Origin of the sequence: Cellvibrio fibrivorans (assembly GCF_031457055.1) — a bacterium.
Taxonomy (GTDB): Bacteria; Pseudomonadota; Gammaproteobacteria; order Pseudomonadales; family Cellvibrionaceae; genus Cellvibrio; species Cellvibrio fibrivorans.
In genome coordinates this window covers 1-57,671 of record NZ_JAVDVX010000010.1, presented here as the reverse complement: position 1 = coordinate 57,671, position 57,671 = coordinate 1, and the positions used below count along the sequence as shown (strand labels likewise).

The 57,671-nt window shown below is 49.6% G+C and carries 55 protein-coding genes (1 of these 55 running past the window's edge); 27 read left to right on the top strand and 28 right to left on the bottom strand.

Annotated elements, in window-relative coordinates; genetic code table 11:
• Together J2X05_RS20245 and J2X05_RS20240 are read left to right on the top strand one after the other, a co-directional pair.
• Positions 1-104: the 3' portion of a DUF3012 domain-containing protein gene (locus tag J2X05_RS20245; RefSeq protein ID WP_310076115.1), read on the top strand. It extends 76 nt beyond the left edge of the window; the window shows 104 of its 180 coding nt (coding positions 77-180); its start codon lies beyond the left edge, outside the window; it ends in the stop codon at positions 102-104.
• A gap of 99 nt (positions 105-203) precedes the next feature.
• Positions 204-1,340: a helix-turn-helix domain-containing protein gene (locus J2X05_RS20240; protein ID WP_310076112.1), complete on the top strand. Its 1,137-nt coding sequence runs from the start codon at positions 204-206 to the stop codon at positions 1,338-1,340.
• Positions 1,341-1,428: 88 nt separating this feature from the next.
• Here the strand turns inward: J2X05_RS20240 and J2X05_RS20235 are convergent, their stop codons facing one another.
• From J2X05_RS20235 to J2X05_RS20225, 3 genes are all read right to left on the bottom strand, one after another.
• Entirely contained in the window at positions 1,429-1,962 is a 534-nt protein-coding gene (locus tag J2X05_RS20235) for an META domain-containing protein (RefSeq protein ID WP_310076109.1), read from the bottom strand.
• Positions 1,963-2,099: 137 nt separating this feature from the next.
• A complete protein-coding gene (locus J2X05_RS20230) occupies positions 2,100-2,585 on the bottom strand; it encodes an arsinothricin resistance N-acetyltransferase ArsN1 family B (protein ID WP_310076107.1) in 486 nt (161 codons plus the stop codon).
• Between the two features lie 10 nt (positions 2,586-2,595).
• On the bottom strand, positions 2,596-3,186 hold the full coding sequence (locus J2X05_RS20225; RefSeq protein WP_310076105.1) for a transglutaminase-like domain-containing protein: 591 nt from the start codon (positions 3,184-3,186) through the stop codon (positions 2,596-2,598).
• Between the two features lie 248 nt (positions 3,187-3,434).
• On the opposite strand from J2X05_RS20225, the gene azu reads away from it, so the two are divergent.
• Both azu and J2X05_RS20215 read left to right on the top strand, forming a co-directional pair.
• A complete protein-coding gene (gene azu / locus J2X05_RS20220; protein WP_310076103.1) occupies positions 3,435-3,890 on the top strand; it encodes an azurin in 456 nt (151 codons plus the stop codon).
• Between the two features lie 99 nt (positions 3,891-3,989).
• On the top strand, positions 3,990-4,184 hold the full coding sequence (locus J2X05_RS20215) for a hypothetical protein (RefSeq protein WP_310076101.1): 195 nt from the start codon (positions 3,990-3,992) through the stop codon (positions 4,182-4,184).
• 10 nt (positions 4,185-4,194) lie between these two features.
• Here J2X05_RS20215 and J2X05_RS20210 read toward each other — a convergent pair whose 3' ends face one another.
• Positions 4,195-4,572: a GFA family protein gene (locus J2X05_RS20210; RefSeq protein ID WP_310076099.1), complete on the bottom strand. Its 378-nt coding sequence runs from the start codon at positions 4,570-4,572 to the stop codon at positions 4,195-4,197.
• A 157-nt stretch (positions 4,573-4,729) separates the two neighbouring features.
• On the opposite strand from J2X05_RS20210, the gene J2X05_RS20205 reads away from it, so the two are divergent.
• Complete coding sequence (locus J2X05_RS20205) at positions 4,730-5,122, top strand: hypothetical protein (protein WP_310076097.1); 393 nt, start codon at positions 4,730-4,732, stop codon at positions 5,120-5,122.
• 84 nt (positions 5,123-5,206) lie between these two features.
• Here J2X05_RS20205 and J2X05_RS20200 read toward each other — a convergent pair whose 3' ends face one another.
• The 5 genes from J2X05_RS20200 to J2X05_RS20180 form a co-directional block, all read right to left on the bottom strand.
• Positions 5,207-5,734: a hypothetical protein gene (locus tag J2X05_RS20200; RefSeq protein WP_310076095.1), complete on the bottom strand. Its 528-nt coding sequence runs from the start codon at positions 5,732-5,734 to the stop codon at positions 5,207-5,209.
• A gap of 212 nt (positions 5,735-5,946) precedes the next feature.
• Positions 5,947-7,095 carry a DmpA family aminopeptidase gene (locus J2X05_RS20195; protein ID WP_310076092.1) on the bottom strand — a complete coding sequence of 383 codons (1,149 nt, stop codon included), beginning with the start codon at positions 7,093-7,095 and terminating at the stop codon, positions 5,947-5,949.
• Between the two features lie 332 nt (positions 7,096-7,427).
• Positions 7,428-8,051 carry a PEP-CTERM sorting domain-containing protein gene (locus J2X05_RS20190; RefSeq protein WP_310076091.1) on the bottom strand — a complete coding sequence of 208 codons (624 nt, stop codon included), beginning with the start codon at positions 8,049-8,051 and terminating at the stop codon, positions 7,428-7,430.
• A 151-nt stretch (positions 8,052-8,202) separates the two neighbouring features.
• Entirely contained in the window at positions 8,203-11,796 is a 3,594-nt protein-coding gene (locus J2X05_RS20185; protein WP_310076089.1) for a discoidin domain-containing protein, read from the bottom strand.
• 255 nt (positions 11,797-12,051) lie between these two features.
• Complete coding sequence (locus tag J2X05_RS20180; protein WP_310076087.1) at positions 12,052-15,306, bottom strand: galactose-binding domain-containing protein; 3,255 nt, start codon at positions 15,304-15,306, stop codon at positions 12,052-12,054.
• Positions 15,307-15,592: 286 nt separating this feature from the next.
• Between J2X05_RS20180 and J2X05_RS20175 the strand changes: the two genes are divergently transcribed.
• Complete coding sequence (locus tag J2X05_RS20175; protein WP_310076084.1) at positions 15,593-16,774, top strand: AraC family transcriptional regulator; 1,182 nt, start codon at positions 15,593-15,595, stop codon at positions 16,772-16,774.
• Positions 16,775-16,826: 52 nt separating this feature from the next.
• Here the strand turns inward: J2X05_RS20175 and J2X05_RS20170 are convergent, their stop codons facing one another.
• Complete coding sequence (locus J2X05_RS20170; RefSeq protein ID WP_310076081.1) at positions 16,827-18,704, bottom strand: carbohydrate-binding protein; 1,878 nt, start codon at positions 18,702-18,704, stop codon at positions 16,827-16,829.
• Positions 18,705-19,063: 359 nt separating this feature from the next.
• On the opposite strand from J2X05_RS20170, the gene J2X05_RS20165 reads away from it, so the two are divergent.
• Together J2X05_RS20165 and J2X05_RS20160 are read left to right on the top strand one after the other, a co-directional pair.
• Positions 19,064-19,480: a thiol-disulfide oxidoreductase DCC family protein gene (locus J2X05_RS20165; RefSeq protein ID WP_310076078.1), complete on the top strand. Its 417-nt coding sequence runs from the start codon at positions 19,064-19,066 to the stop codon at positions 19,478-19,480.
• The gene (locus tag J2X05_RS20160) at positions 19,473-20,336 is read left to right on the top strand and encodes a fatty acid desaturase family protein (RefSeq protein WP_310076076.1); all 864 of its coding nucleotides are present in this window, start codon (positions 19,473-19,475) and stop codon (positions 20,334-20,336) included. The genes J2X05_RS20165 and J2X05_RS20160 overlap by 8 nt, the downstream gene beginning before the upstream one ends.
• A gap of 22 nt (positions 20,337-20,358) precedes the next feature.
• Here the strand turns inward: J2X05_RS20160 and ppk2 are convergent, their stop codons facing one another.
• Together ppk2 and J2X05_RS20150 are read right to left on the bottom strand one after the other, a co-directional pair.
• Positions 20,359-21,276, bottom strand: coding sequence for a polyphosphate kinase 2 (gene ppk2, locus J2X05_RS20155; RefSeq protein ID WP_310076073.1), 918 nt, complete (start codon positions 21,274-21,276; stop codon positions 20,359-20,361).
• Between the two features lie 159 nt (positions 21,277-21,435).
• Positions 21,436-22,899: a cellulase family glycosylhydrolase gene (locus J2X05_RS20150; protein ID WP_310076071.1), complete on the bottom strand. Its 1,464-nt coding sequence runs from the start codon at positions 22,897-22,899 to the stop codon at positions 21,436-21,438.
• A 520-nt stretch (positions 22,900-23,419) separates the two neighbouring features.
• Here J2X05_RS20150 and rpsF point away from each other — a divergent pair.
• The 9 genes from rpsF to acs all read left to right on the top strand — a co-directional run bounded on the left by rpsF (position 23,420) and on the right by acs (position 30,445).
• Positions 23,420-23,857, top strand: a complete 438-nt coding sequence (gene rpsF / locus J2X05_RS20145; RefSeq protein ID WP_310076068.1) for a 30S ribosomal protein S6 — start codon at positions 23,420-23,422, stop codon at positions 23,855-23,857.
• A 2-nt stretch (positions 23,858-23,859) separates the two neighbouring features.
• Positions 23,860-24,087: a 30S ribosomal protein S18 gene (gene rpsR / locus J2X05_RS20140; protein ID WP_007643439.1), complete on the top strand. Its 228-nt coding sequence runs from the start codon at positions 23,860-23,862 to the stop codon at positions 24,085-24,087.
• An 11-nt stretch (positions 24,088-24,098) separates the two neighbouring features.
• Entirely contained in the window at positions 24,099-24,545 is a 447-nt protein-coding gene (gene rplI / locus J2X05_RS20135; RefSeq protein WP_310076060.1) for a 50S ribosomal protein L9, read from the top strand.
• A 138-nt stretch (positions 24,546-24,683) separates the two neighbouring features.
• Positions 24,684-26,093 (top strand): replicative DNA helicase, encoded by a 1,410-nt coding sequence (dnaB, locus tag J2X05_RS20130; RefSeq protein WP_310076058.1) that lies wholly within the window; start codon positions 24,684-24,686, stop codon positions 26,091-26,093.
• On the top strand, positions 26,086-26,610 hold the full coding sequence (locus tag J2X05_RS20125; protein ID WP_310076055.1) for an MOSC domain-containing protein: 525 nt from the start codon (positions 26,086-26,088) through the stop codon (positions 26,608-26,610). The genes dnaB and J2X05_RS20125 overlap by 8 nt, the downstream gene beginning before the upstream one ends.
• 127 nt (positions 26,611-26,737) lie before the next feature.
• Positions 26,738-27,589 carry a pantoate--beta-alanine ligase gene (gene panC / locus J2X05_RS20120; protein ID WP_310076141.1) on the top strand — a complete coding sequence of 284 codons (852 nt, stop codon included), beginning with the start codon at positions 26,738-26,740 and terminating at the stop codon, positions 27,587-27,589.
• 39 nt (positions 27,590-27,628) lie between these two features.
• Positions 27,629-28,009 (top strand): aspartate 1-decarboxylase, encoded by a 381-nt coding sequence (gene panD / locus J2X05_RS20115; protein WP_310076052.1) that lies wholly within the window; start codon positions 27,629-27,631, stop codon positions 28,007-28,009.
• Positions 28,010-28,086: 77 nt separating this feature from the next.
• Positions 28,087-28,305, top strand: coding sequence for a hypothetical protein (locus J2X05_RS20110; RefSeq protein WP_310076049.1), 219 nt, complete (start codon positions 28,087-28,089; stop codon positions 28,303-28,305).
• Positions 28,306-28,507: 202 nt separating this feature from the next.
• Positions 28,508-30,445 carry an acetate--CoA ligase gene (gene acs, locus J2X05_RS20105; RefSeq protein WP_310076048.1) on the top strand — a complete coding sequence of 646 codons (1,938 nt, stop codon included), beginning with the start codon at positions 28,508-28,510 and terminating at the stop codon, positions 30,443-30,445.
• A gap of 73 nt (positions 30,446-30,518) precedes the next feature.
• Here acs and J2X05_RS20100 read toward each other — a convergent pair whose 3' ends face one another.
• Together J2X05_RS20100 and J2X05_RS20095 are read right to left on the bottom strand one after the other, a co-directional pair.
• A complete protein-coding gene (locus J2X05_RS20100; protein ID WP_310076044.1) occupies positions 30,519-32,129 on the bottom strand; it encodes a M56 family metallopeptidase in 1,611 nt (536 codons plus the stop codon).
• On the bottom strand, positions 32,129-32,509 hold the full coding sequence (locus J2X05_RS20095; RefSeq protein WP_310076042.1) for a BlaI/MecI/CopY family transcriptional regulator: 381 nt from the start codon (positions 32,507-32,509) through the stop codon (positions 32,129-32,131). Before J2X05_RS20095 ends, J2X05_RS20100 begins: the two co-directional genes overlap by 1 nt.
• Before the next feature lie 247 nt (positions 32,510-32,756).
• Between J2X05_RS20095 and J2X05_RS20090 the strand changes: the two genes are divergently transcribed.
• The 5 genes from J2X05_RS20090 to J2X05_RS20070 all read left to right on the top strand — a co-directional run bounded on the left by J2X05_RS20090 (position 32,757) and on the right by J2X05_RS20070 (position 38,638).
• Entirely contained in the window at positions 32,757-34,268 is a 1,512-nt protein-coding gene (locus J2X05_RS20090; protein WP_310076041.1) for a TolB family protein, read from the top strand.
• A gap of 122 nt (positions 34,269-34,390) precedes the next feature.
• Positions 34,391-34,972 (top strand): DNA endonuclease SmrA, encoded by a 582-nt coding sequence (gene smrA / locus J2X05_RS20085; protein WP_310076038.1) that lies wholly within the window; start codon positions 34,391-34,393, stop codon positions 34,970-34,972.
• 68 nt (positions 34,973-35,040) lie between these two features.
• Positions 35,041-35,916: an alpha/beta hydrolase gene (locus J2X05_RS20080; RefSeq protein ID WP_310076035.1), complete on the top strand. Its 876-nt coding sequence runs from the start codon at positions 35,041-35,043 to the stop codon at positions 35,914-35,916.
• 112 nt (positions 35,917-36,028) lie between these two features.
• Positions 36,029-36,592, top strand: a complete 564-nt coding sequence (locus J2X05_RS20075; protein ID WP_310076032.1) for a DUF2214 domain-containing protein — start codon at positions 36,029-36,031, stop codon at positions 36,590-36,592.
• A gap of 351 nt (positions 36,593-36,943) precedes the next feature.
• The gene (locus tag J2X05_RS20070; protein WP_310076030.1) at positions 36,944-38,638 is read left to right on the top strand and encodes a phytoene desaturase family protein; all 1,695 of its coding nucleotides are present in this window, start codon (positions 36,944-36,946) and stop codon (positions 38,636-38,638) included.
• Positions 38,639-38,749: 111 nt separating this feature from the next.
• Here the strand turns inward: J2X05_RS20070 and J2X05_RS20065 are convergent, their stop codons facing one another.
• The 5 genes from J2X05_RS20065 to J2X05_RS20045 are packed head-to-tail and all read right to left on the bottom strand — an operon-like array spanning position 38,750 to position 41,480.
• Positions 38,750-39,163 carry a DUF6524 family protein gene (locus J2X05_RS20065; RefSeq protein WP_310076027.1) on the bottom strand — a complete coding sequence of 138 codons (414 nt, stop codon included), beginning with the start codon at positions 39,161-39,163 and terminating at the stop codon, positions 38,750-38,752.
• 49 nt (positions 39,164-39,212) lie between these two features.
• On the bottom strand, positions 39,213-39,722 hold the full coding sequence (locus J2X05_RS20060; protein ID WP_310076025.1) for a GNAT family N-acetyltransferase: 510 nt from the start codon (positions 39,720-39,722) through the stop codon (positions 39,213-39,215).
• Positions 39,662-39,964 (bottom strand): DUF2288 domain-containing protein, encoded by a 303-nt coding sequence (locus J2X05_RS20055; RefSeq protein WP_310076023.1) that lies wholly within the window; start codon positions 39,962-39,964, stop codon positions 39,662-39,664. The genes J2X05_RS20060 and J2X05_RS20055 overlap by 61 nt, the downstream gene beginning before the upstream one ends.
• Positions 39,964-40,863 carry a hydroxymethylglutaryl-CoA lyase gene (locus J2X05_RS20050; RefSeq protein WP_310076021.1) on the bottom strand — a complete coding sequence of 300 codons (900 nt, stop codon included), beginning with the start codon at positions 40,861-40,863 and terminating at the stop codon, positions 39,964-39,966. Before J2X05_RS20050 ends, J2X05_RS20055 begins: the two co-directional genes overlap by 1 nt.
• Before the next feature lie 8 nt (positions 40,864-40,871).
• Positions 40,872-41,480, bottom strand: coding sequence for a flavin prenyltransferase UbiX (locus tag J2X05_RS20045; protein WP_310076018.1), 609 nt, complete (start codon positions 41,478-41,480; stop codon positions 40,872-40,874).
• A gap of 232 nt (positions 41,481-41,712) precedes the next feature.
• Between J2X05_RS20045 and J2X05_RS20040 the strand changes: the two genes are divergently transcribed.
• The gene (locus J2X05_RS20040; RefSeq protein WP_310076015.1) at positions 41,713-42,150 is read left to right on the top strand and encodes a hypothetical protein; all 438 of its coding nucleotides are present in this window, start codon (positions 41,713-41,715) and stop codon (positions 42,148-42,150) included.
• 76 nt (positions 42,151-42,226) lie between these two features.
• Here the strand turns inward: J2X05_RS20040 and J2X05_RS20035 are convergent, their stop codons facing one another.
• From J2X05_RS20035 to mpl, 5 genes are all read right to left on the bottom strand, one after another.
• Positions 42,227-42,865: an RpiB/LacA/LacB family sugar-phosphate isomerase gene (locus J2X05_RS20035; protein ID WP_310076013.1), complete on the bottom strand. Its 639-nt coding sequence runs from the start codon at positions 42,863-42,865 to the stop codon at positions 42,227-42,229.
• 247 nt (positions 42,866-43,112) lie between these two features.
• Complete coding sequence (locus tag J2X05_RS20030; protein ID WP_310076011.1) at positions 43,113-43,619, bottom strand: DUF2269 family protein; 507 nt, start codon at positions 43,617-43,619, stop codon at positions 43,113-43,115.
• Between the two features lies 1 nt (position 43,620).
• A complete protein-coding gene (locus J2X05_RS20025) occupies positions 43,621-44,217 on the bottom strand; it encodes a hypothetical protein (RefSeq protein ID WP_310076008.1) in 597 nt (198 codons plus the stop codon).
• A gap of 72 nt (positions 44,218-44,289) precedes the next feature.
• Positions 44,290-45,171 carry a hypothetical protein gene (locus J2X05_RS20020; protein ID WP_310076006.1) on the bottom strand — a complete coding sequence of 294 codons (882 nt, stop codon included), beginning with the start codon at positions 45,169-45,171 and terminating at the stop codon, positions 44,290-44,292.
• A gap of 72 nt (positions 45,172-45,243) precedes the next feature.
• Positions 45,244-46,662 (bottom strand): UDP-N-acetylmuramate:L-alanyl-gamma-D-glutamyl-meso-diaminopimelate ligase, encoded by a 1,419-nt coding sequence (mpl, locus tag J2X05_RS20015; RefSeq protein ID WP_310076005.1) that lies wholly within the window; start codon positions 46,660-46,662, stop codon positions 45,244-45,246.
• A gap of 214 nt (positions 46,663-46,876) precedes the next feature.
• Between mpl and J2X05_RS20010 the strand changes: the two genes are divergently transcribed.
• Positions 46,877-47,794: a substrate-binding periplasmic protein gene (locus J2X05_RS20010; protein WP_310076003.1), complete on the top strand. Its 918-nt coding sequence runs from the start codon at positions 46,877-46,879 to the stop codon at positions 47,792-47,794.
• A 162-nt stretch (positions 47,795-47,956) separates the two neighbouring features.
• A complete protein-coding gene (locus tag J2X05_RS20005) occupies positions 47,957-48,877 on the top strand; it encodes a transporter substrate-binding domain-containing protein (protein ID WP_310075999.1) in 921 nt (306 codons plus the stop codon).
• Here the strand turns inward: J2X05_RS20005 and olsF are convergent.
• Positions 48,862-50,619: a bifunctional ornithine lipid synthase OlsF gene (gene olsF / locus J2X05_RS20000; protein WP_310075997.1), complete on the bottom strand. Its 1,758-nt coding sequence runs from the start codon at positions 50,617-50,619 to the stop codon at positions 48,862-48,864. The genes J2X05_RS20005 and olsF overlap by 16 nt on opposite strands.
• 311 nt (positions 50,620-50,930) lie before the next feature.
• On the bottom strand, positions 50,931-52,073 hold the full coding sequence (locus J2X05_RS19995) for a hypothetical protein (RefSeq protein ID WP_310075995.1): 1,143 nt from the start codon (positions 52,071-52,073) through the stop codon (positions 50,931-50,933).
• Between the two features lie 307 nt (positions 52,074-52,380).
• Here J2X05_RS19995 and serB point away from each other — a divergent pair, with 307 nt between their 5' ends.
• Complete coding sequence (gene serB, locus J2X05_RS19990; protein ID WP_310075994.1) at positions 52,381-53,610, top strand: phosphoserine phosphatase SerB; 1,230 nt, start codon at positions 52,381-52,383, stop codon at positions 53,608-53,610.
• Positions 53,611-53,904: 294 nt separating this feature from the next.
• A complete protein-coding gene (locus tag J2X05_RS19985; RefSeq protein ID WP_510183815.1) occupies positions 53,905-54,297 on the top strand; it encodes a TFIIB-type zinc ribbon-containing protein in 393 nt (130 codons plus the stop codon).
• Positions 54,298-54,352: 55 nt separating this feature from the next.
• Here J2X05_RS19985 and J2X05_RS19980 read toward each other — a convergent pair whose 3' ends face one another.
• On the bottom strand, positions 54,353-55,552 hold the full coding sequence (locus tag J2X05_RS19980) for a DUF1552 domain-containing protein (RefSeq protein WP_310075990.1): 1,200 nt from the start codon (positions 55,550-55,552) through the stop codon (positions 54,353-54,355).
• Between the two features lie 46 nt (positions 55,553-55,598).
• On the bottom strand, positions 55,599-57,671 hold a 2,073-nt coding region (locus tag J2X05_RS19975), incomplete at its 5' end, for a DUF1592 domain-containing protein (RefSeq protein ID WP_310075988.1).

Below are 57,671 nucleotides of genomic sequence, written 5' to 3'. Positions count from 1 at the left end.
AAGTAGGCAGTCCGGAGTGGTGTAAATCCATCGAAGAAAAACCCAAAGGCGAGCTCACCATGAATGAGGCTAAGGATTACGCCAAGCACTGCGTGTTCAAATAAGCCTGCAGAGGCCGTTGCATCCTATAATTAGAATCCACAGCCAGAGAGAACATCCCCTGCCACGAGGGTGATTGGCCGTGCTTACACGAGAAAGGTCTAATGAAAACCAACTTTCTAAATATCCACGACCTGGTGTTGGTCCTCACGGCAGTGGAGTGCTGTGTGTTGGCGGTTTTACTGAATTTGTTGCCTGCCAAACACGTTCAGCCGCGCCGTATCTTGTCCGGATTTTTTCTGCTGATTGCGCTGGTATTAACGACCACTCTGATTGTCTGGAATGGCGATTTAAAAACCACGCCGATTAACCATTCACCTTTTATTATTACGATCTTATCGGCCTGTTTATTGTTGCAGGGGCCGGTGCTCTATTTTTATATGCGCTCGCTCTCACAGAAAGTTGAATTACTGCGCTGGCGAAATTTGGTGCATCTCGTCCCATCATTGATTGCTGCAATTCTTTTAGTTGTGTTTGATATTAATAGTGTGGAGTGGCAGCCTGCGACAGAGTTGGCAGGCGCGGAAAATGCGGCGGTCGCATTTGTGTGGGCACTGGTGAAGCTTTCTCCGCTGGGCTACATCATCGCCTGCGTGATTGCTGAATATAAATTGCGCGACAATTTAAAACATCTGTATGCCGATATTTCGATGTCGGAATTAAAACTCGCCGATGTGGTGCTCGCGGGTTTTTGTCTGCATTGGCTTTGGTCGCTACTCGCCTATTTGTTGGAGGGGTGGGTAAGTGCATCGGTGAGCGATACGCTGGGTATTATCGATAACTATCTCACGGTTATGTTGGTGAATGGTTTGTTTGTATTTGGTTTGATCAACACCCGCCAATTACTCAGCGTACATGTCGTGCCAACCGCTAAACCGGTGCAGCCAACCAAGATGGATCACAAGGTTGCGATCATCGAAAAAGCCATTCACGAAGATAAATTATTTTTGGAAAGCAACATCAACCTTGAGCGCTTTGCTGAACAGATAGGATTAAAGCCGCGCGATATTTCCGCGATTCTAAAAATGCATTACCAATCGAATTTTTTTGAATTTATTAATCGCTATCGTGTAGAAGAAGCCAAACGTTTGTTGGTTCTGCCGGAGTTAAAAGACGAAACGATTCTGGAAATTATTTACAAATCCGGCTTCAACAGCCCATCTGCGTTCCACCGCTTTTTTAAACGTATGGTCGGAGTAACACCAACCGAATACCGGCAACGCGGTGATATAGCTAATTAATCAGATTTACCTTGAATGACACAAACAAAAAGCCCGTTAGATAGTTTATCTAACGGACTTTTTAATGGGTAAGTTTGATGCTGGACGGTTAAGGCAGTGCAACCGCCTTAAACCGGGCAACAACCAGCCCGCTAGCATCGCGCAATTCCAATTGGTCGCCATGCACCGTGTAGCCTGCCACTTTCGTCAATGCCTCATTAAAAGCTTGGGTTTGTTCTGCCCCCTCTGCGCAAGCCATTTTAGTTCCTGCCATTTCCCCTAGCGTAAGCTTGTCTCCCTCTAACAGGTAGCTGCCCATTAAACGGTTGCAACCATCTGAGCCGGATACGCGGTTTTCTGCATTGAAGGTAATGTGTGGTTCGCGCTGATTATCTATCACAGTGACTTCAGTGTCGTTGATCAGGATAAGTTTCCAATAAGTGTTGAGCAGCTCGCCATTGGGTGGGCTAGGTGTTTCTGCTGGCGTTACAGCCATTTCCGATGAGGCAGCCACAGATGAAACAGATGATGTGGGCGAAGACGAACTTTGGATTGTACTGTTTGGTGCATCGTCTTGTTTTGGGCCACAGGCAGTGTTAAGTAATACCACTGTCGATAATATGCCTAAGAATGTCTTGTTCATCGTGAAATTCCTTTGTTAATGGATAGTAAAAAATATCGCTGTCTTTTTAATAAATAAAATAAATGATGACTAACAACCAAGTAGTCGAATATCTCGATGTCTGAGTATAAGTCTGGTGTATCGGCTTGCTCGGTGCGCTACAGCACTTTCTGCCAATAACCCACATCGATCCAGCGCTCAAATTTGCGTCCCACTTCGGTAAAGTGCGCAATCTGCTTAAAACCAAAACGCTCATGCAATTTTGCGCTTGGCTCGTTGGGAATAGCTAAACAACCCAGTAATACATGGCAACCTTTTGCTTTAAGCTGCGCAATTAATTCTTCATACAGTGCACTGCCATAGCCTTTTTGTGTCGCATCATGCTTTAAATACACAGTAACTTCAGCGGTGTGTTTATAAGCACTGCGCTCTTTCCATTTACTTGCATAGGCATAACCCACTATTTCACCTGCATCCTCACACACTAGCCAGGGATAAAGTTGTGTGTAGGCCGCGATACGCTCGCGCATTTGTGCAACCGCTATCGGAATTTCTTCAAAGGTAATCACGGTATGTTCAATATAGTGATTGTATATGGCGCAGATGGCGGCGGTGTCGTTGGGGGTGCAGGGGCGGATTTTCATGTTAGTTCCTTTAGCGAATATCAGGTAGGTTTTCGTAGACTTCCGTTACCGTCGAGTACTTTTCCAATGTGGCGACAATCACCTGCATTGGATCTATCCAGATTTCCGGCAGATCATTTTCCTGCGGCTCTTTGATTGCAAAAGCGAGTCGTTCTTCCGGTGGTGTGAATTGCGCCGATACGCCGGGTTTATTTCCCCGTGCATCAACTCGATACCAACCAAAATCAGTTAAATAGATAGCATTGAGCCCATGCAAGCAGTAGGGCGCACCAGCAGTTCCTACGCTCAATCTTTGGTAGCACAATCCCGCAGGAATATTATTTGCTCGTAACAAAGCAGCTAATAAATGACTTTTTGCGTAGCAATAACCTGTGCCATGAATTAATACATCTGACGCTTTGCAAGTCACTGGGTTTTTACGAAAATCCCAACTGTGTTGAATTTCATCGCGTACAAATTCAAAACAGGCTTTGGCTAATCCCAACTCATGGTGATGCTCACTCGCGAGTTGCTGCGCTTTTTGCGCAACGCGAGGGTGATCAAAATCGATGTAATAGCTGGATGATAAATAGAGCGTTGGCTGTGTTGCTACTGCCGGCATATCGAATCCTTAGTCTTTAATGGTGTGAGCTATCCGATGGTCATCTCACTCTGTGAGGTTTAGGCTCCCTCACCATCGCCAGGTTGCTCATTAGTGGTGAATGGTAAGGGAGACTTCTGGCGACAGTAAAGATACGTCTGTAGCAATTAACCAATCTAATCATTAATAATCATGCCTGGCTTGGCCGCTTTTGGGTAAAGTAGCGTATTACACTATTAGCTAACTACAGCAACTGGTAACGGAGATTAATGATGAAAAAATATGCATTTGCATTAGCAGGTTTATTGATGGCAGGAGCGCAATTTGCGCAGGCGGATGAGTGTAGTTTCACACTTAAAAGCAATGACGCCATGCAGTTTGACCAAAAAGCCATTGTGGTCGCCAAAACCTGTAAGGAATTTACCTTGAATCTGGCGCATACCGGAACGCTGCCAAAAACGGTGATGGGGCATAACTGGGTACTGAGTAAGGCGGATGATGCCAAAGCGGTTGCTAGCGAAGGTATTGCAGCAGGCGTCGATAACCAATACGTCAAACCGGGCGATGCGCGCGTAATCGCGTTCACCAAGCTGATCGGCGGCGGCGAAACGGCGTCAGTGACCTTTCCGGTGAGCAAACTGGCGGCTGGTACTGCATACACTTTCTTCTGCTCATTCCCCGGCCATATCGCCATCATGCAAGGCAGTTTGACCCTCGCTCCTTAACTGCTCATCAGTAGCCTGTATTTATTACGGGCTACTGAATCCAATTTGCCTTAAATCGCGTCCAAGATAACAATAGCTTACTCACTTGGGGGATTTGGTATGTTGACGTTTATCTGCTGGTTATTATTGTGGGTTATCTGTTGGCCGTTGGCGCTGCTTGCTCTGGTGCTCTGGCCAATTGTCTGGCTGATCTCCATTCCCTTCCGAATTCTCGGCATCGCGTTTGATGCAGTGTTTGAATTTCTGCGCGCGATCTTGTTTTTACCTTCGCGGATTCTTGGGCATCGTCCTTGATGCCTAAGCGCTACAGGCTCTTGTGTGCAACAGTATGCGCATTAGCTTCCCAATTCTGCCCATCAAAATTCAAAATCTTTACGGATTTTGGTTGCGTAGTTAAACAGCGCAAATTCACATCCACACCATCCGGGTTTGAGCGCGGAATATAAAAGGGTTTGATACCACAGGTTTTGCAAAACGTGTGTTTGGCTACACCGGTATTGAATGTGTAAGTAGTGATGTTGTCCTCGCCACTGATAAGGCGAAAACTGCGCTGTGGCACAATCAAGTGCAAAAAGCCCGTCATATTGCAGATTGAACAATTGCAATTTTCAACTTCCACTTCGTCGGGTGCTTCCACTTCAAATTGTATTGCGCCGCAATGGCAAGTACCTTGGTAAATCATTTCAATCTCTCTTGTTTCTCGTGCTCAAGCTTTGTTTGGTAATACCTGTTTTTCAAATTGGCACATGGTGATTCTAACTGGCTAGGTGTGCTCACGCACAGAGGCTTGTTGCAATGCCGTGTAACTTAGGTGTTTTAACTAAACGATGAGTCACAACATGAGCAGTCAACAAGCGGTAAAGCAAGAAGTCGGTGTCTGGATCGATCATAAAGAAGCATTTGTGTTGTTCAACGGTGATGATAAAACCGATGTGCAATCATCTAATGATAAGCATATTCGTTATTCCGAACATGCCACAGAAGGAGCAAGTCCATCGGAAGATCAGCGCGAAAGGCGCCATGCTAATCGCCTTAATCAATATTACGATGAGGTCATACCGCATTTGAAAGACGCTACGTCTATTTTAATATTTGGCCCCGGTGAAGCAAAAGGCGAATTTAAAAAACGTCTTGAACTCAAGGGCTTTGCTAACCGTATTGTTGGTTGTGAAACCGTTGATAACTTGACTGCCAATCAAATGGTTGCAAAAGTTAAAACCTATTTTGCATAAGTTTTACCTTTCGCTTCATCCGGCGCTTCAATTTCAAACCGCATAGCGCCGGAATGATAGTTAACTTGATAGAAGATTTTTTCACTATTTCTTGACCGTGACGGTGGCTTCAAAATTGCTGCGAAATTGGCATCCGTAAGGCTCAGCATATTGTTGGGTTGGTGTTATGGTTTGCTTCTCTTCGGATATGTCATAGACATAGCGCTTGAATAATTTGGTCAATACCAATTGTTTGTTGTGAATTTTCCATTCAAGTGAAGCTATTTCTGTTCCATCTTCCAGTGTGCTTATGTAGGTTTTGCCATCACCCATAATGTCCAGAATATAATTTTTGCTGCAGCCAACAGAACCAAGCTCCCAGTCCAATATGCTGCTTTCTTCCAGGAATGTTTTTAAATCACCTGCTTGTTGCGTTGAATTGGCGATCACATAGAGACCAATATTTCCTTTGGTATATCGGTGTGCGCTAATTCCTTCGCCCAAACTAAACAGGCGTGATTCAGGCGCCGGTAAATTTAATGATTTTAAAATCTGTTCAATTTGTTGGTTGATCTGCGTTGAACGTGAGCTGTGAGTGTAAATGATATAAGCCCCTTCTTTGAGGGGCTGCATTGGCGTTGTCTGTTGATGAGCCTTCAAACCGGCATTGTTTAACGATTGAAGCAGTTGCTGTTGGGTCGGCTGATCAATTCCCGATGTGTAAACATGGATTTTTGTGGTGCTACAGGCCGCAATGAATAGCACTGATGTAATTATTAATACTTTCCACATTGTTTAGTGTCCTTTGATTTTCGGTGTTGCAGATATAGGAGCATCTGCGCTTTCTATCGCACGGGTACTTCCACACCATGTTCCTTCAAAATTTTCCGCACCTGATCCAGCGGAATAGCCTCCACTGTTTGACCATTGCCACTCTCTGTGGTCGCCATGAACAAGGCGTTGTAGACCGACTCTTCCACCGCATCCACGCTAGCCTGGAACACAGCACTCATTTGCTCATTCGCCAATTCGGTAGTCTGCAACCGCACCGCATCAAACTGGCGACGCACCGACTCTGCAGTCGAAAATGCCAGTATGTAATCGCCGCTACCGTTGGATGCGGAACTGCCGGTACGCCCCAATCCCATCATTCCGCGTGAGGCCAAGCGCTGCAGATTGCGATCCGATAATGGCGCATCGGTGGCAATAACAATGATGATTGAACCATCGCCGCGATCATCGGCCAATCCACGCGTATTCTCCCGGGCAGCGACTGCGTTCTGGAACGCATACCGATCCAACTCGCGCCCCACCGGCGCACCTTCCACCTGCAACACGCCGCCAAAGTTGGCCTGCACCAGCACACCTACAGTCCAGCCGCCCAGACTCTCGGGCAGTTTGCGCGATGACGTACCTATACCTGCTTTCCAGCCGAATGCCGTAGTACCGGTGCCTGCACCAACGCTACCTTCCTGCACCGGCCCACTCTTCGCGCTTTCCAGTGCAGTGCGTACCGCAGCAGCGGTAATCGGGCGTGCGCGTATGTCATTAAGTCTGCCGTCATTAGTCTCGCCCACGACCACATTCAGCGAACGTACTTCCTGCATATCCGGCTGCGCCAGCATCCACTCGACCATGGCATCGGCCGCCTTCCACACGCATAAGGTGCAGGTCAACAAGATCGGGCTTTCCAACTCGCCCAGTTCGTTGATCTGGGTGGTGCCGATGAATTTGCCGAAGCCATTGCCTACATGCAGTGCAGCGGGTACCCGTGAGCGGTAGGCATTGCCGGGGTGTGGCAGGATCGCAGTAACACCGGTGCGGACCTTATCGCCTTTCCGCAGCGTCACCTGTCCGACACGCACACCGGCGACGTCGGTGATCGCGTTGTTAGTGCCAGGACTGAAGATACCCGGTGCGACACCTAAATCACGTGCTCGTACTCGCGGTTCCTCCTGCGCAGCAGCGTTCAGGACGAAGAGCCCCGTTAACATCACAATCAATCGAAGGAAAAGATGATGCAGTCGGATCGAATGTAAAAAACCGCTTTTATTGCAGATCGAGCCGGTGCAGTTTTTTACTTCACATTTTATTGCGCTGCAGTGACAGGTACTTTGATAGATCATTATTAATCCCTTCTGTTTTAATTTATTAACAACACACACCGCGAGCAATTACACAATCTGCGATAAACACGGAGATGCGTAGATTATTCAAAGTAATTATCGGCTGTGAAAAAGTGAGGGGGGAGCCTACCCCAAAAACAAAAACGCCGCTACCAATCGCTTGGTAGCGGCAAAGCTGGGACGCTATTACTAACGTGTAATTAGGCCTTTTTGGTTTTGCGGCCTAATAAAATTCCGGCTACACCGAGCAGTAATAACGCGAGTGATGATGACTCGGGCACTGCGGTAGATTCATTGATGGTGAAGTTGTCCATGATGAAAAAATCGTTGCCAGCGGTACCGTCGATAGACGTTCCGCCCCAGGCGCGCATGCTAAGGGAGTTGATACCGAGGAAGTTAAAATCAAACCACTGCGCGGCGCTGGTGTTGACGACTACGGTTTGGGTGAACAACAAGGCGTTGTTTAAAAAACCGGTGACTTCGATGTTCAAACCATCATTCCAGCCTGCTGTTAAATAAGCGCCGTTAAAATCAAATTGATTGCCGGTGATGGTGCTGGTAGTAGCGAGAAAATTAAATGCGGCGTAATCGCCTGAGACAACACCGTTTTCAAAACCGGTATTGGGTAGCAGGTCTTTGTGGAAATAATTGACGTTCACCATATGTGATGAGCCCCAGTTAAATCCGTTATAGCCATCTGGGATTGCATCGAGTTCAGTTGCGGGTAAATCGTCGAAAGTGATAACGGCAGCTTGGGTGCTGAGTGCACTGCCGAGGCCGAGTGACAGTAACATTGATAATAAAAGTGATTTGGTCTTGTGCATGATTGTTTCGTCCATTAGTTGATTTTTAATAAAGCTTTTTTGTTTTGTACTTTTCTTTCTGTTGTTATGTAAAAACGCCGCCCGCAAAAATACGGGCGGCTTAGTGGTATGACCGAATAATGAAACTTTTTTTAATGAATTGATTTTTTAATTAAAATCCTGTCAGGCGCACCTCCCAAATTGAATAACCCCATTGGTTGCCAGCACTGCGCGCGGTGCCGTTAATCCGCACGTAGCGGTAGTTGCCACTTAGTGTGAGGGTGTCGGTACGAGTACCAAAAGCACCGCCGGTTCTGCTGGCGATATCGACCCAGTTAGCATTGTCATTGGAGGCTTGCACTGTGTAGTTCGCAGCATTTGCTGCTTCCCAATCGATCGCAATTTGGGTAAGCGTTTTTGCACTGCCCAGGTCGAAAGTAATCCAACTCGGATCAATCGCATGTGCTGACTCCCAGCGAGTGCCGCCATTTTTATCAATCGCATTGCTCGCCGCGGTTAACGCGGTGCTCGCATTCGCGCTCACCGGTGTTAAGAGGGCAGGGGCTGCGGTGCTTGATGCAGAACTGCTGCTGGCCGCCGCGCTTTGTGCAAAGACTTTCAATTCAAAGATTGAATAGCCCCAGGTGTTGCCGGTGCTGCGTGCAGTAGCGTAAACGCGCACATAGCGATAGGCGCCGCTGACTACATGGGTATCCGTGCGGTTGCCAAAAGCGGCGCCGGTGACGGTTTTTAAGGTCGTCCAGCTGGTGCCGTTGGTAGAACCTTGCACTTCATAGTTAGCGGCGTTGGCTGCTTCCCAATCGATAACTACTTGGGTCAGTGAACGATTGCTACCCAGATCCACCATCAACCAACTTGGGCTCACGCCGTGGTTGGATTCCCAGCGGGTACCGGCCACGCCATCAACCGCGTTAGTGGCAGGTTGGAAGCTGGTGCTGGCAGTGACCGGGCGACCTTGCGATACCAATACCGAAGTCGGTGCGCTGGAGCTGCTCACGCTGGAAGGCGTTGACGAGGGCGCACTGGAACTCGCTGCCGAAGAGGCTGGCACTGAACCGGTGAACGACACTGCAATGGTGTGGCTCGCGGAGATCGCGTTGAAGGTGTAGCTGTTCATCGCGCCCAGAGAAACACCGTCCACAATCACGTTGGCGACTTGTTGGCCCGCCGGTGGATTGAAGGTGTAAGTCGCCGAGTCAGTGTTGTTTTTGCTGTAACGGAGAGTGCCCGCTGGACTAATGCTGCCCGCGCTATCCAGGTTGATGGTGTAGATGCGGTGCGGTTTTAAATCCACTGCCATCAATTGCACATCAGCGACTTCAACTACCTGGCCAGCCGGTGGACGGAACCAGAAGCGGAAGTTGCGCTCGTTCGCCGGTGGATAAGCACTGAAACCGGTGAAGCCTTCATAGGTGCCATCGTTATTGCTGTTGGTCCAGTTGATCATGGTGTTGTTGGCGGTGCCGTATTCCACTTTGAACTGAGCCAAACTGCGCGGCGCGGATTTATCGCCTGCAACCAACACTTCTTTCACTTCAAAATCCGGGTCGATATTCACGCTCACCCACAGATCCTGGTTGTCTGCTATGCCGGGTTTACCGCTGGCTTTGTTGCCGGTTGAGCCGTCAACTGCACGCGCTGCAGCACCCCACCACTCAGTTTCCCAGCCGCTGCTGGCGCCGGTGAAATTGGTCGCGCTGATCGCAGGAACCAAGGGATCGCCGGAACCGATATAAGCGATTTCGCGGATCACCACATCATCGATAAAGGTAGTCGCATTGCCCATAGCGCCGAACAGGAAGGCGAGACGGCCAGCGTTATCACCACCGGTGAAGTCCAGGTTGAAACTGTAATTGCTCATAGTGGTTCCAAGCGCGACAGTTTGTAACAAATAGGTACCCGCCGCCGATGGATTCAACTGGTCTTCGGACAGACGTACTTGAATGTTGCGTGGCGATGCTGCACGGGCGCGGAAGCTGATTTGGTATCGGTAATTGCGTTTCAAACCAAAGCCTTGGGTGTGCAGCTGATAAGAGCCAGCACCAGTGCCTTGGGCAGCAGCGGTGATACGCGCTTCGCCATTGACAACAGAGTAGGCAGCACCTGAACCGTCGTAGTTTTCGCCCACCCAACCATTAAGGTCGGTAGCGAAAGTGCCATTGCCCAGCACGTTAATGGCGCGATCAACCAGTGCAGTACCGGCCGGTTTTGGATAGACATCGGCAACATCTTCAAAGGCTTTGAATTCCAGCAACCAGATTGGCTCGGCTTTATCGATACGCCCTTTGGTTACCAGTTTGACGTAACGGTAAGTCTTATTGACATCGAAGGTGTGGGTCGCCCAACCGACGCTTTGTTGGTCGGAGGTGCGGATAAATTCCCAGTTGCCGGTCGAGGTTTTACCGTAGATGTCATAGGACTTTGGCAGGTTCCAGCTCCACTCAATCCAGAAGTATTTGATCGGTTTATCCATGCCGTAGTCGATAGTGACCGAGTGCATATTGTCGTCGCGTGGTGTTGCCCATTTTGAGCCCACGTAGCCATCGGCCGCGTTCTTGGCGCTGTTGTCGCGGTAGGCGTTATCGCCTTCTTGCAAGTAGGCGTCCGCAGTGACCGACACAGGCGCCATCCAGCCTTTGAGCGGGTAGAAACCCTTGGTGTTGTTGCTTGGGCGGAAGAAGCTGTATTTGCCCTCGTCGGTATATTTTTTCCAGCTGTCGGTGGTTGGCAGCGGCCAGTGGGCGACGTAATCGACCAGGAAATCCGTACCGGTGCGGCCGATATTGGTGTTCATGCTCGCGGTATCGAGGTATTCGTATTCAGTCACGCCGTTGGTCACGCGGGTGTAGCCGGTTTTATTGGCCACGTTTGCGTCGGTACTGAACTTGTTGTAGTTGCCTACGTCCGGCCATTCCACATGGGTGATGGCGTGGTTAAGGATCATGCGCATGGGCGTGAGGTAGGGCCAGGGCTGGTCGCCACGCTCGGCTTTGGTCCAGCTGTAGGTCTTGACGCCGTTGATATAGAACTCGATGTATTCGGGAGTTTTGATCACACCGTAAGTGATGTACTGGTCGCTCGGGCTGATGCCCAATTGTGCGTAAGTGGTGCCGAACGGATTACCGCCATAAGCCGGGTAGGGCGCTGACCAGCGGGTCTGCGGGGCTTTGCTGGCGTTAGCACCGGTGAACTCGATGATGTCCAGTTCCTGGCAGGCAGTCCAACCTACATCCGGAAAATTACCTAATAACCACCATGCCGGGAATTCGCCGTTGCGCGCGGGCGGCATTTTGATACGGGCTTCGAATTTACCGAATACAAAAGTGGAGTCATCGGCGATTTGCGATTCGATCCGGCCGGCGCGGATAAACAGCGGCTTGCCTTGCCCGGTGGTGCCACCGTAGTAGTCTTGGATCTGGCCATCCATATAGCGGGCTTTCAGGTTCAGTACCTTGCCATCGCTCGCGCCTGCATCTGGCTGGCCGACGCGGAAAGTCCAGTCAGCGGCGGGGTATTCCACATCTTGATAATCAATATCTTCGCCGTTAACGAAAATGTTTTTTTCTACCAGCCATTTGGTGCGGTTGATGCTCACACCATCAAATTGATCGACAAAGCTGGTGTTGGCGTTGGGGCTTGCCCACCAGGCATCGTTGTAGGCGGTTTGGGCTTGGGTCGCGCTTGCGCCCAGCCCAAGGCTGATGATTACCGCAGTAAGTGGTTGTTTTTGTAGTAGGAAACGCATAGTTCCTCCAAGGGAATTATTTTTTATTGGATAAGGAGTTGATAAAAGCCGCACTGCATTCAGGCGGGTCTCACACGAGTGGCTTGTTATTGTTAAAACTGTCTGGCCTTGTTGTTCTTCCGTTAAAAAATCACCCGGCCTTGGCATTGCTGGCAATGCCGGGTGTGAAGCCTCCATCCCCGCCCGGTCAGCGGGAATGGATTGAGGGAGCTGTGGTAAATATTGTTGTTGATGTGATCTTGTTAAATTTGGTTTTTACCAACCCAGTACACGCACTTCCCAGATTGAATATCCCCACTGATTCCCCACACTGCGCGCGGTGCCGTTAATGCGCACATAGCGGTAGCTGCCAGCGATGGCGAGGGTGTCAGTGCGGTTGCCAAAGGTGCCACCGGTACGGGTAGCGAGGGTGGTCCAGTTGGTGTTGTCATTCGAACCTTGCACGGTGTAATTCGCCGCGTTGGCTGCCTCCCAATCAATTGCGATACTGCTCAGGGTTTTGGCGCTGCCTAAATCCAGGGTCAGCGATGTGGGGTCGAGCGCATGGGCTGATTCCCAGCGGGTGCCGCTGTTTTTATCAATCGCATTGACCGCTGGGGTTAACGCGGTGCTGGCGGTTGCGCTGGCAATATTCAGCGGTGCGGCCGGTGCCAGGCTGGAGCTGGCTGCCGAGCTACTTGCTGGAGTGCCTTGGGTATAGACTTTCAGCTCCCAGATAGAATAACCCCATTGGTTGCCCGCGCTGCGCGCGGTGCCGTAAATGCGCACATAGCGATAGCTGCCACTCACAGCATGCGTATCCGTGCGGGTACCAAAGGCTCCGCCGGTAACGGTTTTGAGGGTGGTCCAACTGGTGCCGTTAGTGGAGCCTTGAACTTGATAGTTGGCGGCATTTGCTGCTTCCCAATCAATTACCACTTGCGACAACGCCCGTGAACTGCCCAGATCAACCATGATCCAGCTTGGATCAACTGCATGTGCCGACTCCCAACGCGTTCCGCCATCGCCATCTACCGCGTTAGCTGCTGCGGTCAATGCGGTGCTGGCAGTGACGGGGCGACCTTGTGATACCAATACCGGTGGGCAGTTGGTGCAACCGGCAGAGCTTGAGCTGGCGATACTGCTTGGCGCTACAGAACTGGGCGCTACGCTGCTGCGCGAGCTGCTCAGTGGAGTGCTTGAAGGCGCAATGCTAGAAGGTGCAACACTGCTCGGTGCAACTGAACTGCGACTGCTACTTGCTACGCTGGATGGCGGTGCGATCGAGCTACTGCTGGTGGTAGACGACGAGGTGCCGACACTTGCCGGTGCATCCCTGTTGTATGCCATGACGCGGAAGTTATCGAAGTAGAAAGTACCGCTGCTGGCCACGCCGGGAGTAATGAGGAAAATCAATTGATCGACACCGGTGAAAGGTGCAGACGCTTTGTTATTCGCCCAATCGCCCAAGGCGGCCGCGAAGTTGTAGTTGAACTCCAGGGTTTCCCATTGGCCGGTTTTAGTGGTCTCGGTTTGGTAGAAACTGTGGCGGCCGACTTGCCAATCAGCTGGCGTAACCGCGCTCACTTGCAGCTCGTTTTCAAGGTTCATGGAAATGATCGTGCCCACTGGCGCTGTGGTGTAAACATCCACCGCGACGCGCACCATGCCATGTTGGGCATCCATCGCATCGGGAATACCGGTGATGCCATTGAATGCCAGGGTGTCGTAAGTCGCACCCACATCGCGCACATAACGCAGCACGTTTGGCGATGAATTCACCGCGTTAGGTCCCGGGTTGGCGACAATCGTGCGCACACCACTGGTGGCGGGGGCGGCTTTGATCGCGCCGTTGCTGGTGCCATCAAAGTTGGCGATGGTTTGTTTCAGGGTGTAGCCATTGTCTGGCCACACGATACGGACGTTATCCATGTAGAAATCGGCGGGGCGATTGAAGCCTGCTTCCACCATCAATACCAGATTATCGGCTTGGCTTGCGGCGATACCCGAATCCGGAGTGCCAGTAAAGCCCAGCTCAACCGTATGCCATTCACCGGCTTTACCAATGGTGCCTTTGAAGCGCGCGAGGCGGCCGGTATTGCCATCCCAACTCGGGGTGACACTAACTACCGTGTTGTTTTCCAGCCCGCCGCCGATCTCTTTGCCAAGCAGATTAGTGGCGCCTGCGGGGTAGTAGATGTCGGCAAAAATCTTGGCGCGGCCAGAGCGCAATTCGCCTGCGTTCAGCTTGCCGAAACCGGTGAGCTTGAGGTTATCCCACTGCTGGCTGGCATCGCGCACATAGTGCAGTACCTTGCTGGAAGTGTTGACTGCGCCCGGTGCAGGGTTATTAACAATAGCGCCGGAGGTAAGTGCCACGCCGTTTTGCAGGTGAGTAAGCCCTAACCCGCTTTCATAGGCTGCAAGTGTTTGGGTACGGCCTTGCTCGATGGTGACGGGTTTGCTGACCGTTTTAACGCTACAGCCGGAGTTGAAGGTTGCACTAATGTTGCCGGAGCGCGCTGAGTTGCCAATGGAGGCCACAATCTCACGTGTTCCCTGGCCGGACACAATGGTCACGCCCGCAGGAACAGACCAGTTGTAACTTGCAGTAGTAGGGCCATCGATGCGGTATTTTTTAAAGTTTTCACCGCGATACACATAGGTATCGCCCTCAACCGACCAGCTCTCGTCGTTTTTGTAAACGGCGACATAATCGACTTGCATCAATTGTTCAGGGCCTTCGCTGCCATCGGGGAAGCCGGGGAACCAGCCACCAATCGCCAGATTGAGGATCACATGGAAGGGGCGGTTGTAGAAAGAATCCCAGTTGGAGCGCACCGGGTTTACGCCGTCGAGCTTGGTGCGCGAGCTGGTGATTTTGGGTACACCGTCAATCGACCAGACCATACGGTCTTCGTACCATTCCACCGCGTAGGTATGGAAATCGGTTTTGGTGCGGCCGGCTTCGGGCACTATCAGGTTGTCCGGATTCGGCCAGCCGGTGTTGCCGTTGTAGGGCCAGTAGGCGCCATAGTGCAATGTGCCGCTGATATCTTCATGAGTGCCTGCGGCTTCCATGATGTCGATCTCGCCGTTGTTCGGCCAACCGTGACTATCGCGTTGCGATTCGGTAGACATCATCCAGAATGCAGGCCAGGTGCCAGAGGCTTTGGGCATGCGCATGCGCGCTTCGATCTTGCCATAAGTCCAATCCTGCGCATTTTTGGTACGCAGGCGGGCAGAGGTCCAACTTTTGCCATTGTAGGCTTCGCGGATTGCCTTGATGTTCAGCATGCCGCCACTCACCCACATGTTTTCGGGGCGATCGGTGTAGTACTGGAGTTCACCATTGCCACCGCCATCGCCATTCACTTCTTGCGACCAGTTGTTGCGGTCAATGGCTGTGCCGTTGAAATCATCTTTCCAAACCTGGTTCCAACCACAGGTTTGTGCTTGAGCAGCTTGTCCAATAAGCAGGGGTAAAAGTGCAATAGGGAGTAGCCCAATAGCATTGGCTAGCTTTTTCATTAGTGAAGCCTCTCATTATTGTTAGAGTTGAATGCAGTCAGTCGCTGCATTGGTGATCACTATTTCACCTCGCACAAGGGATAATCCTCCTGTTTTTTGCATACCAGATAAAACTGAGAAGCCCCACTTAGTAAAAATGCAAAGTGGGACGGGTGGGAAGGCCAGGTTATGGCGATAATTACGACTTGGATCACCCCGATCCTTGCACTCTTGTCGCTTATAATTTCACTCATAAAAACAACAGGACTGCCGGACCACCGGGGTGCCGGCTCAAGAGACAAAAATAATGAAGAATCTACTACTCAACCTGCACGAAGTGGTCATCGCCCTGACCATTCTGGAAGCCCTGATCCTATGTATCGCACTTGGGATCTTGCCCGGTGGAAGGAAGCAACCGCGGCGTTTGTTACAGGTTTTCTTCCTGTTGGTGGTGGGCACGCTGGCCACTACGCTGATCACCTGGAATGCCAGTTTCCAATCTATGGCGATTGCTAATTACCCATGGATACCTGCGCTGCTGTCAGCCTGTCTGCTATTGCAGGGGCCGGTATTGTTCTTTTATCTGCGTTCGCTGTCGCGCGCGATTGACCTTCAGCACTGGCACCATGGGGTGCACCTGGTACCTGCCTTGTTGGCCGTAGGGGTGATTTTTGCCTACGACCTCAGCATCTACGATTGGCTGCCCTGGCATTGGGCGGCTTTGTCAGTGGCTGATCGAGCGGCGCTGGCTTTTGTCTGGTTTTTGGTGAAGTGCTCCCCTCTTATCTATGTGCTTGCATGTTTCTACACCGAATACCGTTTGCGTAAGCATTTGAAGCAGATGTATTCCAGCATCGCAGAGCGCGAATTGCGTCTAGCGGATTGGGTGTTGGGTGGATTTTTTATCCACTGGCTCTGGTCATTTGTCGCCTATTTTCTGGGTGGATATGTCAGCGGCGAAACCAATGACCTACTCGGCATAGTGAATAACTACCTGACGGTGTTGTTAATTAATGGCCTGTTCCTGTTTGGCTGGCGCAATACCCGCGAGTTATTGCAGCAGGAATTGGTGGTGGCAGTAGAGCCGGAGAAGGATCGTTTGCAGGAGATGCCACAGGTTGATGAAAAGCGTCAGGCGGTACAGCGCGGTATCAGCGAATTGCGATTGCATCTGGAGAGCCAGATCAATCTGGAACGATTTGCTGAACAGATTGGCATCAAGCCGCGCGAGCTATCGACCATTATCAATGACCATCACCAGCAGAATTTCTTTGAGTTCATCAACAGCCAGCGAGTGGAAGAGGCCAAGCGCTTGTTGGCAGCGCCGGAATGTGCGGGCGATACAGTGTTGGACATTTTGTATAAATCCGGCTTTAACAGCCAATCGGCTTTTCACCGGTTTTTCAAGCGAATGGTGGGTATGACTCCGTCGGAGTATCGCAAGCAGATGTTGAAGCCAGTCAATTCGATTCCGGTACAGGCAAAATAAAAAAGGCCGCCCGAAGGCGGCCAATGACTTCACTTACTGGACTCTGTTGTTGTTAATTCGCTTTGCTGATGCGAATCCAATTGATGTTCCAACCGCCGGCGTTGGCTTTAATACCGAACTTGTGGCTACCCGCGCTCAGGTTGACGGTGTGTTTGACGGTCGTCCAGGTCTGCCAGCCACCGGTGGCCGGGATAGCGATTGTGCCGTGCACTGGAGCGCCACCCGCTTCCTCAAATGCCAGACTGCCGCCACCGTTTTGGCTGGCAACGCGATACTCGATCACATAGCTGCCAGTGCTGGGGATATTCACTGGCGTACCGGCGTAAGACAGCCAATCACCGGCATCGATATAACCCACATTTTTACCACCACCGGCATCAGTGGTATTTTCCAACTGGGTACCTTGTTGCTGGCTGTAATCTTCAGCTTGCAGGGTGGTGATCACTTGGCCTGGGTTGGTATCCGGAGGAGTGCCAGTACTTTCCACTTTTAACCAATTGATGTTGAAACCGCCAGTCACCGCGGCTATAGCGATTAACTGCTCTCCCGCTGGTAATACCACGTTGTGAGAAACGGTTTGCCAGGCTTGCCAGCCGCCAGTGGCAGGAACATTCACATTGCCGTAAACGGGGCTTCCACCGGCTTTTTCCAGCTGGAATTGTCCGCCGCCAGCAGACGCTGCAACGCGATAACTTATTTTATAAGTGCCGGTTGCAGGGACGTTGACGGAATAGGTCAGCCAATCGCCGTTGTCGATGTAACCCACGTTCTGGCCGCCGCCGGCATCGCTAGTGGTTTCCGTTTGTATTCCGCTAGCTTGGCAAAAGTTTTCAGCTTGCAAGGTATCGCCCACACCGGCTTTTTGGCAGGAACCGGTTGAGCCGCCGTCGCCACCACCACCTCCGCCACCGCCATCTATCGGCTTACGGCCAGCGAGAATTTCTTTCACAAATCTGCCGGATTCTTTCAATGAGCCATCGGCCCAGAAAAAGGATGAGGTTTCCACTTCGCCCGTCGCCTGGTCGCGCTCTTTGTCGTGGAACGCCCAGCCCGCATGGCTGATGCCGTTAGCGCGCAGGAAGTCAATCCAGGCCCAGGTTTCGGCGTGATTCACTGTGCCTCTACCATTGGCATGGCCTACGCCCCATTCAGTGGCAAACAACGCCGCGCCGTTGTTGAGCGCGGTCTGTGCCTTGGCGCGATAGGAACCACGGTGGCTATCGGCATAAAAATGGACGGTATAGGCCAGGTTAGAGACGTTGGCTTTGTTGGTTGATGCGACATCAACATCTTGCGACCAGTTAGGCGTGCCCATGATGATCAGGTTGTCGGGGTCGATCGCGCGGATTTTGCCACCCACATGCTCTGCATAGGGTTTGAGTACTGAGTGCCAATCCACACCCAATGGCTCGTTGTAGAGTTCGTAAATGACGTTGTTATGTTGGCCCCACTTTTGCGCCACTTGTTTGAAGAAGGCTTCTGCTGAACCCCAATTCTCGTGTGCTTTGTGGCTGTGATAGTCAACGATTACATACATATCGTTGTCGATGGCTGCCTGGATAACGGTATCGAGGCGCGCCATGTTGCCGTTCCAGTCATCCTGGATACCACCACCTTCCCCGTGGCCGATGGCGGCGCGGATCAGGTTGGCGTTGAATTCGGTTTTAGCGCGTTTGACCGCAGCGGCGGTATAAAACTTTTCTGCGCCCCAGCCGGTGTTACTCCAAAACAGGGAGACACCTTCAAGGCTGACAGATTTGCCACCAACCAGAACTTTGTTGCCTTGCACCTGTAAGGCCGGGACTGCAGCCATGGCCGCACTACAAAAAACAACACTGGTAAGACCGGCTACCAGACTTGCGAACAGCGTTTTACGTGGACGAGAGTGGTGCGCACCTGTGGCCGCGCAACCGTGACGATTATTGTTCATTATTATTCACCTGGGTTGTGTCATTGAACATGCCCCTGTAATTCAGGGGGCCTTGCCTATACAAGGTGATGTCATTTCAATCCTCGTGCTCGAGGCAAACCACCTACTTTAGGTTGCGACCTAAAGTGGTAAGTGCCACTTCATAAATATCTGCAGTAGTTCTCCACCGGAGAGATTCGCTGTTGTTCATGACTCACTCCATTTTTATCATTCTGTAATTTTCTAACCTTATGATTTTAAACACTTAAATTTATTAATCGAGATATCTGCACCTGTTTTATCAAAAAGGAAGTTACTGCTCGTTCACTTCCCTAGAGTGCAGTCATTCCCAGCGTATTAGCGCTTTTCAGGAGACTGCCATGTCCACACCATCAAACCCCGCCGCAGTGATAAGTGTCTTTTTTGATAACGACTGCGCTATTTGCCGGCGCGAAGTCGCTTTTTGTAAAACTCTGGATAAAGACCAGCGCATCGACTGGATTGACCTGCGCAGCCAGCGCCAACTAGCGGAGAGCATGGGCGCGGAATTTGAAGCGGCGATGGAACTGCTGCATGTACTGGATGCTCACGGCAAGATGCATATCGGCCTCGCGGGGCATTTGGTGATGTGGTCGTATTTACCGGGCTACCGTCACCTTGCCCGCCTGTTGCGTAAGTACCCGCGCCTCGCCGCCCAATGCGATCGTTTTTATCGCTTATTTACCCGCCTGCGCCCCGGCGCACTCAGACGCATCGACGGTGCGACCAACCTGTGTGAAGGGAGCCGCAATGAATAATCTCGATTCTCATCGTCATTCCCATGCCCATGCCCATGCTCTGCTTGATACGCAGTCGGTGCGCTGGAAGGATTTGGTCAAGTATCAGCGTTTTGAAACGGCGCGCGAGTTGTGCTTGCCCTTGCCCTGGTTGTTGTTAGCGGTCGTCTGCGGGCAGCAAGCAACGGCAGTGGGTGCGACTGGTTCGGTACAGTGGGGTTGGATCGTTGCGATGGGTATCGCTGTTATCTATGTGTTTATGTTGGGTTTGCGGGTAGCACACAATGCGTTTCATGGCACCTTGGGTTTGACGCCCAGCGGTGATCATTGGGTCATGGGGGTTATCAGTGTGATGATGTTGGGCTCATCCCATGCGATCAATTACACCCACATGTACCATCATAAACACTGCATGCAAAAAGGCGATGTTGAAGGCGAGTTGGCCACTCTGCCGTTTGGGCGAGCATTGCTTAAAAGCCCGATTTATCCCGTTTATATCCATATCGTTGCTTTGCGGGATGCGCCCAAGCTGCAAAAACGTTGGATACTGGCCGAGCTTGCCGTCAGTGCGTTGTTGCAGTGCATGATGCTCGTGTGGTTCGAATCGCCCGTGTATGGGCTTTACAGTTTGATGATGCTGGTGGCCAATTTATCGGCGCCCATGGTCGGTATTTGGGCAGTACATCGCCAGTGTGAGGGCTCAGCTGTCAATGCGCGCTCCTGTCGTTCCCGGGTGGTCAATTTTTTAACCTGCGGCATGTTTTATCACGCCGAACACCATTTGTTTCCAGCGGTGCCAACCCGCCATTTGGCTGAGTTAGCCATGCGAATTGACGCCACTGAAGTGAGGTTTTTGGGGGTGACTGAGCTTGGTTGATCGGGGCTCCTCACAGCCTGATTTAATAAATAGAGGGCACAAATAGCTCATCGGGAATCGGCGCGCGATAGTAGTCGGGGTTGTAAACACGGGCGGGTAATTCGACCCTTGGATGATCGACTTCGCCGTAGGGCACTTGTGACAACAGGTGGTTGATACAGTTGAGGCGCGCGCGTTTCTTATCGACCGCTTCCACTATCCACCAAGGTGCTTCAGGAATATGGGTGCGATCAATCATCACCTCTTTCGCTTTGGTGTATTGCTCCCAGCGGCGGCGCGATTCCATATCCATGGGCGATAACTTCCATTGTTTGAGCGGGTCATGCACCCGCGCTAAAAAGCGTTTGTACTGTTCGCTATCGGTGATGGAAAACCAGTACTTGATCAGGATGATGCCGGAGCGCACCAGCATCCGTTCAAACTCCGGCACAGTGCGGAAGAACTCTTCGTATTCGTCGTCGTTACAAAACCCCATCACCTTTTCGACACCGGCGCGGTTGTACCAGCTGCGGTCGAACAACACAATTTCACCGCCAGCGGGCAAGTGGGATACGTAGCGCTGGAAATACCACTGGCTGCGCTCGCGGTCACTGGGAGCTGGCAGGGCAGCTACACGGCAAGTGCGAGGGTTGAGGCGCTGTGTCACACGTTTGATCACGCCACCTTTACCAGCAGCATCGCGGCCTTCAAATAACACGACGACTTTTAGCTTTTTATCGACCACCCAATCCTGCAGCTTCACCAGTTCTGCCTGCAGGCGCAACAGTTCGCGGAAATAGACACGGCGATCCATGCTTGCACCGGTCTCCTCACCTTCAGCCAAGGCTTCCAGCCGGTCGTCATCAAGCTCCAACTCCAGCTCTTCGTCCAGGTTGTCGAGCATTTCCTCTTGTAACAGGCGCTCATAATCAATGCTGTAGCTGGGGGAATTATTCGGCATGGGCAGGCTCCGGGTGGATTGCGGGTTATTCGCATCACGCTAGGCTTATCTGATGACAAAATGATGACGGTATCGGGCCGTTGGGAAAGGGCAAGAAAGGCGTGGGCAACAATTAAAAAAGCCCGGCAATAACCGGGCTTTGACGGTACAAAAAGGTATTTATTTGCAGACTGCACCGGTGATGGTTGGAGTGGTGACATTTGCACCCGGTTTGCTGGCCTGGAACCCGACTTCTGCACATTGCCCGGGCTGAATGCTGCTGTTCCAGCTCAGTGGTGTCGCCGTGTAAGGGTTGGAGCCAGTCACATTGGCATTCCAGCTATTGGTAACACGTGTTCCATCGCTGTAATTCCAGCTAAGGTTCCAGCCATTGATTGCGCTGGTCCCGGTATTGCAGATGCGGATTGCACCGGTAAAGCCGTTGTTCCATTGGTTGCTCACGACTTGTGTACATTTGCCGCTTCCTGCACTTACTGAAGAGCTAGCACGCGAACTGGACGCGGGCGCTACACTTGAGCGCGAACTTGAGCTGGGGGCGATGCTTGAACGAGAAGACGAAACAGCTGCAATGCTTGAACTGCTGCGTGAGCTGGGTGCTGCCGAGCTGCCCGTACCGCCACTGTAACTCGGCCACCCGAGGGTAATGCTTTTGGCAAATGCTCCAGATGCGGTCAGCTGCGAAGTTGCCCAACTACCGTTCGGGCTAGCACCTGGCACTAGTGCCGATGCGCCTTCGGCCTTGTCGTTCAATGACCAATTGGCGTTACTGATGTTGTTGGCTTTCATAAAGCTGACCCACGCATTGGTCTCGCTGTTAGCAACGCCGCCATTTCCATCGGCGTTGACTGAACCCCACTCGGTCACAAACAGGGCGATGCCATTATTGAGTGCGGTGGTGGCTTTATCGCGCAGCGATTGGCCATGGGTGCCGGCGTAGAAATGCAGGGTGTAGGCAATGTTGGTACCAGCGATAGGATCGCGTGAGGCGGCATCCACATCCTGTGACCAGGTGGGTGTGCCCACGATAATCAGGTTATCCGGGTCAATCGCGCGTATGGCGGCGATCACATCTTGCGCATAGGGTTTGATCACACTGCTCCATGACACTTGCAGCGGCTCATTATAGATCTCGTAAATTACGTGGTTTTTGTTGCCGTATTTGGTCGCCATCTCTTTGAAGAATGCGATGGATTGGGTTTTGTATTGGTGGGCGTTGTGGGAGTGCCAGTCGATGATGACATACATGTCATTGGCGATCGCGGCGTCAACGACAGTCATTACGCGGGTTTTATTCGCTGGATCAGTTAGATAACCGCCGGCATCTTCTACACCCATAGCGGCGCGAATCAACTTGGCATTCCAATCGGTTTTGAGCCAGGAAACGGCTTGGGCGTTATAAAATTTTTCGCCGCCCCAACCGGTATTGCTCCAGAACATGCTCATGCCAGAAAAACTGGCGGGTTGGCCACCGGCAAGAATTTTATTGCCTTGTACCGAGAGGGGCGCTACATCGGCAATGGCATGACCCGCTTGGGCAACCAAAGCGACTGTGGCAGCGACACGGGTGAATTTGCGAATTGAATGGGAAATGCCTGCCAACGGGCTATTTAAGAGTTTTTTCATTATTAGAGTCTCAGAGGAAGTTTGCCGTGTTAATCAGATCCCGCAAGTTAGAGGATGCTGGATCCAGGTTGACTCTGTGGGTTTTTCTCCGCCAGTGGGGCGGCTTATTATTTATCGGCTTCCCTGTGCCCGAGAGTTCCACCTAGTATAGGTAGGCAGTTGAAATGATGATTATTGTGCCACAAGGGTAACGCAGGATTATTTACTAAAAATCCGGAATATCCATTGGGTTATGCGTGTTATTGCTCATATTCACCCACAGGTAAACGCATTTTTAATCGATGAAACCGGTTCCTGACATCGCTGTCATTATATTGTTGGCTGCTATCGATTGCTTGGTTTGGCGTGATCATTCTTTATCCTTGCATCTGCCGGGGTGAATCCGTACAATTCCGCACCCCAAACCAGCCGGGGGGAATGGCACTGCATTCTGTGCAGGCCGGAAAACTGGCTACTCCTTGTCTCACTGCCTCACTATTAATAGATAAGGCGGGAGACTTTAACCCGTAAGGAGCTATAAATGCGTCATTACGAAATCGTTTTTCTGGTTCACCCAGACCAAAGCGAACAAGTTCCAGCTATGGTTGAGCGTTACAGCTCTGCTATCAAAAACGATGGTGGCCAAGTTCACCGTCTGGAAGACTGGGGCCGTCGCCAATTAGCTTACTCAATCAACAAAGTGCACAAAGCCCACTACATTCTGATGAACGTAGAATGCTCTGAAGCTGTGTTGGAAGAGCTGACCACCAACTTCCGTTACAACGACGCCGTTTTGCGCAGCATGGTGTTGCGTGAAGATGCCGCTGTTACTGAAGAATCATTCATCATGAAGGCTGAGAAAGAAGGCCGCGAGCGCAAGGCACGTCCACCACGCGCTGAACGTCGTGATGACGCAGAAGACCTGTCTGACGAAGACGGTGTTGATGCAGATGATTTTGAAGAAGAGCAGGAGGTATAACCATGGCCCGTTTTTTCCGTCGTCGCAAATTCTGCCGTTTTACCGCTGAAGGCACCAAGCGCATCGATTATAAAGATGTTGAAACGCTGAAAGCTTACATCACCGAAACTGGCAAGATCGTTCCAAGCCGTATCACTGGCACCAAAGCTAAATACCAACGTCAGTTGGCTACTGCTATCAAGCGTGCTCGTTACCTGGCTTTGATTCCATACACTGACAGCCACGAGTAAGGGGTATAGAGATGGAAGTTATTCTGCTCGATAAAGTAGGCCGTTTAGGCGCTATTGGTGACAAAGTTACCGTTAAATCTGGCTATGGCCGTAACTACCTGTTGCCACAAGGCAAGGCTGTTGCTGCTACTGCTAAAAACATCGCTGAATTCGAAGCGCGTCGCGCTGAGTTGGAAGCTGCTGCTGCTGGCAAAATCGCTGGTGCTACTGCACGCGCTGAGAAATTGGCTGCGTTGGAAGTAACCATCGCTGCTAAAGCAGGTGACGAAGGCCGTCTGTTCGGTTCTATCGGCACGCGCGACATCGCTGAAGCAATTACTGCTGCTGGCGTTGAAGTTGCCAAGTCAGAAATTCGCTTGCCACAAGGTGTACTGCGTGAAATCGGTCAATACGAGATCGACGTTCAGTTGCATGCTGAAGTGATCCAAGCTGTTAAATTGGCTGTTGTTCCCGAGTAATAACCCGGAAGCAGTAGCATTGCGCGTCAGCATCTGCTGACAAGCAATATGAAATCGGGCACTATCGACAACCTTTTGGTTGAACCGCTAGTGTCCGATTTTTTTTGCACTTGAATTGACGAATAACTAAGCAAACCTATGCCTGAATCCAGTTTCGAATCATCCAGTTTTGAGGATCGCCTCGCCAGCGAGCTATCCAACCACGCTGCATTACCGCATTCGGTTGAGGCCGAGCAGTCAGTGCTGGGCGGGTTAATGCTCGATAACAATCGTCTGGATGCGGTGCTGGAAGTTGTTTCAGAGTCAGACTTCTTCCGCGACGACCACAAGCTCATCTTCCGCATGATGATTGAACTGCAGGAAGCTGGTCAGCCGCTCGATGTCATCACACTCTCTGAAGAATTGCACAAACACGATGAGCTGGAGCGCGTCGGCGGCTTGGGTTATCTGGTCGAGATGGCCAACAACACCCCGAGTGCTGCCAACATCGCCGCCTACGCCAAAATCGTGCGCGAACGCTCGACCCTTCGCCAGCTGATTGCTGCGGCGCAGGAAATCAGTAAATCGAGTATGAATCCGGCCGGTCTGGATTCTGATGACCTGCTCCAGCTCGCTGAAAAACGCGTCGCTGAAATCGCCGAGGATCGCCCGAAAGAAGGCGGTTTGGTGGGGGTGAACGAACTCCTCAAAGCCACGGTACAACGCATCGACGAACTCTTCCGTTCCGGCAGCGATATCACCGGTGTGCCCTCGGGTATTACCGATCTCGACCAGCGCACCTCAGGTTGGCAGCCGGGCGAATTGATTATTCTCGCCGCTCGTCCGTCTATGGGTAAAACTGCGCTTGCGCTCAACTTTGTAGAGGGTGCGCTCTTTAATCAGCTCAAACCGGTGCTGGTGTTCAGTATGGAAATGCCCTCGGCGGCGCTGGTGATGCGGATGATGTCCTCCATCGGCCGTATCGACCAGGGCAAGATGCGTAACGGTAAGCTCACCGAGGAGGATTGGCCGAAACTGTCATCCGCCGTTGCCAAAATGAAAGACAAACTATTGTTTATCGATGATACCGGTGGCTTGAATCCGCAGGAGATGCGCGCCCGTATCCGCCGTATCGCGCGCGAACACGGCAACCCCGGGATGATCATGGTCGATTACCTGCAGTTGATGACTGTAGCCGGTGGCGGTGAAGGTCGTACGCAAGAGATCTCGGAAATTTCGCGCTCGCTCAAAGGTATCGCCAAAGAATTTGAATGCCCGATGATCGCACTTTCGCAGTTAAACCGCGGTGTTGAGCAGCGCCCCAACAAGCGCCCGATGAACTCCGACTTGCGTGAATCCGGCGCCATCGAGCAGGACGCCGACGTAATCCTGTTTATCTACCGCGACGAATACTACAACGAAGACAGCCCGGACAAGGGCATGGCTGAGTTGATTATCGGCAAGCAACGTAACGGCGAAATCGGCACTTGCCGCGCCGCGTTTGTCGGCAAATACACCCGTTTCGATAACCTTGCACCTGAATATCTCCATCAAGGTGGTTATGAATAGCCAAGCCCGTCTACTGGATAAGCTCTGCGCCAATATCGCTCCTGGAAAACTGGAATGGATTGGTTTGCGCAGTGAACGGCGTGGCGAAGTGGTGGTCATCGATCAAGCCGAAGCGGTTGTAGGTCTGGGTTTAGTGGGCGATCACCGGATGAAAAAAACGCCGGGTTCCGCGCGCCAGGTTACGTTGATCAGTAGTGAATACATTGAGGCAATTTGCCGTCACACCGGACACTCCTCGATAGACCCCCGCCTGCTGCGCCGCAATCTGATGATCTCAGGTATGAACATGAATTTGCTGCGCTACCAGCGTTTGCAAATTGGCGATGTCATCCTCGAAACCAACGCCCTCTGCCATCCCTGTTCACGTATGGATGAAGCACTTGGCAAGGGCGGCACTGCCGCTATGTTTGGTTACGGTGGCTTGTGTGCGAAAGTGATTCAGGGCGGTGCTTTTAGCGTCGGGGACGCGGTTATTCGTTTGCCCGTAATCGATAGCCAAGAGCGACTTTTCCCTTAGTAAGGTAAATTGACTCGCGTGGAAAGCTTGGTCAATTTTTGATCTTAAAATGTACTTCTCTATCCTGACCGTGTATGATCGCGCGCCCGAATCCAAGCCTATTTCAAGGGCAGTTTGAGGCATGAATATGCAGGTTTTTCACCATATCCACTCCCTTCGTGAAGCCTTGGCTGCCGAGCGCAAAGCCGGTAAACGTATCGGATTTGTGCCGACTATGGGCAACCTGCACAATGCCCATATTGAGTTAGTGAAAATCGCCCAGCGCAGCTGCGATATTGTTGTGGCCAGTATTTTCGTCAATCCGCTGCAATTTGGTTTGAATGAGGATTGGGATAAATACCCGCGCACCCTCGCAGCGGATTCGGCCAAATTGGAGGCCGTGAGTTGTAATTACTTGTTCTGCCCCGATGAAAAAGAAATCTACCCTAATGGTATGGCCGAGCAGACCCGTGTAATCGTGCCGACCATGACCGACGTGCTCTGCGGTGCGAGCCGCCCCGGTCATTTTGAGGGCGTGACAACCGTAGTCACCAAGTTGTTTAATATTGTGCAGCCGGATGAAGCGGTGTTCGGGATCAAGGACTTCCAGCAGTTGGCGGTGATTCGCCGGATGGTGGAAGACCTGTGTATTCCGATTAAAATCACTGCCGGTGAGATCTTCCGCGAAACCGATGGTTTGGCGATGAGCTCGCGCAATGGGTTTATTACCCCGGATGAGCGCCCGAAAGTGGCGGTACTCAACCGCAGTTTGAATGCGATCAAGCAGGCGATAACTGATGGTCGCCGTGATTTTACGGTACTGGTGGACGAAGCGCGTACGCAGATTGAAGCGGCCGGGTTTCGGGTGGACTACATCAGTATTTGCAATAGCCGCACACTGGAAATGGCGGCACATGATGATCGGGAGATCACTATACTCGGCGCCATGTACACGCAAGGCGCGCGGTTAATTGACAACGTTTCTGTAGTGCTGGGCTAATTTTTAGCAGGCTACACAAGTGATTCCCCGGAGGATTCCATGCTTTCACATATGCTCAAAGCCAAGTTGCACATGGCCAAAGTCACCCAGGCGGAGCTGTGGTACGACGGTTCCTGTGCGATCGATGCCAATTTGGTTGCCCTTGCCGGCATGCGCGAATTCGAGCAAATCGATATCTACAACGTGAACAACGGCGAGCGCTTTCACACCTATATCATTCTTGCTGAGCCCGGTTCAGGTACTTTCTCGATGAACGGTGCGGCTGCGCGTAAAGTGGCAGTGGGCGATCGCGTGATTATTGCGACTTACGGCCATTTCACCGAAGCCGAGTTGATCAATCACAAGCCGAAGTTGGTGTATCTCAATGAAGATAACACCGTGAATCGCACGTCCAATACGATTCCTATGCAAGTCGCGTAGGGTTTGGATGGCGGGATTGAAAAGGGTCGCGATGCGGCCCTTTTTTGTCGTATTTACTGTGTCACTGGAGTAGGTATATGACCACTAAAGCAGACGATATTCTCAAGCGCTTTGATGATTTGCAGGCTGATGGTGAGCCTGAAAAAGAACACACGCTGCAAGAAAATGCCAAGGCACGTGCGCTCCATCCTGATCATATCAATGCCGGTACTGCGTTTGACTGGGAGGATATGGATGCCTACGCAAAAGAGCTGGATCGCCTGGATCGCGAAGGGCCGGGAATCAAGAAACCCTAATGGATAAGTTTTCCATTTTTACGCTTCATTGCAGTGCGAAATTTACACTTTTTGCACTGTTTTGGACAACGTTGTCATTGAGCTTTTAGCTCCAATCCTGCTAAGCTTGACCCCAGTTCACAGCGTGGATGTTGCGCGTCACCAATTTCATCCGTCGCTACCCTCTCGATCAATAACAAGATAACGGCAGTGAGATAAAACCATGTCAGAAGTACACCTGTACCCGGTTCCTGAAAGCTTCAAATCCAAGGCGGCGATCAATCTGGCGCGCTATAAGGAAATGTACGATCAATCGATCAATGCCCCCGACACTTTCTGGGCGGAGCAGGCAAAAACCTTCCTGACCTGGCAGCAACCCTGGTCACAAGTGACCAAAAGCGATTTGCGCAAAGGCGAAGTGAGCTGGTTTATCGATGGCAAACTGAACGTCAGCGTTAACTGTATCGACCGTCATTTGCCCGCCCGCGCCAACCAAACCGCCATTATTTGGGAAGGCGATGACCCTTCCGAAGACCAATTTATTACCTATCAAGAATTGCACGATCAAGTCTGTCGCCTTGCCAATGCCCTGCGCGAGCGCGGCGTGAAAAAGGGTGATCGTGTGTGCATCTATATGCCGATGATTCCCGAAGCGGCTTATGCCATGCTCGCCTGTACCCGTATCGGCGCAATTCACTCAATCGTATTCGGCGGCTTCTCGCCCGAAGCGTTAAAAGACCGTATCCAGGATGCGGAATGCCAAGTCGTGATTACATCAGACGAAGGCCTGCGTGGCGGCAAGCGCGTCCCACTGAAAAAGAATGCTGATATCGCATTGGCACAATGCCCCGGCGTCCATACCTGCATAGTGGTCAAGCGCACCGGTGGCGATATCGCTTGGGATGAAAAGCGCGATTTCTGGTACGAGGATCTCGTTGAGCGTCAGGCGAATGATTGTGAGCCAGAAGTCATGGACTCCGAAGACCCACTGTTTATCCTTTACACATCAGGCTCGACCGGCAAACCCAAAGGCGTATTGCACACTACCGGTGGCTACCTGCTGCAAGCGGCCATGACTCACAAGTATGTGTTCGATTATCAAGAAGGCGATGTTTACTGGTGTACTGCCGACGTGGGTTGGGTAACAGGCCACAGTTATATCGTCTACGGCCCGTTGACCAATGGCGCGACCACCCTGATGTTTGAAGGCGTGCCGACTTATCCTGATGCTTCCCGCTGCTGGCAAGTGATCGACAAACATGGCGTTAACAGTTTCTACACCGCACCAACCGCGATTCGTGCGTTGATGGGCGCAGGCAATGACTACGTCACCAAGACCTCGCGCGCCAGTTTGAAAATACTCGGCAGCGTAGGTGAACCGATCAACCCCGAAGCCTGGGAGTGGTACTACCGCGTAATCGGCGACAGCCGCTGCCCGATTATGGATACCTGGTGGCAAACCGAAACCGGCGCCCACATGCTCACCCCATTGCCTGGCGCGATTGACCTCAAACCCGGCTCGGCCACTGTCCCCTTCTTTGGTGTGCAGCCGGTATTGCTGGATGCGGAAGGCAAGGAGGTGGTAGGCGCAGGCGAGGGCAACCTCTGTATTAAAGCCGCTTGGCCAAGCCAAATCCGCACCGTGTATGGCGATCACCAGCGCTGTATCGACACCTATTACAGCACTTATCCCGGCTACTACTTCACCGGCGACGGCGCGCGTCGCGATGCCGACGGTTATTACTGGATCACCGGCCGCGTGGACGATGTGATCAACGTATCCGGTCACCGTATGGGCACGGCCGAAGTGGAAAGCGCATTGGTGTTGCACGATAAGGTTGCCGAGGCCGCAGTGGTTGGCTATCCGCACGATATCAAAGGTCAGGGCATTTACGCTTATGTCACTTTGATGGCGGGCGAGCAGCCAAGCGATGAGTTGAAAAAAGAATTGCTGGCGTTAGTGGTAAAAGAGATTGGCGCTATCGCGCGTCCGGATGTAATCCAGTGGGCACCGGGTTTACCGAAAACCCGCTCCGGTAAGATTATGCGCCGCATCCTTCGCAAAATCGCCGCCAATGAATTGGATTCGCTGGGCGATACTTCAACCCTCGCTGATCCGGCGGTGGTGAATGAGTTGATTGAGAATCGCGCTAATAAATAATTGCGCGAAGCAATAATTGATTGCTGTACTAAACAAAAAGGCCGCCTCACAAAGGCGGCCTCTTGTTTTTAAATTATTTTCTTAGTTGTTGCGGTGTTGGTTCTACTGTCTGAGTTCTGTTGCAGTCTTTAGGAGAATCGATATTTTTTTCAATAGTGGCGATAACACTTCTTACTCGCTGAATATTGCTGTACGAATCAACAATGATCAGGGTTTTTGCGTCCTCATAGGTAGTTAAATGACTGTACTGGGGAACTAACGGTCTTATGGTTGCAAGCACAGATCCGGCGCAGGATTTATCAAGTTTAATGTAGTCGGTGACAAACTCATCATCGTAATATTTCTTTCCCTTCTCAACGATGGGTGCTAAGGATCTCGCATCCCGCACGCTAACAATCTGTATGTAATCTTCTGAGGTAAATGCAGTGAATCCATTTATTTGCAGTTGTGCAAGTAGCTTTTTGTAATCAATTGGATTTTCGTTAAGGTTGGTCTGGATGCGTGTATCTCCGTTAAAACCTACCAAGATTTTTTTGCCGAGGTCTTTTTCCGCACGCGAAGCAAAGGTTTGCAGGCTCATTGCCGATTCATGGGGTTGATTTGCGGTTGGTGATTTTTGCTGAGGTGATGAGTTATCGGCAAATGGTTGCGCCAATGCCGCAAATGCAAAAGCACTAAATAGCATTCCAAAAATGAGCGATTTTTTTAGTGTCATAGTCGTAAATTCCTTCATCATTATTAGGCGATCTTTAAGTTCGCGGTGGTTTTCCAAAATACCCAGGCTATGAGCGAAGCCCAGAGGCTTTGAAGCGAGTTGGCTGACATTAATTAATGTCAGCCCATAATCATTTCTATCTTGCGGTGAAAGATGTGAAAGCACTTTTGCATCGCAGGCCATTTCCATGTCGGCTTTCATACGCTTACTGGCAAGCCAGATCAGTGGGTTAAACCAGTGTAGTAGCGTTATTCCGTAAGCTAACCAATTCCACAAGATATCGCGGCGATGGATATGAGCTAATTCATGTAACAGCACAAGTCTCAATTGGTTTTCTGTAAGTTGCCGCTCAATGCCAATGGGCAAAATAATGGCAGGTTTAAATAATCCCAATGTTAGTGGGCTGGATACCTTCGAGGAATATAGGAGGGGAATTTTTTGGCTAAACCCCAAAGTGTGTTGGGCGTTCTGCAACAGTAAGTAATCTTGTGAGGGGGCATTGGATGCCTTTTGCAGAACACGCTTAAACCGAAATAACTGCCAAGAAGTAATAAAAATTAACCCGCTGAAAATAAATATCCAAATAAGACTAAAGATGCTATGCGAAGTAAGTGAAGTGGTTGCTGAGTTAGGGGTTTGATGCAGATCATTTTCTATATTTGTCTGTGATATCTCTGCGGCGGCGGTTGGCGAAGTAATTATTTCCGATCCTGATGGATATGTAGCATTATTATCCATAGATGAAAATAATAATTCCGTGGGGCGAATATCAAAAGAAAATTGCCATCCGAACGGAATGCTCAAACACAGGAATAAACTCAGCCATAAACTATGGCGAGCACCTGCCGATAAATATTTTTTCAACCCATATTGCGCCAATAATAAAATAGCAATTAAGGGTAAGCTTTTGAGTGATGCAATCAGTAGCCAACCGGTAAATGAATTTATTTCCTGCATCAACTCGGCCATTATTTTTCTCCCTGATGATTTTCGTCTTGCAATAGGGCAATCAGCGCCTGTTTTTCTTCGTTGGTCAATTTTTGTTGGCGAGTGAAGTGCGCAATCATCGGCGTTAAGGCTCCATCAAACACTCGCTGCATAAACGATTGAGTTGCACTAGATTCACAATGCTCTCGTTCGTAAACGGGTTTGAAATGCTGAATGCCATCAATCACCTCATATCCAACCGCCCCTTTTTTTTGCAATCGAATCAACATGGTGCGTACTGTTTTGGGGTGCCACTGCGGTGTGAGTTCGGCAATTTGGTTTGCTGTGACAGGATTCTTATCCCACAGGATTTTCATCAAATCCCATTCGCTACCCGAGAGTTGTAGATCATCTGTGTCCATGAGTGCCTCAACATGATTTTGTTTTGGGGCTGGATTACATTTGTAATCGCGATAAAGATTACAGATGTAATCTCACCTGTGCAAGTCTTTTTTGGATGGGTGGGGCGCAGGTTGCTCGGGGGGTGGCAGCTTGGCAGCAACATCTAAAGGGTAAATTAGGGTAAAACCCCTGCCTCAAAAACTTACAACTGGCGCAGTATCGATATGTGTAAATTTCCGGCGCCATTTCGACTTCAGTGAGGACACTATGACGATAAAAATAATCCGGCGGGGCTTCATTTTTTTAGTGGGTTCAATTTTTCCATTGTTGGGCTGGGCGGCGCCTTTGGGGCAGTTCACGGGGCATCAGGATATAGGCGCAGTCAAACACAAGGGGGATACTATTTATGACCCCGCTTCCCAACAATATCGCATGAGCGGTTCAGGAAAAAACATGTGGGTGGGCGAAGACGAATTACATTACGCCTACACCCAACTGACGGGCGATTTTATTTTGCGTGCCCATGTTGCTTTTGAGGGAACAGGTGTCGATCCGCATCGAAAAATCGGTTGGAATTTACGCACCAGTCTCGATACGGGCTCACCCAATGTTCATGCAACAGTGCACGGTGATGGTCTAACCTCTTTGCAATTTCGCGCGAGCGCGGGCGGTGATACGCAAGAGTATCCGATGGCAATCAAAGCTCCCGATGTGATTCAGCTGGAGCGCCGTGGCGATACCTATATTATGAGCGCAGCAAAAATGGGGCAGCCGTTTCAGGTGACCTCAGTTTCCAATATCAAACTCGGTGAAAAAATTTATGCAGGTCTAAGTCTGTGCGCACACAATCCCGATGCAGTAGAGACAGCCGTTTTCTCCAATGTAAGAATTATCCTTCCCGCCGCAAAAGATTTTCGCCCCTATAAAGATTACATTGGCAGTAATCTGGAAATTATGGATATGAAAACCAAAAATCGGCGCATTGTGTATCGCTCGTCCGATTCGATTCAGGCTCCCAATTGGACGCAGGACGGTAAAACGCTGATTTATAATTCCAAAGGTTTATTATTTAATTTCGATATCAAAAGCGGCAAAAGCACGGTGCTGGAATCGGGTTTTGCAAACAACAATAATAACGATCACGTGCTTTCCTGGAGCGGCAAATTAATTGGTATTAGCCATCATGTTGCCGAGGAAAATAATCACTCGACGATTTATACCCTGCCGATAACAGGCTCCAAAAAGCCTACGCGTATTACTGCCAAAGGTGCTGGTCATTCTTACCTGCATGGATTTTCGCCGGATGATAAGTCCTTAATTTTTACCGGCGAGCGTAAAGGGCAATACGATATTTACAGTATCGATATTAAAACCGGCAAAGAGACTCAATTAACCGACACGCCCACTCTGGATGATGGCTCCGAATTCAGCCCTGACGGCAAGTATATTTATTTCAATTCCAATCGCACGGGCCTGATGCAGCTTTGGCGCATGCACGCGGATGGTAGCAATCAACAGCAGCTCACTTTCGACAATCATAACAACTGGTTTCCACATGTATCGCCTGACGGTAAGAAAATTGTTTTTCTGAGTTACATGGATGATATAGATCCAGGTGATCATCCTTTCTATCGCCATGTGTATCTGCGCGAAATGCCAGCGGAGGGTGGTGATCCGGAAATTATCGCTTATGTGTATGGCGGGCAGGGCAGTATCAATGTGCCCAGCTGGTCGCCCGACGGCTCCCAGATTGCGTTTGTCAGCAACACCCGCCTTTAAGGTGGGAGGCAGCGCATATCGCGATATGTGCTGCCTACACTGCTCCGGGTAATTTGCGCTACCAGTTCAGCGCCAAATCCTGCACAATTCTACCCCCGATCTTTTTGTTCCAGTCTATTTTTATGACCAATAAAACCCCCGATGCTGATCTTTTCCTTCAACAAATGAAGGATGTAAAACCCATCAAAGTGGAAGAAAAAGTCACCCTGGCATCCCCGCACCTGGATAAAACCAGCGTAGAAACCCGGCGCAAAGCGGCGACTGCCGAGCTTGCGAAAGATAAAAATTTCCTCTCGGGAGAATACATAGAGCCACTTGACCCGCTCGCGGTAATTGAGTTCAAGCGCGATGGTGTGCAGCACGGCGTTTACCGCAGTCTGCGTATGGGCAAATATCAGATTGATGCTCGGCTCGATTTGCACAATATGACCATCGAGCAGGCGCGCAGTGCGGTATTTCAGTTTGTGAAGGACTGCATGGCGCACGATATTCGCTGCGCGCTCATCACGCATGGCAAGGGAGAGGGGCGGGAGCAGCCAGCACAGCTTAAAAGTTGTGTGGCGCATTGGTTGCCGCAGCTGGATGAAGTTATGGCATTCCATTCAGCGCAAAAACGTCACGGTTGGCTCGGTGCAACCTATGTGTTGCTGCGTAAGAGTGAGAAGAAAAAGCAGGAGACTTGGGAGATGCACAATAAGCCTTGATTAAACCGGGTAGAGTAACAAATAGGTCAAGCACACCGTAAATTAAATAAAATCCAAATGAGGTGTCTATGTTTAAAAAATATTTTCTTCTTTTTGTCACGTTGTTGGGAATAACCACTTCAGCGCTGGCACAGCAAACAAATAAGCAGTTTGTATTAAACAATACTGAAATTATTCCTATCCATTCAAAAATAACCGGACGGGATCATGAATTAGTGGTGGTCTATCCCTCCAGCTACAAAACCAATCCCACTAAAAAATATCCCGTCCTCTATTATCTTGACGCTTATTGGGATACACCTTTGCTGGTTTCAACTTACGGAAATTTAATTTATGACAACCAGGTGCCTGAATTTATTATGGTGGGGTTGTCTTATCCTTCAACTGCGGATTACGGTAAAGAGCGGCGTATTGATTACACTTTTACTGCGGTGGATGAAAAATCGGGAAAGGCGAATCTGTTTTTGGATTTTATTCAAAAAGAAGTTGCCCCGCTTGTTGAAGCCCAATATCGCGGCGAAAAAACCGACCGCGTGATTGCAGGCAATTCACTGGGTGGATTGCTGACGCTGATTGCTGCCTATCAAGCACCTGGTTTTTTTTCCGGCTATATCGCCCTGAGCCCTGCGGTAGAGTGGGATAAACAAGCGCTTGTAAAAGTGGATAGCCACTATGCCAAAAAACATAAAGCTTTAAACGGACGCATGTTTATCTCCTACGGCACCACTGAATATCCCGCCTTTCGCGATCCAATCATCGACTTTCAAAAACAGCTGGCCGCACGCAAATATCAGGGTTTGGAGTTGCTTAATTATGCGATGGAAGGGCTTGATCACACCGGCATCAAAGGTGATGGTTATGTGCGCGGATTAATCTGGGTATGGAAGCCTAAAAAACCCGCCGGGCCAAGTGGCTTGGAGCGGGATATGACCAGCGCGAAATAATCGTGTTGGGATTGCAGCATTTATAGTTTTTATTGCGCTAGATCAAAAATCCTCTGGAAACAGCCATTGATAATGGTGGCTGTTTTAATAATAACGAAAGAGGAACCTGACGATGCTTAAAACACTCCTGGTCTATATTCATTTAATCGCCGCTTGCCTCGCCATCGGCGTTCTCCTTGTGCAAGACATTGCGCTCGCCAAATGGCGCGGGCGGGCGATGGATGCTGCCGCTATCGAGAATCTTCATCGCAACTCCGGTTTGGTCACGCTCGCACTGGTTGTGCTCTGGGTTTCAGGGTTGGTGATAGTGGCTATCGGCTACCTGGATAATCCGGCTTACCTAATGAACCAAAAACTCTGGGCTAAATTTACCGTCGTAAGCATACTGACGCTCAACGGACTATTTTTGCACCACTACAGTTTTCGCGTGTTAACGTCCCCCGCCGGTTTTATTGGTGCTAGTCGCATGGCGCAGTTTTTGGTGCTTGTCACTGCTGTGATATCGCTCGTGTCTTGGCTCTACTCATGTTATCTGGGTATCGCGCGCCCCTGGAACAATGTTGCACCCTATGCCTATGTGATGATTGTGTATTCGGTGGTGATGACTATCGCTCTAGCCATAGGGCTGGAGGTTTGGCGGGAACTGCGCAAAGAATTTCGTTTGCTCGCACACTAACCTGGGGTTGTAACAAAGGAGGCTTGTTAACGTATTATTTTTCCGCCCCTGCGCGCGTTCGTTTGTGGATTGAAATTCATTCGGACGCGCGCTTTGATGATATTGTCAGAGTGTTCACGCAGCCTTTCAGTAAAAAAGGTGCAATTATTTTTCGTGGCTTGGCGTATCCTTCAACTAATTTTGTAATCAAATCCGCATTATTTTTTTATCATTCTTAAATTGACGTTTAAATTTACGAATTGACTTATCCATACGTGACATTAATCACCCGCAAACATCTTTTACCTTCCGCCGTCACATAAAATCTATATAGTAAAGCTCCAATTAAATGTGGCTACAAGGAGCAGGTTTATGAGTAATAATTTTGCAACATCTACTGCGGCTTCTGATGTCGGTCCCAATGATGTGCGTGTCGGCCGGCGTTATCGTGTGAGTCGTTTGGACACTAATTACGATGCCATTGTGATTGGCTCGGGTATAGGTGGTTTGACGACAGCAGCTTGTTTATCCAAAGAAGGAAAGAAAGTGTTAGTGCTTGAGCAGCATTATACGGCTGGGGGCTATACACATAGTTATTCGCGCAATGGATATGAATGGGGAGTGGGGGTACATTACGTTGGTGAAATGAATTTACCTGAGTCGCTACCACGAAAGCTGTTTGACTATGTTACAGATGGCAAACTCGCCTGGTCATCAATGGATCAAAATTACGATCGTTTTTATCTTGGTCAGCGCGAAATAAATTTGCGTGCCGGAAAAGAAAATTTTCGTAAAACATTTGTAGATGCTTTTCCGGAAGAAGAGGATGCAATTGATCGTTACATTGGTTTGTTGGATAAAGCGACTATCGCGATGCAGATGTATGCAGTGAGTAAAATTGTCCCGCGTTTTATAAGTAGTGCACTGAAGATGATACTGCCACGTTGGTTTAATAAAACGACGTACAGTGTATTGTCCGGGCTGACAAAAAATGAAGCCTTGATCGGCGCGATTACAGGACAGTGGGGGGATTGTGGTGTGCCACCAAAAAAATCCAGTTTTATTTCCCATTCCGTGATTGCCAATCACTACATCAATGGTGGTTTTTATCCTGTAGGCGGTGCATCGGAAATAGCGCGAAAAATTATTCCAATAATTCAACGCAGTGGTGGCGACGTATTCACCTACGCTGATGTTAAGGAAATAGTAATTGAGAAAAACCGTGCTGTTGGTGTGCGTATGGTGGATGGAACTGTTATTCGCTCAACCACCATTATCAGTAATGCCGGCTTGATCAACACATTTGAAAAGTTGTTGCCAGAAGAATGCGTCAAGCGTTCGGGTTATGCAAAACAACGTAAACGAGTGGATCATTCCATGCCGCATATTGGTCTTTATATTGGTCTGAAAGGCACGACTGAAGAGTTGAATTTGCCCAATACTAATTTCTGGATTTATCAAGACGAGCATCACGATGATAATGTCGCGCGCTTTCTTGCAAATCCAACAGGGGAATATCCGCTCGTCTATATTTCTTTTCCTTCTACTAAAGATCCAAGTTACGCGCGTCGCTATCCAGGCACTTCCACTATTGAGATTGTTGCACCTACCAGTTATGAAATATTTGAATCCTGGAAAGACACTGCATGGGGAAAAAGAGGTGAAGAATATGACGCATTGAAGGAGAAAATTGCAGCGCAATTATTGGAAGAGCTTTATAAAAAATTACCGCAATTGCGTGGAAAAATTTCTTATTACGAAGTGTCTACTCCGCTTTCTACCAGCTGGTTTTCTCGTTATGGCAGGGGTGAGCTTTACGGTCTCGATCACACACCCGAGCGTTTCAATCAAACCTGGTTGCGTCCAAAAACGCAGATAGCAGGGCTTTATCTAACCGGGCAGGATGCGCTTGGTTGTGGGGTGGTTGGCGCCATGATTGGTGGACTTCTGTGCACGTTGTCGATCCAGGGTTTGAAAGGTGCAACTTTGGCTAAGCGAATGTTTGCAGATCCCGCGGTTAGTTACGACGATTTACCCGCTGCAGAGGTTGGCAAATCAGCTATTTAATGAAGTACTTTACGTTACTCCAAATAATCCTCCGCTAACTAGCGGAGGATTATTTTTACAAAAAAGTTCAGCTGTTAAGTTTTAGTAAAGCTTGCAAGCCAAGGCTAAAAATTATTTATCTTCAATCTCATCTACATCGACTTGTCCACTCATACGGCGAGTGAAGTGCGACCAGCACATACCGACGGCGAGCATTGCCGCTAATAAAACTTCAATCACCCAGGCCATGGCTGATATATCGTTAACGCTTAAAAACCCCCAATAGATAAACAACCACACAAGGCAAGCAAACAGTGCTGCAAGTGCAATTACGCCGATTAGCCCGAGCGAATTCAGTGTGGTCTTAATGTAGATGCCCCAGCCAATCAGCAGAATGATTCCCGCAATCACAACGTAAGGCGTAATATCACTGAAGCTATAGTGAACCCAGTGAAAATAGGAATAGCCACTAGGGTTATAGCTGAGTAGTACCAATAAGAGCGCGAACAAAAAACGCAATGCAACGCCGCTGGCTGTGAGGTTCATAATAAATTTCCTAATGGTTTTTAGTCGGGGGGATTATTAAACACACATTTTATTGCGAAAAGCATCGACGGTATTTTATAAAGCCAATTTTGGCATCCGGGTCGTAACCCATCGCCGTATAAAAATCCCGTGCATTTCGGTTTCCGCTGCTGGTTTGTAGCATGATCTTGGAGCAGTCCTGCTCCAAACAAAAGGCTTCAATATAGTCCATCATGCTTTTGCCAATGCCTTCGCGTTTATAGTTAGCACTGACCACTACATTTTCAATCAGCGCAAAAGGCTGGTTGTCGAACATGACATCCTGACACAGGCAGATAAGCGCAGTGGCGATTATTTGCCCTGCATCATCGCATACTAGCAAGCAGGTGTTGCTGCTTTTCGCTACTGCGTCAATTCGCTCCGGCAATACTGAAACAGGCGAGAGTGTATTTAGCTCGCGGTATAAATTGGCAATGGCTTCGGCGTCGTCTTTGTTGGCTCGGCGAATGCTGCGCATATTTAATTTGCTTGCTCGGTAATCGGCTGCACCAACACCCAGGGCTTTATCACCACTGCCCATACCAATGCATTTTGCTCGTACCATAATTGCGCTTGGTTATCTTTTACTGCATCAACTAAACCAGCGTCCATCCAGGTTTTAATTTGTGCTGCGTTGTCGGCAACAATTTGTGCAGCAACTTGGGTTAAATCCAATGTTGGATCTACGGCGATGGCATTGCCGCTGGCGAAAAAACGTTGTAGTTCGTGCCAGTGAATTTGTGCGGTTTCCAAATTGATTTGTTGTTCGATTTCGTTGGTCATTATTGTTTACTCATTGCCTTCGCAACCCTTGAGTTGCTCGATCTATTTAACGCGGTGCTGATGGTGTTGCCTGCATAAATTAATTTTTCCAAATTCACGCCGTGTTCAATACCCAAACCATTTAATAAATACACCACATCTTCCGTAGCGACATTGCCCGTTGCACCCACTGCGTAAGGGCAGCCGCCCAAACCAGCGACAGACGAATCAATCACACTTACGCCCATTTCCAGTGCGGCATAAATATTCACGAGTGCCTGCCCGTAGGTGTCGTGCATATGGGCGGCAATTTTTTCGATCGGGATGTCGCGCGCGAGTGTTTCAATCAAGTGTTTGATTTGCCCGGCAGTGCCGACGCCGATGGTGTCGCCCAGCGAAATTTCGTAGCAGCCCATGGCTAATAATTCTTTTGCAATATTCGCAACAGTTTGTACATCAACTGCGCCGGAGTATGGGCAGCCTACAACGCAGGAGATATAACCGCGCACGGGAATTTGTTGTGCTTTAGCCGCATTAATCAATGTTTCAAAACGCTGGATGCTTTCGCTGATGGAGCAATTGATATTTTTTTGGCTAAACGCTTCCGATGCCGCTGCAAAAATCGCCACTTCATTAGCGTTAACGGCAAGCGCGCGCTCGTAACCTTGCAGGTTAGGTGTGAGTGCGGCGTAAGTGACACCGGATTTGCGTGCGATGCCCGCAAATACATCGCCACTGTCGGCCATTTGCGGTACCCATTTCGGGTTTACAAAACTGCCTGCTTCAATATAAGTCAAACCAGCATCGACAAGATTTTCAATTAGCTGAATTTTGGCAACGGTAGGGATTGCTTGCTTTTCATTTTGCAATCCATCGCGCGGGCCAACTTCTACAATGCGAACTTTTTTCGGTAAATTCATAATAAAAATTAATCCTCACCCCAGCGCGGCATTAAATCTTGTGGTACGCCCAATTGATCAAGAATGCGCGCCACAATAAAGTCCACCAGCTCTTCAACGGATTGCGGTTGCATATAAAAACCGGGGCTGGCGGGCAGTACAATCACACCCATTTGCGTCAGCTTTAGCATATTTTCCAAATGAATTTCAGAGTAGGGCGTCTCGCGCGGTACCACAATTAATTTGCGGCGCTCTTTCAGTGCTACATCTGCAGCGCGTTCAATTAAATTATTGCTGGCGCCGTGTGCGATGGCTGAAAGTGTTCCTCCGCTTGCAGGGCAAATCACCATTGAGCTGGGCGAGCTTGAACCCGAAGCAACTGCTGCAAACCAATCGTCTTTTGCAAGCAATTGCAGTTGCTCTTCATCGGCACCAAACATTTCACACAACATCGCTTGCTGCTCCTCCAGCTCGCGCGGTAAATCCAGATCTGTCTCTGTTCGAATTACCACTTCTGCGGCACTGGAAATCATCAAAAATACTTTGCAATCCGCTGCCAACAAACACTGCAGCAAACGCAAACCATATTGGGCGCCGGAAGCGCCGGTAATCGCGAGGGTGACTGAGCGTGGTTTCATGATTGGCTCCGCTTTTTAAGGATTTGCTTCGTTGATGTATAGATGCAGGGAATTTAATCCCTGCGGCGTCTTATTACTTATCATGATATGAGGCTTTTTTATATATCGCCATCCTTGCTGCAAATCAACTTATGTCGATATTAATCAAGCGGCAAGTCCGCAGCTGTGCCAGTATAATTGAACGGCTGATATCGCGTTTTAATTGCATACTACTCTCAAAGGAGCAAGGCTCATGACTAGTTATCACGCAGTTGTCTGGTTAGATCGTAAAGAGGCTCACATTATTACGTTTGAACAAGGAGTTGTTGAATTGGAACGTATCAAATCGCGTAGCCACCATCTTGCGCCCGGAGGTCACGCGGGAACTCATCAAAATATGCATGGGCGCGCTAGCGCACACGGGCATCACTCCCCGGAAGGGGGGCACGCTACCGTCGATCAGGATTACTACCATAAAATTGCGCAGGCATTAACGGAAGTAAAAGAAATTCTAGTGACGGGCCCGGCGCAGGCCAAAGATGAATTTCGCGCTCACTGCGAACGTCATGACCCAATTATTGCAAAAGCAATCATCGGCGTGGTGCCGAGCGATCACCCCAGCGATGAGCAATTGGTCGTCATCGCGCGCAAATACTTTATCAAATACGATCACATGCATAGTCAAAAATAATTAAAAATTACATATTCTGAATATTAATAGAGGCGACTTCGTTTATTGATGGTCGCCTCCAAAAAATCATAAATTGTTATTGCCCTAATACGTCCCTGACGAATGCGCGAATACTGTCGTCCTGACAGTTTTCAAAAAAACATGTCTGGAAGCGTTCCCCTGTCACCGCTGTTTTTACGATTTCAGGATCTATTGCGCGCAGTCCATCCAAATAATTTTTTGCCGTTGCGATTTTAATATTGGTCAAAATTCCCGCATTACGCACTTGAGATTCACGGCGCTCCGCAGGGTAACCCTGGCCGCGCACGCCGGTAAATGCTTTTTCAAAGATGGTGCGGATATTCAGCTCAGCACCCCAACCAAAACCCTTGGCAAATGGCAGTGCCAGCGCATTGCCGTTGTTTACCTGTGCGAATAAGTAAGCGTCTGTCGGTTCAATGCAATAACCGCAGAATACACCCGGATGAGCATTGAGAGACATCATCGCGCCTTGACCCGTGCCGCAACCACTCACAACAAAATCTACTGCTTTGGAGTTTAATAACAAACTGGCCATTACTCCCAGATGGATGTACGTCAGGTAGTGGTCGTTGTCATCACTCATGCCCACGTTAAATACGCTGTGTTGCTGTACAGCGGCGACTTCTTGCAGTTGCTGCAACACAATCGCGTTTTTCGCGGCTTGGCTGAATTCGTTCATTAATGCAATTTTCATGGCAAAAGCTCTCTCAGAATAGAAAAGGGGTTTTGTGACAGGCTCTTCGGCACTGTTTGCTGGTAATGACCGATCTTTTGCAGAAGTAGTAATGATATAGGGGGCGGCGGGTTAATTGAAGGGAAGGGGTGGTTTTAATGATAAGGGCGCAGCAAGCGGCGCCCCTACAAATAACATTGCATCCGTAGGGGGCTGCTTGCTGCGCCCTATTTTGTGGGATATCTATCTTTAAAACCTATCAATATATTCACCAGAGGTTAGCTAAGCTCGGTTTTGCAATCACTAGCCACATAATGACTAATACACTGAGCGGAATAATCGCGATGGCAATACGCGTTACAAAAGCGTGATAGATATGGAGTGTGCGAGTTTGTTTTGTGTCGTAGCCCGCTTCATTCAATCGAGAAAAAATTTGTGGCAGCTTGATGTTGCCATACCAAATATCCAGTATCTCCAGCGGTACAATTAACAGCAGAATAATCAGTAGTTTCCATTGCAGCCAAGGTTGGCTAAATCCAAAAACCAGAATTGCCATTCCAATACCGCTGACAATCAAAGCTACAAATGCAACGTGTTCAAGAACAAGCATTTTTATAAAAATACGATACGCCAGATGTGTCGCGGGCGTAATCTCACCCAGTTGTTTGCGCATCGCCATCAGAATAAACCACGCACCAAGGCTCGGGCCGAGCCAAAAAACCAGTGATCCGATATGCAGGATTTTTAATGCAACAAATATATCGATAGTCGCCATATCAGTAATCGACTTTTAATTCGTTTGCGCGTGGAAATACTTTTATCGTCAGCGCGAACATCCACGCCGTACTCCACACCATGCCCGCTGCTGTAAAGAATTTCGCTGCGTCCAATGCCTGCATTGCACAGGTGATACTTAAACCAAAACCAAAAAACCAACCGGGAATACCGATTAAAATTAATTTGCGCGGCAAGCGCTGGTTATTGAGCAGCAAAACGTTTAACAGAAGTCCACCAATGTTATACAGCCCATTGCCTAGTGTGCCGGTTAGTTGCACTGCAATTAATTCCAGTGTTTGCATTGTTGCAAGTGTCGGGTCAATTGTGTGGCTATACGGAATAACAAACGCAAAAATCACTTCCGCACCAATGTCCGGCACTATTCCAAGCGCGACTAACAATATCCCTAAAACACGCCATTCAGATTTTGGAATAAACGGTAGTAGCATGATGCAAAATGTGAGCAGCCCAAGTGCTGCGAGCATCCAGTTAAACCAACCCAATTGCCACAAACCCAGATTGTTTTGGATAAACGCATTGCGCTCTGCAATTGAACTGCCACCACCGAGCAGGCCTTCGGGGAGGATGAAGGCCATTTGGAGGCAGGCTAGGATTAGTATGGAAATAATGATTGTGCCGATGTATATAGTTGGCTGTGTACTAGTCATTTATGCTTCTTTCTGTGACGTAGGGAAATTATCTTTCACTAGCAGTTTTCTGCGTGCTTGCATATCCCAGATGATTTTTTCGAAAGTGATTTCACTAATAACCCCGATTTGCTTGCAGTCGTTAGCTGCATCATAAAACTTTAGAAACCAGTATGTTTCTACAGATTCAACGTCGCAGATATTTAATATTTCTTTAGTTATTCGTTCTAGTGTCCCTATGCTACTTTTAGCTTTGACCATAATAAGTATCGCAGCAGATAGATCTTTATCAATACTTGTAAGGGGGTTTTTGTAAACATTGAAATTTTCGAATGCGTTATGCAGATGTAAACTAAAATCATAGGGTAAAAAACCATTTGCCATCTCATATAGGTTGCCAAATCCATTGAGTGTCCTGATGTCTAGATGTCCGTCATCATTCGGTAATTTGAATGTTTCTAAAAGTATGTTTTCGTGTTTGTCATATTCTTTGTTTAGTACATCGGACAATTGATTTCTGGCGCTTTCATTTTTACTGTGTACAAGCTGTTGTGTGAGCGCAGTTGTTGTTTCATGTAATTCATTCGCTGCAAAAATTAGCTCTTTTCTTTGAATGAAAATAGACCAAAGTAATAGGCATACAGTTGCAAATCCAAACATTGGATTAAGCGTGCCGCCTAAAAAATCCCCAAGCTGTCCCAGCCGTTCAGGATCAAAATAAGAAAGCGGTTCACTAAAGTAGTGAAATGCTGATGTAACTATTTGATACAAGCCAATAGCTGCTAGACCAATAAGAAACGTTAGGGTAATTACCTTCAGCCAAAAACAAGGGGCTTTATAAAGATCGATGCACCATTCTTTTATTATAGTGATGCATGATTCTTGTGGTTTACTCTCGGTCATATCAATTTCCCTTCAATTATTTTTCTAGTGCCGCTTTGCGGCGGAGCGCCTTCGGCGGCTCCGCTTTAAGAGTTACATCGCATGCTTCGTCAACTGCTCAATCAACTTCTGATGCACCCCACCAAACCCACCATTACTCATAATCACAATGTGCGTATTGGCTTCGCTCAGCGAAATCGCACAGTGAATTAATTCGTCCAGGTTGCGCAAAAGTTTTGCGGGGACGGGGCTTTTGTTGACGACTTCATCCATTGCCCAATCTACGTTTGCAGGTTGATACCACAGAACATCGTCGGCATCGGTCACGCTTTGGTTGAGGGCGCCTTTGTGTACGCCCATGCGCATGGTGTTGGAGCGAGGTTCGATGATGGCGATAATTTTTTGGTCGCCGACTTTTGCGCGTAAACCGGCGAGGGTGGTTTTAATCGCGGTGGGGTGGTGGGCGAAGTCGTCGTAGACTTTTACGCTGTGCACATCGGCCAATATTTCCATGCGGCGTTTTACACCGGCAAATTGTTCCAAAGCTTTTGCACCGTGTTCCGGTGTTACACCTACATGGCGCGCCGCGATAATTGCAGCCAAGCCGTTATTTACATTGTGGATGCCGGTTTGTTGCCAATGTACTTGCGCGACTTCTTCGCCGTTATGTAGCACCGCGAATGACGATCCATCGGCTGCTAACAACTTTGCTTGCCATTCGGCGGCAGAATTATTTGTTTCGGTAGTCGCGTCACTGGTGTTGTCGATCACTGCAAATTGTTGTTGTGGTGTCCAGCAGCCTTGTTTGATCACTTCAGCGAGGGCTTTGTCATTGGTCGGCGAAATTAACAGGCCGTTGTTGGGAACTGTGCGCACCAAATGATGGAATTGTTTTTGGATGGCGGCGAGATCCGGAAAGATATCGGCGTGATCAAATTCGAGATTATTTAAAATCACTGTGCGTGCATTGTAGTGGACAAATTTGGAGCGTTTATCAAAAAAGGCGCTGTCATATTCATCGGCTTCCACCACAAAAAAGGGGGTGCCGCCCAAGCGCGCAGAAGTGGGGAAGTTTTTCGTCACGCCGCCAATTAAATAACCCGGTTCCATTCCCGCGTATTCCAAAATCCACGCCAGCATGGAAGAGGTGGTGGTTTTGCCGTGGGTGCCCGCCACCGCCAATACCCATTTGCCTTGTAATACATGGTCGCGCAGCCACTGCGGGCCAGAGGTGTAGGCGATACCTTGGTCGAGCACATATTCCACACTCGGATTGCCGCGGCTCATGGCATTGCCGACGATCACCAGATCTGGTGGGGTTTGCATGTGCGGTGCTTGCAAATAGATTGGGTCAAAGCCCTGAATCAGTTCGATCCCTGCCTGCTCAAGTTGTGTACTCATGGGCGGGTAAACATTGGCATCGCTGCCGGTGACGCGGTGGCCGAGATCTTTGGCGAGTTGCGCGAGGCTGCCCATAAAGGTGCCGCAGATGCCGAGAATATGAATATGCATAGAAAACTCTGTGAGAAGAAAGAAGGTGCTGATTAAAGGGTTCAGATTAATGGCATGGATTAACCTATACTTTTTCGATGATTGCAACTCTCTGCTCCGACGGGATGTCAATTGAATCCCACAGGGGAAGCGCATTACCGCAATCTCTCCAACAATAATTATCAGCCTAGGGGTCATTGGGCCTCACTGTCGTTGCTGGTCTGGATGTTTGTTTATGAAATTATGGTTTACCAATCTCTGTGTTTTAGTGCTGCTTTGGCCTTCATGGCTTTGTGCCGCAGAGCTATCGGTATTGCACATTGCCAAGCCGCGCGCTTCGGATGATCCTGCCTATTTATACTTCTCCGGATTATTGCAAAAAGCCTTAGAGAAGGGTGCCAAGGGGCGCGCCGTGCCGCAACTCGTTATAACGATTGAGATGGCAGAAGATCGCATGGTGCGTGAGCTGAGAGCAGATCGCATTATTGATATTTTCTGGTTGGGCGGCAGTAAGGAACGTGCGCGTAATTTGTTGATGGTGCCGGTGCCACTTGAGCGCGGTTTGGTGGGCTATCGCCAATTTATTATTCGCAAAGAGCGTATTGCAGAATTTGATGCAATAAAAACGCTGGCAGATTTGGCCAAGTTTAAAGCCTGCCATGGCGCGCAATGGGGCGATACAGAAATATTGCGCGCCGCGCACTTGCCCTTGGTGATCAGTGTTAATTACGAAAGCTTGTTTAAACAATTGGCGGCGGGACGCTGCGATTATTTTCCGCGCGGTATTCATCAGGGTAAGGTTGAGGTGTCCAGCCGCGCTGCCGCTTTCCCCGATTTAATTGTCTATGAGCCGCTGATGCTGCATTACACATTTGCGACTTATTTTTACGTGCATCCAAAAAATCACGCCCTAGCGCAATGGTTGCAGGATGGGCTGGAAAAAATGATCGATGACGGCGAACTTATTGCTTATATGCAAGAGCAAGAACATACGCGTCACGCTTTTCCATTGTCTGGAGCTGAGCCTAAACGTTTTTTAACGCTCCCGAACTCCAATTTACCCGCGCTATCGGATGAAAAAAATCCTCGCTATTGGTTTCAATCCAGTGATTTTGTGGTTCAGGATAGCGCCTCTTCCCCTGCGCAAAATTGACCCTGTCAACATCCTTTCTTCAGGGCATGACCCATGCACTGAGAATATCAATCCCCATGCTTAGTCACATTTAACATGGATGTTTTGATTTTACTTTTGGTGCTTCACCTATACTTTCCAGCAAGTTGCCGCCGTGGACGAATGTGAGAGGAGTTTTCATTCATGCCCGCGTTATGGATATTGGTTCGCCGCGCCTTGCTAGCACTGTTAATTGCTTTTTGTGGTGATAGCCTGGTATTGGCGCAGAGCCTGGCACCTCAGGTAGTCAGGGTGGCATCGGCTAAAACCGAATTCGCGATTGCACAAGATTATTTTGTCGGCTTACTTAAGCGTGCGCTTGAGCTGGGCGCGCAAGGGCGGCCAGTACCGGCAATTCAGCAGGTCAGTTTGATGGAGCAAAAGCAGGGCTTACAAGAAATGGTGCGAGGCAAAATTATTGATGTTTATTGGATGGGAACTGATCCTGAACGCGAAGAAAAGCTGCGCGCAATCCGGATTCCCCTGGATCGCGGTTTATTGGGCTACCGCCGCTTTATTACCCGCCAATCAATGACACACGTATTTGATGGCGTACATTCACTTAGCGGCCTTAGGCCATTAGTAGCCTGTCAGGGAAAAGACTGGCCGGACACTCCTATTTTACGTGCTGCTGGTTTGCGCGTGATTGAAGTTGCGAGCTTTGAACGCATGTTTCAGCAGCTCGACCTGCTTAAGTGCGATTATTTTCCCCGGGGCTTTTTTGAGGCCTATTCTGAAATCAATGCCCGCAAAAAAAAGCACCCTGATCTAATCTTGTATGAATCCTTGGTGCTGCACTATCCCTTTGGGTTGTATTTTTTTGTCAATCAAAAGAATGAAGATCTGGCGCTCTGGATTGAGCAAGGTTTGGAAGCCATGATTGATTCAGGTGAATTTCTTCGCTATATGCACGCACATCCATTAACTCGCAAGGCGTTTCCCTTGTCCGGTAGTAAAGGGTTGCGCATGATTGAAATCAATAATCCGCGTTTGCCATTTGACACTCACGCCAAAGATTCCCGCTATTGGTTTCAGCCGGAAGAGTTTGGTTACTCGGTTAATTGAGTGGGTTTTAAATAGCGGCTCCGTTTTGCTTCTTTCATACAGGTCAAATCGCCCATAAATAAACCATCCACACAATTGCCAAATTCCGAGTCCACACTAAAGGCGAGCAAATGGTAGCCGCCTTCTTCATACAGGCTTGCATATTGTTTAAATAGCACGGGGATTTTGCAGTCGTGTTTCTTGAATTCTTCCTGTAATAGTTCAAAACCTTGTTCGCTATCGAGTTTGGCAAAGCGGTGTTGTAAATCGATTAACACGTCTTCATCGATTTCATGCGGATGATTGCCTTCTGCAAGGTTTTCATCATTCGCATTTTTGACTGAGTAGTAGCGCTCGTAATAAAACACCAATAAATCGCGCAGGGCTTTTGGATAATGCGCGCTCATACTCACTGGGCCAAACACAAATCGCACTTGCGGGTGATGCGACAAATAAGCACCGAGGCCTTGCCATAAATAATCCAGGCTGGCTTTGCCCCAATAATCCGGGTGCACAAAACTGCGGCCTAATTCCAAACCTTGTTCAAGGTAAGGTGTAAGTGATGAATGGAAATCAAATAGCTCAGCGGTGTAGAGTGAATTTGCGCCTTTTTTCTTCATCAGCTTGTGTGCTTCACCCAAACGATAGGCGCCAGCGATGCAGAGTTTTTCTTCGTCCCACAAGACTAAATGGCGATAGTAGTGATCGTATTTATCCAAATCGCGGCGGCTGCCGGTGCCTTCGCCAACCATGCGAAATGTCTGTTCACGCAGGCGGCCAATTTCGCGCAGCACTACCGGATGTTGGTTGTAATCGCATAAAAATATTTTGTGATTGTCGCGCGTACTGCCAATCAGTTGCGCATTTTTAAATTCTTTTTTCAGCGCAGAGCGATCTTCAGGGTGGGCGATGGTTTTTTCCGTTACAAAAACCGGAACGTTATTTTTTTTGGATGAGTTGCCCTTGCCGATTTTATATACATGTTTTTTTAGGCGTTTAATCAGTGCTTTATCAGCCAGCTGATCAGATTCCAATGCGTGATGTGGAATCATCTCGCCCACGCGGAATTTAATTTCTGCCGAGCGCTTGTTAAACATTTCGTGGGCGAGCAGGGCAGTCGCCAGCGGTTTGAAAATCATGGAAGCGCTGTAAAACAGCATGGAATTTTTGGCGGAGACAAATATCGGCAGCAGTGGCGCATTGGTTTTGCGTGCAAAGTGTAAAAAGCCGGCCTGCCATTTTCCATCTTTAATTCCGGTAGGGCTTGCGCGGGATACTTCGCCCGCCGGGAAAATAATAATCGCCTCGTCGTTATTGAGTGCTTGCAGGATATTTTTGTAGCTCTGCTTGTAAGCGGCGCGGGTCATATTGTCGAGCGGCAGGAGTAAATCGTGCAGCGGTTCAAAGGCCATCAACATATCGTTAGCGATGATTTTTACATCTTTGCGCACTTCGCTTACCAACCGCAGCAGTGCTAAACCATCGAGTGAGCCAATGGGGTGGTTGGCGATAATAATCACCCGCCCTTGAGAGGGAATATTGTTGCGCTCGCGCTGGGAGATGCTGTAACTGAAATTAAAATATTCAAAAATCCGGTCGATAAAATCAATCCCGCGGTTGCCTTCATGCTCGCGCAAAAACGCATTGATCTCGCGCTCGTGGGTGAGCTTGCGCAGAATGCTGAGCGTGGAGTTGCGCACAATCGGCGCTTGCTGGTTAAAACCGGGGAATTTATTAGTAATGGATTGTTCGATATTGAGCATGGCAGTCACAACCTTGCGATGGGCGATACTGCAAGGCTATGACTAATGGGTGACGGTTATGTGATGGAATTGTTGCAGGTGTGTGACACTGATGTTCGAAATATTGCGAAGATCTTGCAGGTGGATTGCGGTGTCTTGTGCGAGACCGTCTGCTGCATGGGTGAAGCAAGCATTTGCAAAGCGTGCTTTGCGCGTAGCTGAACGACAACAGGTTTACCTGTTGGCAGGTCCGCTAGCGGCAGCAGTCGAGCCTACAGGGATGTATTTACGGCGCGTCTCGCACAGGACACCGCAATCCGCAACACGAATTATTAAGAAGCCGTCGCACCAACCAACTGCTCTTCCTGTTTCGCCAGCAGCGCAGCATAGGGCGCCTTCAAACCAATAAGCTTGCCGCTGTCGCTCACAATTTCCAGATGCTCCTGTAGATCACTATCGATCAAACGCTGGCTAATTAAGACTTCGCCTTTGTCCGGTTTCAAATGATTGTTGTGTTGCACCACAAAATCTTTCAGCAGCGATTTATTGGAGCTCACCGGTGCCGATAATTCATGTACCGCAGCGGCCAAATGCAAGCGTGGGCTGACGCTCTTGGCAGCGAGGCTATTGAGTAATTGCGCCGCACACACCGCGCGAAAACTGCACTCGTAAAAGGCCTCGCCGGTGAAATCGATAATGAGTGTTTCGCCCGATAACATCTGGCGCTGGCCGCTGTATAAATTCAACACGCCCTGCAATTGTTTTTCAAAACGGCGCAATACAGTGGCAAAACTTTCGCTGTTCAATTGTTGGTAAAGCTTGCCCATATTCACAATGTCCAAACTCAACCGCACCGATACTTGCTTTGGTAATTCCGGTTCGGGTTCGGGCGCTTCGTTTATCGTAGGCATTTTCTCCACTACCGCAGTGACTATCTCACTCGCGGTTGGTAGCTTATCTTTTAATTGCGACCACCACTGGCGCTGGATCGACCACCAGATCACCAGCAGCGAGAAAAATACCGCCGCCATCCACAGCATAAAAAAGCGATAGTCGCGCTCGGTGTGAACCGGCATATCCAGCGTCACTTCCAAATAACCCGCGACATTATTGTGCAATGCGATGGGCGCTGAAAAATTGTAGCGACGCCCTTTAATTTCCTGGTTGGGTTTAAAACCGCTTTGCACCAGCAGCTGGTTTTCCACATTGTGGATGGTCGCACCTACTACATTGGGATATTGGCCGACTTCGAGGAGGATCGCCTGCAGGCTTACCAAGTCCTGTTGCAGGGTCGCATTTACAGCTTGCCGTGCTGCGCTGTTGGCGAGTACCTGGCCATAGTGACTGATCTGCTCGCGCTGGTTTTGTTCGCTGTTGTGAATATAGGCCCAGGCACCAAAGGCACCGAGTGCGATCAGAAGCAGGCTGCAAAGGCTGAGCTGTGGGTAGGTGCGGTAGGTATTGATCAATGCCATTTTGTTGTTAAGTCCGTGCTCGTCATGTTGCGTTCATGATTCAACCCCAGTTCCTGCCGGGGTCGGTGGTCAGACACATGCTCGCCGCAATGGCAGCAATATGTCGTGTGGAATCGCATTCTAGCCTAAGTTATCGATGCGTGCTAAGGCACAGTTCGTATCTGGAAGCTGCTGTGAGCGGCCATGAATTCCGCTAGAATGCGCGCTTTGCGCAATCGCCCCCAAGTACATGCGGCGGTGACCGGTAGTAAAAGTTAGCACGCACCGGGCCAATACGTATGTTTGTTACCCCTTATAGAGAGGCACTGTGAACGAACTTTTATTGATTAATGCATCGGGGCAGGATCAGCCCGGCATCACCCGCGCTATTACCAATGTCCTTGCCCTGTGTGGTGCACGTGTACTGGATATAGGCCAAGCCGTTATCCACGACACCCTCGCGCTGGGCATTCTGGTCGAGCTGCGTATTGCTGCTAGCGTGCGTGCGCAACTGCTTGACCAGATCCAACAAGCTACCCAGCCACTTGGTATACAGGTGCGCTTCCAGACCATCACCGCTGAAAGCTACGAGCATTGGGCCGAGCAACAGGGCAAAACCCGTCACATAGTCACCTTGCTTGCACGCCAAATTGATGCTGCGATGATTGCTGAATTAACCGCCGTTACTTCCAGACATGGATTGAATATCGACAGCATCAACCGCTTGTCCGGTCGTGTCCCGCTTGCGGATCTGGATGCAGGTGAAGAGCAAAAAAGCAGTGCCTGTGTGGAGTTTTCGGTGCGTGGAATGCCTGCAGATTTAATGGCATTGCGCGCGGATTTTATGGAGCTCTCAGCACGTTTGAATATCGATGTCGCCTTCCAGCGCGATACGGTTTATCGCCGCAACCGCCGCCTGGTGTGTTTCGATATGGATTCGACATTAATCGAAGCAGAAGTCATTGATGAGCTCGCCAAAGCCGCAGGTGTAGGTCATCTGGTATCTGAAATTACTGAAGCAGCCATGCGCGGTGAACTCGACTTCAAGCAAAGTTTTGCACAGCGCATGGCTTTACTTAAAGGTTTGGATGAATCCGTACTGGCGGGAATTGCCGAGCAATTACGTTTCACTGAAGGCGCAGAAAAATTAATTTCCTCGCTTAAAAAACTCGGTTACAAAACCGCGATTTTATCGGGTGGGTTTAATTACTTTGGTCGATATATTCAAAACAAACTCGGCATCGATTACGTCTACGCCAATGAACTGGATATTGTCGATGGCAAAGTCACTGGCGAAGTAAAAGGCATTGTTGTTGACGGCCAACGCAAAGCTGAATTGTTGGCGATGCTCGCAAAACAGGAAGGTATTGCGTTGGAGCAGGTGATCGCTGTGGGCGATGGCGCCAATGATTTGCCGATGCTGAGTGTTGCTGGTCTCGGCGTCGCCTTCCGCGCAAAACCATTAGTAAAAGCGTCTGCAGAACATGCTATTTCTAATTTGGGTTTGGATGCGATTTTGTATTTGTTGGGCTTTAGGGAAAGGGATAAGTTGCTTTAAAGTTTTTCGCTCACCATTCGCACTTGATGAGGAGTGTCAATTGCAACTAGCTCAGTTATTTTGAATTTATAACGGCTGTTTTAAACCAATTTATTAAAGGACGTTAAATTGAAAGCAACCATTAGAGTCGTAATCGTTGTAGCTTGCTTATTTGCCGCTATCGGATGTTATTTTTTCGGGATTCCTGCTGGTGGTGTAGTTTTTCTGCTATTGGGGCTTATTTTTGAGGGCTTGTTTTGGTTTGGGATATTTGGCAAATTGAAAAAGTAGTATATGCAGTGCCCAAAATGTGAAGTGAAACTAGAAGTGATGGAGCGTGAGGGGCATATTGGGTTTTGTTGTGCAAAATGCTCGGGTGTTCTGTTAACAGAAACTTATGTGGCTACACTTCAATTCAAGCCTGAAGATTCTGCATTGAATTTTTATGCAGTATTGGGCTTAGACTTAACTAATGTGTCAAAGTGCAAATGCCCTGCCTGTAACAACAAAATGCACATCGCGATATATAAAAATGTAGAGGTGGACTTTTGTGGCGAGTGTAAGTCTGTGTGGTTTGATTTTAATGAGTTGTGCTCTGCATTGACTTCGCATAAGAGTAATAAAGTTGGATCACCAACCCATACCAAAAATGATATCGCATCTGCCATCGCTGAGTTTTTTGGTGGTTTGTTGTCAAATCTAAAATAACAAAACCCCGATTTTTTAAGTCGGGGTTTTGTTATCACTCTGGTGCAATCAGGTATTACAATCCAGCGATAATCGAACCGCCCCAGTTACGGTAAGCCGTGCTGTTCGGGCTTTGATCTGCACGCATTTTCAATGCAAGGGTGTGGAAAATGTCTGCCTGAGTTTTTTTGCCGATATCCAGCAATTGACCACCGGCAATACCTGCACCCGCCAGTATCATCGGAACATCATCATTGCCGTGCGCATCTGCAACACCCATGTCCGACATCTGGAACACCGTAGTCGAACTCAACAAGCCGTTAGCATTCAATTTATCCAACAGGTTTTTGGTCAAGCTCTGCATGTAGGCAATATCTTCAGAGTATTGCACTTGGTTAAAGTGGTGCGACTGGTGCGATGAACGGCCGCCGAGCTTATCGAAGATATGGTTGTGCGCATCTGAACCGAAGGCAATTGACACAGACGCAGTCAAATTACAATTCAGTGCAAGCACAGCGATATCCGTTTGCAGTTTTGCCAGTGCATCAAATCCGGTAACTGCAGTACTTGCCGGTTTCGGGCATGAACCACCGCCGCCACCGCCAGTTCCAGATCCAATCGCAGCTTCAATTTCCTGAATCGCCGTGAAGTGGCTGTCCAGTTTTTCTTTTTCATGCTGGCCCAGTTTGGTTTTCAAACTGTTCACCGCCGGGTAGTGCAAATCCACAATCGATTTTCTTGGTGCAGTGCCAGTGCCTGTGTTGGTGCCGCCGCTGAACAATATGTCCAGTGCAGTTTGCGGGCTGGTAATGGTCGGCTTGTTGGCTGAACCTTCACGGCTCAGTTGCGACTCTTCGGTGGTACCTACGTTGAGGTATTTCACCGGATAGTTGGCACCGATGGTGCGACCCATGTTTACGTCAAAGCTGTCGCGCGAGAAGCTGGCGTTATCAAAGCGATGGAACATGATGCCGTGACCCGCGCCGGTGAGCGATGCATTCTTCATCATCGCAATTCGGCTGTAATGGGTTTGCAAAGGCGCGGATTGCTCAGGGAACACGCCGTTTACTGGATACCAACGATCTTTTTGGCAACCACCACCGGAAAATACCAAACAGCTTTTAGTCGGTGTACCGGTCTGTGCTTCAGCGGTACGCGCCAACATCACGCCGGCAACCAGGCTGGAAGCTCTCAGCAAACCAGCAGAAATACCGGCGCGCTGTACGATGCGCAGAAAATCTCTGCGCTCTTTATCGAAGCAGTCTCTATATCGCATTTTTATTTACTCCAATTCGTTAACAAGGCGGGGAAGAGGGGGCGCATTAGCGCACCCACTCCTTCCGGTACATCACAGATTCCAATGCGGGGATTTCTTCCAGCATTGCACGTGGGCCTCTGGTGGTCAGTACGTTGGTCAGGTCAGCCACATCGCAGCGATAAGCGGTTTCTTCTTCTTCGCTGATACGCTTGTAGCCAACTTCCCTATCGGAGTCGATCAGGAAGATCGAGTTGATGCCCGAGCTGTAGCTGACGAACTGGGTGGCCAGACACGTCTGTGCCAGACCCGCTACTTGTGGGTGTTCAACAATCGTACGTGCGAGGTCTTTGGCACCGTTGAACTGAATCTCAGGTGTATAACGCACGCGGTCCGGATCGTTCAGGAACTGCAGTTGTGGGTAAGGAGAGTAGAAGGTGCCTTTGGCCACAATCGCATTGCCTTTCAGGTCAGTGGTGCGCACACGGCCAGCGGTATCAAAGTTCTCCAGTCCGCCACCCAATGGGTTGATGATCTCGGCATGGCAGTTGGAACAGGTAGTTCCTCCGGTCAGGCGATCAAAAATCATGTGTTGGGTGGTGGTTGGGGCTTCGTAGAAGGCCCGGTCTTGTGCAAACAACTGCTCGCGGTCAAGGCTCACACCTGAGGGTGGCTCAGGGATATCCTGACACAGGAGTTTACGGCGAATCGCTACCGCACGGGTGATCATGTTGGAATCGGTGGTGCTGGCATAACGGGACAGGAATGCACCCGAGGTCAGGATACCGCCGCGATCACTGGTGGTGGCGCGCACAAAACCGTCTGCGTCCTGGGTACCGCTAAAGGTCAGGCCGTAGTGGGTTGCCAGGCGTTGGTTAACGTGGGTGTAGCTTGGGTTGTAGATGTTGGCAAAGCTACCGTTGGTTTCCAGCATGGCGTAGGCGAAGTTTTTACCCAGCTCGTTCTTCATATCCGCACCGAGGGTGGCGAAATTGGTAACTGCCGGTTTGGTGAGCGTTTCGATCTTCTCGGTCATCAACCAGCGGTTAACCAGATCGGTCAACAACAGTTTGGTGTTGGCAGATGCCAGCAGGGTGGCTGCTTGTGTACGGATACCGGCAGCGGTATTGAGGGTGCCATTGCCTGCCGCCGTCATCAGCGCTGCGGTTGGTGTAGTACCGGTGAAGGTATACGCCATGTAAGTCGCCATCTCGTAACCGTCCAGCTTGTACACACCACTGCCGGAGAGGGTTCCCACTTCCGAGCGATACAGGAACTGCGGCGATGACAGCATCGCGGTCAATGCCACTTGCATACCATCAGTCGCGGTGCGGCCACCGGTAGTGCCATTAGCCACATTCAGGTAAGCCGTTTGCTCATCGGTCGTCAGTGGGCGACGGAAGATACGTGGGCCCAGGGTGTTGACCAGTGTGCTTGCACAGCTGGCGGATGGTGTACAACCCAGTACTGCATTCCAGCGAGTCGCTACGTCAGTGGCGATACGCTCGGCGTTAGCCAGGTAGCTGGTGTAACGGGTCTTGTCGATGGACAGGGTGTTGTTGTTCACAAACGCACCTGAGACAAAGTCATCGGGCAAGCTTGCAGTGACATCCGCTTGGTAGTTCACCAGATCACGCACTGAACGTTGGTATTCCAGTTTGGTCAACAGACGCAGGGTGCGTTGGCCATAGCTGGGCGCATTGGCTGGGCAGCTGAAGTAGCTGACCGGTACATCGGGTTGGCCATCGCTGGGTTTGCGGAAGGTCCAGATGTAGGCTTCCAGATCGGCAGCACATTGGCCGGTACAGGTACCTTCAGCGCCTTGCGGCATCCACAGGGCGATAAAGTCACGCAGTGAGCGATCCTGGGTATCTTGTCTGTGGCGATAGAAGCTGCGGTTCGGGTTAAGCGCGATCAATGCGGCAGTGCCATTGGCGTTTTTCGTACCGTCTACACCGTGACAGCCAACACAACTACGTTGGGTCCAGAGCGTAGCGCCGTTGGCGGCATTGCCGACCAGCGTGCCGGTGCTGCTTGAACTGCCCGAGCTAACCGATGTTGCACTTCTGCTGGAAGAACTGGCAGAAGTAATCGGGGCGCTGGAGGTGGTGCCAGCAGAAGAACCGGTTGCCGCATACAC

Bases quoted from the DNA above. Each gene is read 5' to 3' on its own strand.
- J2X05_RS20195 (WP_310076092.1), bottom strand. From the start codon at position 7,095: ATGTTAACGGGGCTCTTCGTCCTGAACGCTGCTGCGCAGGAGGAACCG.
- J2X05_RS20065 (WP_310076027.1), bottom strand. From the start codon at position 39,163: ATGAACCTCACAGCCAGCGGCGTTGCATTGCGTTTTTTGTTCGCGCTC.
- rpsR (WP_007643439.1), top strand. From the start codon at position 23,860: ATGGCCCGTTTTTTCCGTCGTCGCAAATTCTGCCGTTTTACCGCTGAA.
- J2X05_RS20165 (WP_310076078.1), top strand. From the start codon at position 19,064: ATGTCCACACCATCAAACCCCGCCGCAGTGATAAGTGTCTTTTTTGAT.
- J2X05_RS20230 (WP_310076107.1), bottom strand. From the start codon at position 2,585: ATGAAAATCCGCCCCTGCACCCCCAACGACACCGCCGCCATCTGCGCC.
- J2X05_RS20075 (WP_310076032.1), top strand. From the start codon at position 36,029: ATGCTTAAAACACTCCTGGTCTATATTCATTTAATCGCCGCTTGCCTC.
- J2X05_RS20215 (WP_310076101.1), top strand. From the start codon at position 3,990: ATGTTGACGTTTATCTGCTGGTTATTATTGTGGGTTATCTGTTGGCCG.
- J2X05_RS20080 (WP_310076035.1), top strand. From the start codon at position 35,041: ATGTTTAAAAAATATTTTCTTCTTTTTGTCACGTTGTTGGGAATAACC.
- J2X05_RS20055 (WP_310076023.1), bottom strand. From the start codon at position 39,964: ATGACCAACGAAATCGAACAACAAATCAATTTGGAAACCGCACAAATT.
- J2X05_RS20175 (WP_310076084.1), top strand. From the start codon at position 15,593: ATGAAGAATCTACTACTCAACCTGCACGAAGTGGTCATCGCCCTGACC.
- J2X05_RS20235 (WP_310076109.1), bottom strand. From the start codon at position 1,962: ATGAACAAGACATTCTTAGGCATATTATCGACAGTGGTATTACTTAAC.
- J2X05_RS20100 (WP_310076044.1), bottom strand. From the start codon at position 32,129: ATGGCCGAGTTGATGCAGGAAATAAATTCATTTACCGGTTGGCTACTG.
- J2X05_RS19995 (WP_310075995.1), bottom strand. From the start codon at position 52,073: ATGGCATTGATCAATACCTACCGCACCTACCCACAGCTCAGCCTTTGC.
- J2X05_RS20025 (WP_310076008.1), bottom strand. From the start codon at position 44,217: ATGGCCTTCATCCTCCCCGAAGGCCTGCTCGGTGGTGGCAGTTCAATT.
- J2X05_RS20035 (WP_310076013.1), bottom strand. From the start codon at position 42,865: ATGAAAATTGCATTAATGAACGAATTCAGCCAAGCCGCGAAAAACGCG.
- J2X05_RS19980 (WP_310075990.1), bottom strand. From the start codon at position 55,552: ATGCGATATAGAGACTGCTTCGATAAAGAGCGCAGAGATTTTCTGCGC.
- J2X05_RS20200 (WP_310076095.1), bottom strand. From the start codon at position 5,734: ATGCAGCCCCTCAAAGAAGGGGCTTATATCATTTACACTCACAGCTCA.
- panC (WP_310076141.1), top strand. From the start codon at position 26,738: ATGCAGGTTTTTCACCATATCCACTCCCTTCGTGAAGCCTTGGCTGCC.
- J2X05_RS20180 (WP_310076087.1), bottom strand. From the start codon at position 15,306: ATGAAAAAGCTAGCCAATGCTATTGGGCTACTCCCTATTGCACTTTTA.
- J2X05_RS20225 (WP_310076105.1), bottom strand. From the start codon at position 3,186: ATGCCGGCAGTAGCAACACAGCCAACGCTCTATTTATCATCCAGCTAT.
- dnaB (WP_310076058.1), top strand. From the start codon at position 24,684: ATGCCTGAATCCAGTTTCGAATCATCCAGTTTTGAGGATCGCCTCGCC.
- azu (WP_310076103.1), top strand. From the start codon at position 3,435: ATGATGAAAAAATATGCATTTGCATTAGCAGGTTTATTGATGGCAGGA.
- rpsF (WP_310076068.1), top strand. From the start codon at position 23,420: ATGCGTCATTACGAAATCGTTTTTCTGGTTCACCCAGACCAAAGCGAA.
- J2X05_RS20240 (WP_310076112.1), top strand. From the start codon at position 204: ATGAAAACCAACTTTCTAAATATCCACGACCTGGTGTTGGTCCTCACG.
- J2X05_RS20190 (WP_310076091.1), bottom strand. From the start codon at position 8,051: ATGCACAAGACCAAATCACTTTTATTATCAATGTTACTGTCACTCGGC.
- J2X05_RS20160 (WP_310076076.1), top strand. From the start codon at position 19,473: ATGAATAATCTCGATTCTCATCGTCATTCCCATGCCCATGCCCATGCT.
- J2X05_RS20060 (WP_310076025.1), bottom strand. From the start codon at position 39,722: ATGGGCAGTGGTGATAAAGCCCTGGGTGTTGGTGCAGCCGATTACCGA.
- J2X05_RS20205 (WP_310076097.1), top strand. From the start codon at position 4,730: ATGAGCAGTCAACAAGCGGTAAAGCAAGAAGTCGGTGTCTGGATCGAT.
- ppk2 (WP_310076073.1), bottom strand. From the start codon at position 21,276: ATGCCGAATAATTCCCCCAGCTACAGCATTGATTATGAGCGCCTGTTA.
- panD (WP_310076052.1), top strand. From the start codon at position 27,629: ATGCTTTCACATATGCTCAAAGCCAAGTTGCACATGGCCAAAGTCACC.
- rplI (WP_310076060.1), top strand. From the start codon at position 24,099: ATGGAAGTTATTCTGCTCGATAAAGTAGGCCGTTTAGGCGCTATTGGT.
- J2X05_RS20030 (WP_310076011.1), bottom strand. From the start codon at position 43,619: ATGGCGACTATCGATATATTTGTTGCATTAAAAATCCTGCATATCGGA.
- J2X05_RS20170 (WP_310076081.1), bottom strand. From the start codon at position 18,704: ATGAACAATAATCGTCACGGTTGCGCGGCCACAGGTGCGCACCACTCT.
- J2X05_RS20070 (WP_310076030.1), top strand. From the start codon at position 36,944: ATGAGTAATAATTTTGCAACATCTACTGCGGCTTCTGATGTCGGTCCC.
- J2X05_RS20090 (WP_310076041.1), top strand. From the start codon at position 32,757: ATGACGATAAAAATAATCCGGCGGGGCTTCATTTTTTTAGTGGGTTCA.
- J2X05_RS20045 (WP_310076018.1), bottom strand. From the start codon at position 41,480: ATGAAACCACGCTCAGTCACCCTCGCGATTACCGGCGCTTCCGGCGCC.
- olsF (WP_310075997.1), bottom strand. From the start codon at position 50,619: ATGCTCAATATCGAACAATCCATTACTAATAAATTCCCCGGTTTTAAC.
- J2X05_RS20005 (WP_310075999.1), top strand. From the start codon at position 47,957: ATGCCCGCGTTATGGATATTGGTTCGCCGCGCCTTGCTAGCACTGTTA.
- acs (WP_310076048.1), top strand. From the start codon at position 28,508: ATGTCAGAAGTACACCTGTACCCGGTTCCTGAAAGCTTCAAATCCAAG.
- J2X05_RS20040 (WP_310076015.1), top strand. From the start codon at position 41,713: ATGACTAGTTATCACGCAGTTGTCTGGTTAGATCGTAAAGAGGCTCAC.
- J2X05_RS20110 (WP_310076049.1), top strand. From the start codon at position 28,087: ATGACCACTAAAGCAGACGATATTCTCAAGCGCTTTGATGATTTGCAG.
- J2X05_RS20020 (WP_310076006.1), bottom strand. From the start codon at position 45,171: ATGACCGAGAGTAAACCACAAGAATCATGCATCACTATAATAAAAGAA.
- J2X05_RS20125 (WP_310076055.1), top strand. From the start codon at position 26,086: ATGAATAGCCAAGCCCGTCTACTGGATAAGCTCTGCGCCAATATCGCT.
- J2X05_RS20050 (WP_310076021.1), bottom strand. From the start codon at position 40,863: ATGAATTTACCGAAAAAAGTTCGCATTGTAGAAGTTGGCCCGCGCGAT.
- J2X05_RS20010 (WP_310076003.1), top strand. From the start codon at position 46,877: ATGAAATTATGGTTTACCAATCTCTGTGTTTTAGTGCTGCTTTGGCCT.
- J2X05_RS20210 (WP_310076099.1), bottom strand. From the start codon at position 4,572: ATGATTTACCAAGGTACTTGCCATTGCGGCGCAATACAATTTGAAGTG.
- J2X05_RS20150 (WP_310076071.1), bottom strand. From the start codon at position 22,899: ATGAAAAAACTCTTAAATAGCCCGTTGGCAGGCATTTCCCATTCAATT.
- J2X05_RS20185 (WP_310076089.1), bottom strand. From the start codon at position 11,796: ATGCGTTTCCTACTACAAAAACAACCACTTACTGCGGTAATCATCAGC.
- smrA (WP_310076038.1), top strand. From the start codon at position 34,391: ATGACCAATAAAACCCCCGATGCTGATCTTTTCCTTCAACAAATGAAG.
- mpl (WP_310076005.1), bottom strand. From the start codon at position 46,662: ATGCATATTCATATTCTCGGCATCTGCGGCACCTTTATGGGCAGCCTC.
- J2X05_RS20095 (WP_310076042.1), bottom strand. From the start codon at position 32,509: ATGGACACAGATGATCTACAACTCTCGGGTAGCGAATGGGATTTGATG.